Origin of the sequence: Paenibacillus sp. UNC496MF, from assembly GCF_900113915.1 — a bacterium.
Lineage (GTDB): Bacteria > Bacillota > Bacilli > Paenibacillales > Paenibacillaceae > Paenibacillus_Z > Paenibacillus_Z artemisiicola.
Window position 1 is genome coordinate 714863 of the sequence record NZ_FORE01000004.1, and the last position, 56817, is coordinate 771679.

Consider the following 56817-nt stretch of genomic DNA (forward strand, 5'->3'; position numbering starts at 1 on the left):
AGTTGCATTTTCATTGTCGGTAACCTCCAGGGGCCCTTGTCGGCCGAATTGTTATGCGGGAGCGGTTAGTCTTGATGCGAATGTTCGGCGTACAGCAGCGGCCAATAGTGATTGTCGTAGCGCTGGCCTTCCTTCGGGCGGGGGCCGAGCAGCCGGATGTTGTCGACGTTGTGATGGCCGTGCTTCTTGTAGGCCATGCCGTCCGGCATGAGATGCGCGACGACGGAGAGGCGCGGATCCGCCGAATGGTTTTGGCCGGAGCCGTGGATCGTCAGCGCGTGGTGGAAGCTGGCCTGGCCGGCCTTCAGCGTGACCGGGACTTCCTTCCATTCGCGTCCGGATTCCCGGGCGATGCGGTTCTTGACCGTCTCCAGATCGCGGTTGAAGAACGCGTCGCTGCCCTCGAGCAGCCCCCACTTGTGCGAACCGGGCACGACGGACATGCAGCCGTTCGTCAGGTCCGTGTCCTGCAGGGCGATCCAGGCGGTGACCAGATTCGGGGTATCCGTGCACTGCCAGTAGATATAGTCCTGATGCCAGCCGACGTTGCCGGGGGACAAGGCGTCCTTCTCGCCGGTGCCGGTGCCGGGCTTGTAAATGACCTGGTCGTACCACAGCCGCGCGCCGGAGCTGTCCATCAGGCCCGCCGCGATCCGGCCGAGCACGGGGTTCGTGACCGTCTTGCGAACGGCGTCGTTGATCCACCAGGAATTGTCGATTTTACGGAGCATCTTGGGATTGTTCGACGGGCGCCATTCTTCCAGCGGGTAGCCGTCGCCGTCGTAATCGAACGACCAGATGCGGTCATGGGCGCGGCGGAGCTCCGCGATTTCGTCCTCGCCGAACAGCACCGGGCTGACCCAGTAGCCGTTCTCCTTGTAAAATTCTTTATCTTCTTGCGTGATAAGTCCGAGCGTCTCCTTCATGGCCCACATCCCTCTTCGCATGTTCGTCCCCTGCAGAACTACTTCGAGTATAGTTCACAATCCGCGATCCGTATTGTATAGTTATTCTATCAATTGTAAAATTGTAAGAAAAAGCGGGGGAGCGCTGCGCGATGAACAGCTTCAAACCGGCGTCGCATCTGAAATCGCTGATCGAATTGTTCGACCGGGAATGGCACCGGTTTTCGTTCCCGGCGTTCGGCTTCTGGCGGGACCGGGGCTGGAACGGCGCGGGCTCGGGCTTCGAGCTGAACTATTACACGCGGGGGACGAACACCGTGGTGCAGGACAAGCGGACGCTGCATTTCAAGCACGGCGACCTCATCTACGTGCCGGACGACGTCCGCAGCAGCTTCTGCGAGGAAGGCTCGTTCGATCTCTACTACGTCATGTTCCGGTTCGATGCGCCGGATCTGAACGCGCGCATGGCCGAGCTGTTCCGGCTGCTCGACTTCGAAGCGGCCCCGCTGGCGATGCCGGGCCTGCAGGCGGAATTCCGCGCTTTCATGACGGAGCTGCGCATGGACCGGCACGTCTCGGTGCTGGCCAAGAATTATTTCCTGCACATCTTCGTGAAAATCTACATGGAACTCGCCGAGCATGCCGGCCACCGGAACAAGCACGAGCTGATCGTCCGGCAGGTCATCGAGGACTTGCAGGAACGGATGGACATCGGAGGCAAAATCCGGCTGCCGGAGGTAGCCGCCCGCCACGGGCTGAACGAGCGCTACCTGAACCAGCTCTTCAAGACGGTGACGGGAACGACGATCGGCCAATACGTGCTCTCCGCGCGCATCGAGAGCGCCAAGCGGCTGCTCGAGACGACGACGATGCCGATCACCGAGATCGCGATCGTCAGCGGCTTCTACGACGGGGCGCATTTCTCCAAGGCGTTCCGGGCGAGCGTCTCGCGGACGCCGCAGGAATACCGCGAGCAGCACGGCTATGCGTAGCGAAGCGGGTGGCGCGTCGATGGCCCCGGGACAAGCGGCGGAGCGAAAATTTACAATCGGGGCCGGGTGCCTTAATGAAGCGGGGTGGAGGAGGTCCGAACGGCCGAAGCCTGCAACGGCGCGGAAAGAAGGCTTGAATCGAGGAAGAAACGGCGGCTCCCGCGATCGGGGTCGCCATTTTTTTATGACAATTTTACAAATGGCATCGCGATTATACAATACGGGCCAAGGCGCGTGCTCTATAATGCATTCAGATGTAAAGCGCTTACAACGCGAAACGTCCTGCGCTACTCAAAACGACGGGCTCATCCGGCTCGTACAGGGGGAAATCCAGCATGAACAAGAAGAACGCGGTTGCGCCGCTCGCCGTCGGCCTTTCCTTGACGCTGATTCTGGCGGCTTGCTCCGGCAACGGAAACGGCAACGGCAACGGCGGTACGGGGAACGCATCGGACGCGAACGCCGGGACGAAGAACGGCAGCGCGGCCTCGGAGACGGCCGTGCAGCTCGATCCGAACGCGGAGCCGCCGCAGGATCCGTACGGCAAATACGATCCGCCGATCACGGTCACGACCGTGCACACGAACAACGAGGTGGCGACCAACCTCAAGAAGCCCGACACGCTCGAGAGCAACATCTACACGCGTACGTGGGCCGAGAAGCTCGGCATCGACCTGAAGTTCAACTGGACGTCGCCGGGCGCGCAGGGCGAAGAGAAGATGAACCTCATGATCGCGAGCGGCGACCTGCCGGACTTCTTCTACGTCTCCCCATCGCAGTTCGAACGGCTCGCCTCGACGGGACAGCTGGCGGATTTGACCCAGGCGCTGCAGGACTACGGCTCGAAATACATGAAGAAATATTTGACCGGCGATTACGCGGGCTTGCTCGAAGGCGTCACCAAGAACGGCAAAGTCTACGGCATTCCGAACGGCCAGACGTACCACGATTCCGGCTACATGCTGTGGATGCGCTCGGATAACGCGGAGAAGGCGGGCCTGACGCTGCCGAAGACGGTCGACGACCTCGACAAGATTCTAAACGCGTTCAAGAACAACGACTACGACGGCGGCGGCGAGAAATACCCGATCGCGCTCGCGGACGCGAACATCGCGTCGAATTTCTGGGGCATCGGCGACGCGTTCTTCAACATGTTCCATGCCTACCCGAACATCTGGGTCAAGAACGGCAAGGGCGAGCTGGAGGACGGCATGTTCGGTCCCGAGCACCGCGAGAACACGCGCAAGGCGCTGCTCAAGCTGCAGGACTATTACAAGAAGGGCTACATCAACCCCGACTTCGCGACGTTCGACGATACGAAGTACAACGAGTCCATCGTCAACAACCAGTCCGGCGTCGTCTTCGGCGGGCTGTGGGACGCGTGGTGGCCGCTGAACCTGAACCTCGACAAGCACCCGGACAACAAGTGGCTGCCGGTTGCCATTCCTTCGGCGGACGGCGAGCAGGCCAAGTCCTCCGTGACGGCCGCGACCGTGCTCGGCATCAGCGTGGCGCGCAAAGGGGTCGAGCATCCCGAAGCGCTCGTGAAGATGGAGAACCTGTACCACGACTTGAACAACAATCCGGAGACGATGCAGTTCGGCAAGTACAACACCGATCCGAAGGACAATTCCGGCATTTTCCTGGCGTATCCGATGCCGGTGTACAATCCGTCGTTCAACTACGAGGCGTTCCAGGTCGTCAGCAATGCGTTCAAGACGGGCAAGGCGGACGGCATGCCGGAATCCGACAAGCTGTTCTACGACCAGGCGAAGGCGTACGCCGACAAGAACGACAAGGCCGGCTTCCCGTCCTACCTGTCGTATACCGACCAGGGCAGCCTCGCGGTCGTCGACGGTTACATCAAGAACAAGGCGTTCCAGATGAACGAATATACGGCGATGCCGACGCAGGAAATGATCGACAACGCGCCGATCATCAAGAAGGCGTGGGACGTCATGTTCCTGAACGTGGTCAAAGGCGGCGACATCGGCCAATACGACGACTTCCTGAAGCAGTACGACGCGATCTACATGTCGGCGGTTTATCCCGGCGTGAACAAGTGGTTCGAAGCGAAGAACAAGGAAAGCATCCAAAGCTGGTTCGACAGCAATTAGACCGCCGGCGCCCGCGGCAGACCGGCTGCGGACGGACGCTCGTCCGCGGCCGCCGTCATCCCGCGGGCGGCGGAAGCCGAATGGAGTGAAGGGAAGCCATGAAACTGCTGCATGCCTTAACGATCCCGCGCCGCCAGCTGGCCCTCTACGTCATGCTGATCGCGCCGGTCGCCGTCTTGTTCGTCTACGCCTATCTCCCGATGTTCGGGGTCGTCATGTCGTTCCAGCGGTTCGAGCCGAGCCTCGGGTTTTTCCGTTCCGACTGGGTCGGCTTCGCTAACTTCCGGCGGCTCGCGTACATTCCCGACGTGAAGCAGGTCGTGCTGAACACGCTCTTCATCGCCTCGATGAAAATCGTCGTCGAGACGCTCGCGGCGATCGTCGTGGCGGTGCTGCTGAACGAGATCGTCTCGAAGCTCTTCCGCCGCGTCGTGCAGACGATCATCTACTTCCCGTATTTTCTGTCCTGGGTCATCCTCGGCGGCATCCTGCGCGACCTGCTTTCCCGGGAAGGGCTGATCAATATGCTGCTCGGCAAGCTCGGCTTCGAGCCGGTCGTGTTCCTGTCGAAGGCGTCGCTGTTCCCGTACGTGCTGGTCGGCACGGAGACGTGGCAGGTGACCGGCTTCGGGACGATCGTGTTCCTGGCCGCCATCACGACCATCGATCCGACGCTGTACGAGGCGGCCGTCATGGACGGGGCAAGCCGGTTCAAGCAAATCCTGCACATCACGATTCCCGGCATCAAGTCGACGATCATCCTCATGATGACGCTCAGCATGGGCTACATCCTGAACGCCGGCTTCGAGCAGGTGCTCATGCTGTACAGCCCGCTCGTCTATTCGACGGGCGACGTCATCGACACGTGGGTGTACCGGATGGGCCTGCAGCAGTCGCAGTATTCGCTCGCGTCGGCGATCGGGCTGTTCCGGTCGGTCGTCAGCCTCGCGCTCATTTCGGTCTCGTATTACGTCGCGCGCAAAGTATCGGATCACCGGATCTTCTAGGAAAAGGAGGGAACGCCGATTATGCCGGATCGTTCTATCGGAAGGCGTGCGTTCGCGACGCTGAACGGATTGTTGTTTGTTCTCTTCTCGCTGAGCTGCGTGGTGCCGATGATCCACGTGCTGTCCGTCTCGCTCAGCGCGAGCAGCGCGGTCAACGCGGGCGAGGTGACGCTGTGGCCGGTCAAGGCGACGCTCAAGTCGTACGCATACATTTTGAACAAATCGGAGTATTGGACCGCGATGGGCGTCTCGATCGAACGCGTCGTGCTCGGAACGGCCGTCAGCATGCTGCTGACGATCCTGATCGCCTACCCGCTGTCGAAGAACAAGGCGTCGTTCAAGCACCAATCGGCCTTCGCCTGGTACCTTGTCGTGACGATGCTGTTCTCGGGCGGCCTCGTGCCGTCGTTCATGATCGTCAAGTACACGGGCATTCTCGATTCCGTCTGGGCGCTCGTCCTGCCCGGCGCGGTGTCGGTCTTCAACGTGCTGCTGCTGTCGAACTTCTTCCGCGGCATTCCGAAGGAGATCGAGGAATCGGCGTTCATGGACGGCGCCGGCCATTTCCGGATCTTGGCGCAGCTGTACCTGGCCTTGTCGATGCCGATTCTGGCGACGCTCGTCGTGTTCATCGCCGTCGGCCACTGGAACGCTTGGTTCGACGGGCTGATCTACATGAACAACCAGAAGAACTATCCGCTGCAATCGTATCTGCAGACGATTCTGGTGCAATCCAACTCGCAGGTCATGACGCAGCAATACGCCAAGCTGATGAGCATGGTATCCGACCGGACGATCAAGTCGGCGCAGGTGTTCGTGGCGTCCATTCCGATCCTGTGCGTCTATCCGTTCCTGCAGAAGTATTTCATCTCCGGCATCATGCTCGGCTCCGTGAAGGAATAGGGCTGGGCTCCCTTCGCGAACGAGCGAGCACATGAAACAGGAACCGCGAGAAAAACCGCGAATGCCAATCCGCGGTTTTTTTGGCGCGTCGGGCCGCTAATGGATACGAACCGCCGGTGCAGGGAAGCCTAACCGCCAAAGGAAAGTCAAGGAAGGTGGCGCCATGGAGCGGTTCAACCTGGAGGACGCCGTCCCGGGCGTGACGAAATCCGTCGACCTCGTCAGCCGCGAACTGAGACTCGCCGGCGACGCCGCGCACTTGTATTATTTGTCCTCGCTCTGCGATAAGAACTATATTCAGCAAACCGTCATGGCCGCCTTTGCCTCCTCCGCGACGCTGCGGGAGTTTGCCGCGAAGCTGACGCTCGTCTCCGGCTACGAGCCGGCCGCGCCGGGGCGACAAACCGCCGACAAGCTTCTTCATGGCTACGCGCTTGTGATGCTGGAAGGAAGGATCGCCGCCGTCGAGGCCTCGAAGGCGCCTGCGACCAAAGCTTCGGATGCGTCGATGGAGAGCATTTTGCAAGGGCCCCAGACGTCGTTGTCGGAGGATATCGAGTCGAACGTGCGCATTCTGCGGATGCGGTATCCCTCGAAGGATCTGCGGGTTGAATATACGGAGATCGGCACTTCGAGCCGCACGCGGCTGGCGATCGTCTACGACCAGTCGAAGGTGGAGCCGGACGTGCTGCTGGAACTCGACCGCAAGCTGACGAAGATCGACGCGGAAGTCGTGCAGGCCGCCAACCAGCTCACCGTGCTGCTAACGGAACGGTTTCAGCTGCTCCCGACGGCGATGGCGACGGACCGGCCCGACCGGACGGTCCTGAACCTCGCTCAAGGCAAGGTCGTCCTGCTGCTGGACGGCACGCCGTTCTCGATTTATTTCCCGGCGGTGTTCTACGATTTCATGGTTTCCATGGAAGACGCGTACCAATTTCCGTGGCTGACCCGGCCGCTGCAGGCGATGCGGTATCTGTGCGCCTTCATTACGACGACGCTGCCGGCGTTGTACATCGCGTTCGTTTCGTACAATCCGGAATTTCTGCGGGCGCAGCTCGCGATCGAAATCGCCGGCAGCCGCGCGGCGGTGCCGTACGCCTCGTTCTACGAAGTCTTCTTCATGCTGTTCCTGACCGAGGCGCTGACGGAAGCGAGCATCCGGCTGCCCAAGCACATCGGGTCGACGGCGACGACGGTAGGCGGCCTCATCCTGGGACAGGCGGCGCAGGAAGCCGGTCTCGTGAGCAGCATCATGATCATTATCGCTTCCGCGGTCGCGATCTCGAACTTCGTCATTCCGATCAATACGATGAGCTACGCCATGCGCGCCGCCAAATTTCCGCTCGCCGTCCTGGCCATTTATTTCGGATTGGCCGGCGTCGTGACGGGAATTTTCGGTTTCATCGTCTACGCGACGAGCCTCAGGAGTTTCGGGCGGCCGTACCTGAAGCTGTTTCCCAAGGAAGCCAAGAAGAGCAGGTGAGCGGGTTTGACGCGATATTTCTTTTATTTCGTGGGCGTGTCCATGATCATCCATACCGTGATCTTCGTTCCGCGCGTGCACATGAACGAGCGGTACGACGGCGCGATCGCGTCCTTCGCGATCGGGCCGCTGATCGGATTCGTCCTGATCCTCGCCTTTACCGGCGCGATGAGCCGGTTCAAAGGGCAGGGGCTGCCGGAAATCGCGGCCGCTCTGCTGCCGAAGGCAGTCTATGTGCCGATGCTGCTCGCGCTCGGCACGGTCTCGCTCGCGACGGGCGGATTCGTCTGGATTCACTGCACCTACGTCTTCGCCAAGTACTTGAACCCGGACATGGCGCCGTCGACGCTGCTGATCTTATTCGTGACGGTAACGTGCTTCGCGGCGGCGCAGACGTCGAAGACGGTGCTGTACAGCACGGAAATCGCGTTCGTGCTCAGCGTTCCGCTGCTCCTTGTCTTGCTGCTGCACGGCGTCTTCAGCAGGAGTCTTAATACGGATGCCATGCGGGTCATGCTGGATTACGCGTGGTCGATCCCGTCCTGGAACAGCGTATCGGCTTCCACGAATACGTTCGCGGGCTTCCTCGGCCTCGCGATCTTCAACCGCGAGTTTACGGAGGATCGGAAGATCCGGTATTTATGGGTCATCCCGATTCTGGGCTTCGTGCTGGAGCTGCTGTCGTTCTTCATTCCGATCGGCTTCCACGGGACGGACGGCGTGGGGGATTACATCTATACGTGGGTCTCGACGGTGGACGCCATCCGCATTAAATACATCCTGATCGAACGGGTCATCTCCATCTATCTGCTCGTTTCTCTCGTGCTTGCGTTCGTCTTCGGCATGATGGCGTGGCATATCGGCGCGCAGACGATCGGCGCCTGCTTCCGGCGTTACCAGCCGAAGAAACGGCCGCCTTCCGACGTGCTGCTCGCTTTCGCCATCTGCGCGGTCGCGTCCGTTGCGACGGTCGTCGCCGGCCTTCGGATGGATGAAGGAACGCTGTTCCGGACCTATGCATCGTGGATGCGCATCAGTCTCGGATTCGAATTGCTGTTCGTGCTGCTCGTCTTCCTGCTCTCGCGCGGGAAGCGGGTACGGGAGACCGGGGCATGAAGAACGGGGCGAAGGTGCTGCTCGGCCTATGGATGTTGTCGATCGCGGCGCTGCCGGGCTGCGGCTTCAAGGATATCGATCGCCGTTTCTTCGTCATGGCCATCGGCATCGACGGGTCCGGCATCGAAGACAAGCCGTTCCGCGTCTCGTTGAAGCTCGCGATTCCGTTCCCCAAAATCCAACCGGGCCAGACGAACGCGTACCGGCTCGTATCCGACGACGCCAGCACCATCACGGAAGCCGTGCGGCACATCAAATCGAAGGTCGACAAAGAGTTGGATTTCTCCCAGTCGAAAATGATCGTCGTCGGCAAGGCGATAAGCGGCAAAATCCTCGAGAAAGACATGCTCGATTGGTTTTTGCGCCGCCGCGACATCCAAAGCTGTTCCTACATGGCGCTCGGCGATCCGTCGGCCGAAGCGGTGTTGAACGTCAAGACGAGTTCCGAGCGGTTCCCCGGCGACAGCCTCTTCCTGAGCTTCGACCGGGACGGCACCGAATCTTCGTATATCGCGACCGAAAGCCTGTTCGATTTTCACCGCCGGGTGCGGGAGAAGGGCATCGATCCGTACCTCCCGCTCATTCGCACGATCGACGACAGCGCGTTCCTGATCGATCAAGTCGCGGTCTTCGACAAGGAACGGATGAAGGCGATTCTGACCTCGGAAGAGACGCGCATTTTCAACGAACTGGTGGCCCGTATCCAAAGCTTCGACATCGAGACGAAAACGGAGCAGGTCCAGTTCGCGCTGAGCGTGCATCGCTTCCGGTACGCGTACGACATCCGCGACGCTCCGCCGGCCATTAACCTGAAGGGCCGCATCGTCGCGCAGGCGGAGGAGTCGACGGAAGCGTTCTATACGCGGCCTTGGACCTATTACGAGCAGCTGGCCGAGCGGCAGGCGGAAACGCGTTACGCGCGCCTTCTCCAGAAGCTGCAGCGCCTGAACGTCGATCCCGTCGGCTTCGGACTGCGCTACCGCGCGACCCGATATGGGAAGGAGAAGGATTGGAAAGCGTGGCAGGCGCTCTATCCGAAGGTGGCGTTCCATCCGAAAGTCAGCATCGACATCAAGAGCTCCGGAGGGATCAAGTGACCGCTTCCGGCATCGGCGAGCCGTTCGGCGAGCCGGGCAGGGCCGGAGCTCGACTCCGAAGGCGATCCGTCGGACGGTTCCGAATACAGGCAAGCCAACAAACCGCCGGGGCACCCCCGGCGGTTTGTTTTGGCTGCCGGCTAAGCGCGGCCGGCAGCCGGCGCGGCTGCTTCCGCGCTGACGCCCGCCGACCCCCGCAGTGACTTCGGCGGATTTAGGACGTATTCGCCTGCGCGACGATTGCTTCGACGTGGCCGCGCAGCGCCTTGATGAACGCGCGCATCGCATGGCCGACGTAGCGGTCGCTGCGGTAGATCAGGCAGATATCCTGGCTCGGCACGGGCTGCGTCAGGCGCACGGTCGCGATGTCCTTGCGGTCTATATGATCCAGCAGCAGGCGCGGCAGCACGCACGCGCCGATGCCGCTCTCGACCATGCGGAGCAGGGAGGAGAGCGTCGTCGTTTCCATATGCGGCCGCAGGCGGAAGCCGTGCTCCATGCAGAAGCGGTCGATCAGCCGACGGCATTGGTGCTCGGGCGGGAAGAGGACGGTCTTCAGGGTCTGCAGCCGGCGCAGCGGGACGGACGCTTCCCGCGCGAGCGGGTCGGACGCGGCGACCGCAAGCGCGAATTCCTCGCGGAAGAGCGGAAACTTCGTCAGGCGCTCGTCGGCGACCGGTTCGATCGTCACCCCGACGTCGATGGTGCGGTCGAGCACCCGCTCCGTCACGTCGGCGCTCTCCAGCAGGGAGAGCGAGATCGCCGGATGCGCCCGGTGGAACGCGAGCACCAGCGAATCGAACATCAGGTCGGCGTCGCCGGGCAGCACGCCGATGACGAGCGAGCCGCCCTTCGTCTGCTTCAGGTCGGCGATGGCGTCGCTTGCGCGGCGCAGATGCCCGAAGACGGCCGCGCCGTGCTCGCGCAGGATTTCGCCGGCCTCGGTGAGGAGGATGCGCTTGCCGCTTCGCTCGAACAGGAGGACGCCGAGCTCTTCCTCCAGGCCGCGGATCTGCTGGCTGATGTTCGGCGCGCTGACGCCCGTCTTCTCGGCGGCGCGCGCGAAATGCAGCTCCTCGCATACCGCCATGAAATAGTGCAGCTGTTTCAGCTCCATGCCGGAACCTCCCTTCTTCGCGATAGCAATCGATTGTTCCGGTCTCATCCATTATAGCGTTCGCGCGGGGGGAGCTCCAAGGGCGATCGGTAAGTCTCGCTTAATCCGGCGGTAAGGCGCGCTGCATTGAGCGGACGCGGCAGGTGGCCTATACTGGGCACAGATCGGCCGTTACCATCCCAAAGGAGGAATCATCCATGTCCGAAATCATCTTAAACTCGGCGCTGACGCTGCGCCGGATCGTGCTGCAGCAGGTCGACGCCATTCCCGAGGAGCTGTTCGACGTCCAGCCCGCCGGCTTCACCAACACCGTACGCTGGAACGTCGGCCATCTCGTCTATTGGGCGGACGCGTACATGACGCTCTGCTTCGGGTCCGGCTCCGCCATTCCGTCCGCGTACGCCGCCTTCTTCGACTCCGGCACGAAGCCGGCGGATTGGACGGAAGCGCCGCCGTCCAAGGCGGAGCTGCTCCGCGTGCTGTCCGCCCAGCTCGACCGGTTCGCGGACATCGCCCCGGACCGTCTGAACGCGCCGTTCGCGCCGCCCCTGCGGCAGGGACCGCTCGAGTTCCATGCCGCGGGCGATTTGTTCAACTTCGCGCTGATGCACGAGGCGATGCATCTCGCGGCTTGCGGGAGCTTGCTGAAAGCCGCCGTCCCCGCCTAAGCGCCCGGCGTTCCGTCCGGCTGCGGCCGGGACGCGCGCCGGCCGGGCCGGATGCAGAACCGTTGGAGGCGCGACCGGGCAGCGGTGGCAGTTACCTCAAGGTTACTGAGTAAACGTTTTTTCACTCCTTACCCCGGATCGGCGCCATTGGTATACTGAGGGCAGGTCCAACCGGCCGTTCACAGGGAAGGGGAAATCAGAATGAACATCTTGATCACCGGGGCTACGGGCAGCGTGGGTTCGGGCGCCGCGGAGCTGCTGCGGGAAAACCACGACATTCGCTTGTCCGACGTCGTCGAGGTCGACGCGGAGCTGCCGTTCCATCTCGCGGACGTTCGCGAGCCGGGCGCGCTGGACGCCGCGTCCGAAGGCGCCGACGTCATCGTGCATACGCCGGCCTGGCACGGCATCCATATGGGGCAGCGCTCCGAAGAGGAATTTTACGCCTTGAACGTGACGGGGACGTTCAACATGTTCCGCTCGGCGGTCCGCAACCGCGTGCGCCGCGTGGTGTGGCTGTCGAGCATGTCCGTTTACGGCGATGATTTTTACGCGTACACGAAGAAGCTCGGCGAACAGCTGTGCCGCTATAATCATGAGCGTCACGGCATCGAAGTCATCATGCTGCGGCCGGCGGATTTCACGCCGTTCCGGGATCTTCGCCACTACGGCGAACGCATGCTGCACGGCGGCGTCGACCGGCGGGATGTCCTGCGGGCCGTGGAGCTGGCGGTAGAGGGGCCGCAGAAGTTCGGCGCCTATCATATCGTTCGGGAGGACCGGTTCACGGAGGACGACGCGCGGTCGTACGCCGATGCGCCGGCGGACGCGTGGGAGCGCTTGTACCCCGGCGCGAAACGCGTGATCGAACGATACGGCTTCCGGCTGCCGGACGCCGTTCGTCCGCCCGATCTGGCGAAGGAGCGGGAGGAGCTGGGCTACCGGCCGGCCCATCACTTCGGCACGTTCCTCGCGGAAAGCGCGCGGGACGGGGAGATCGTCGAATGACGGCGGCGAAGCTCGGCCTCGGCGGCCATTCGTTCATCGCCGAGCTCGGCAACGATCCGCAGGCTTCATTCGAGGAGCAATGCGCGATCGTCGCCGCCTGCCTCGACAGCGGCGTCGGCTTGATCGATACGACGTATTACCAGGAGCGCGTCGCGCTCGGCGACGTGCTCGAGCGGCTCGGACGCCGGGACGAGGCCGAGATCATGGCGTGGAATTTCTTCAAGCAGCCGGGCAAGGAAGGGGAGCTCGTCGGCTTCACGCCGTACGAGCCGGAGCATCTCGCGGCGATGCTGGCGGAGCTGCGCACGGACCGGATCGACGTGCTCGTCGTGCACGTCCATGACGACGCGGCGCGGCTGCGCGCGGAGCTGGCGCTCGCCGCGCGCTGGGTAAGCGAGGGACGGGTCAAGCGCGTCGCGCTCGGCATGGCGCGTCCGGCGCATCTGCTTGCGCTGCCCGAAGGCCACCCGGTAACTTCGGTGCTGGCGCCGTACAACGCCTTCTACCGGGAGGCGGGAGAGCTGTTCCGGCTCGCGAAGGAGCGGGGCATGGCGACGATCGCGCTGTCCCCGTTCGTCCGCGGCTGGCGGCTGGACGAGCTCGGGGCGGACAAGGACGACGCGGCGGATATTTTGCTCCGCTGGGCCGCGACGCAGCCGGCGGTCGACCGCGTCATCGTCTCGATGCGCCGGGCGGCATGGGTCGACGCCAATCTGCGGGCGGTCCGGCGCGGTCCGCTGAGCGAAGCGGAATCGGCTCGGCTGCAGGGCTGGCTGTCGCGAGGAGGCTGAACCGCCCGCGGTTCATCTAAGTAATGGCCGTCATGCTTAGTCGGCAATTCATGGCCGTCATAATGGGAAAAAGCCCCGGGCTCCGGGGCTTTTTTTCCTAATTTATGGAACCTTACGGCGCGCCGCCGCGTCTGGAAAGCATATTCGTTCCGAATATCCATCGAACAGGGGGCCACGCCATGCTTCACCGATCACGCAATCGCACGCTGCTCTTGACCTTGCTTCTGACCGCCGCGTTCCTGCCGCCGGCATCCACGCCGCCCGCACTGGCCGTCGGCTCGGCCGTCGGCTCGATCGCCGCCGCCGCTTCGGCCGACGGCGATGCCGTGAAGCTGACCTACAACGGAAAAGCGTTCGTTCCGAAAGCGGCGCCTTTCGTCGCCGGCGGCATAGTCTATCTCCCGCTCCGGGACATCGGAGAGCTGCTCGGCACGCTCGTCTACTGGAACGCGGCCGACCAATCCGTCACGCTGCAAGATCCCGAACGGAAGGCGAGGCTGGCGTTCGGCTCGACGACCGCGACCGTCAACGGCAGGGAGGTCGCGCTGAGCGCGCCGCTGCGGCGCGTAGGCGGCCAGGTCTTCGCGCCGCTCCGGTTCTTCGCGGAAGCGTTCGGGGTCGCCGTCGCATGGGACGAGACGGGCAAGACCGCCGCATTGACGCAAGCGAAGCCGTTCGTGAAGGCATACGACGGCGGCACGCTATGGCTGAACCGCGGCACGGGCGACCTGTACTGGGCGAAGGACGAGCAATCGCCCGTGCTCGGCATCGGACGGGTGAACGCCGGTTTTCAAGGCGAGCTGTCGATCCGCTCGAGCGGCTTCAGCGGCGGCCAAGCGGTCATTACCATCGTCGACAAGTACGGCGGACCGCCGGCGCATTACGACGCGTACGAGGCGTTCATCCGCGACCGGACCGTTTTCGCGCAGAAGAAAGCCAGCTACGACAGGCGGTTCGACCATAATGTCACCGTGCTGCCGATCGAGGACGGGGCAGGCGGCTGGCTGTTCCGCACGGTGCTGACGGACGGGCGGACCGCGACCGTCTATGACGAGACGGGCAAGATCGCGGAGGAATACGATTTAACCAAGCTTGCGGGCGCCGACGACAGCTATTCGCTGCTCTCGATCGGCGGCGACTATCTGCTCGTTCGGCCGAATCGGACGGGACTGCTGACGCTCATCGACCTGAAAGACCATTCCGTCACGGCGCTCGCCGGCAAGCTCTTGACCGGGAAGGACCTGGATTACGCGCTCCACAACCAGGTTCCGTATCCGGGCGACGAGCTGAGCTTCGCCGCGGACATGGGGCACGGCCAGCTGGATTTCTTCTACGACAGTCCGCTCGGCGGCCCGTACGCGCATGACCGGTTGTCGTATTTCCGTCCGTCTTACGCGGAGGAGCAGGCGGCGCTTCCCAAGCCCCGGACCGTCCAGGAGCAAGCGGCGGGCTGCTCGCCCGACACCGTCAAGGAGGTCGGCATGCAGGACGCCGACCAGCTCTACCTGCCGCTGATCGGCGCCGATCCGGACGACCGGGCGGCGATCGCGAAGGTCTGCGGCATGCTGAAGAAATTCGCGGCGAACGGCGTCCGCGAAGACATCCCCAAGGTGCCGGACGACCAGTTCTTCCACGGCATGAGCATCGCCTTCGACGACGGCGACGGCGCCATTCTGTACGAGACGCAAGGGCCCATGCTCGTCTACGGCGGAACCGGCGGGAAGAACAGCCTCGTGCTGCGCGACGGCGCCGCCGTTCATGATTTCGAAGCGCTGAAGAAATTGCCGTACATGGACATCGCTCCGAACCCGCTGCGCTTCGGCCAGTCGGCGCATTTGCGGGGGGACGACGGCGATACGGCGAAGAACGGCATGCTCGCCGTCCATTGGACGCCGATGACCGGCGCGGCCGGTTCAGGGTCCTTGACGGTGTACGAAGGGACGACGACCTACGGCCGCTACGACGTCAGCTTCAAGGTGCCGGCCTACGGCAAGGCGGAGGACGGAACGCTCCGTCCGATCGCGCCGGGCAAAGGGTACTTCTCCATTCTCCCTTATACGGGCGGGGCGCCGCTTTACGCCGAGGTCCAACCGGCCGAAAGCGCGTTCCTGTCGGTCAACGGCGTGCCTGCCGCCGATCCCGCGCTGCGGCCTATCGCGAGCGAGGGCCGCGTCTACGTGCCGGTGCGCGCCGTCGCGTCGCTGTCGGGCCAGCCCGTTCAATGGGATCCGGCGACCCGCGCCGTCTTGATCCGGACGAAGCCGTCCGAAGCGAAGCGCGGCGAAGGCTTGCGCTTGTGGATCGACGGCAAGCCGGCGGCGGCGGAGCTGCGGCCGGTATTGCGCGGCGGGACGGCTTACGTGCCGGTCCGCGCGGTGACGGCGGCGTTCGGGCTGCCCGTCGTCTGGAATGCCGGAAGCCGGAGCGTCGACGTGACGGTTCCGCCCGTCAAAGCCGCGGGCAAGGCGTGACGACGGGCGGTCTATGCTTTTGCGGCGGCGCGTGATAGAATAGGCTGACTTCGCCGTACAGACGGACGCAAGAACGATTTCCCTTCCGGAACCATCGCTTGGTCGTACGCGCAGCAAAGGGGGAATCGCGATGGTTAGCGCCGTCATTCAAGGCTTCGTCTTGGCGCTCGGCCTCATTCTGCCGCTCGGCGTGCAGAATATGTTCGTCTTCAATCAAGGGGCGACGCAGCGCCGCTATGTCCGGGCGCTCCCGGCAGTGCTCGTCGCCTCGCTCTGCGACACGCTGCTTATTCTGCTCGCGGTGCTCGGGGTCTCGACGGCCGCGTTCGGCATCGCGTGGCTCAAGCTGACGCTGATGCTCGCCGGCATCGTCTTCCTGCTGTACATGGGGCGGGCGACCTGGAAGAGCGGCGCCGGCACGGGCGCCGGCGGCGAACCGCCGGCGCCGCTCGGTCCGCGCCGGCAGGCGGCGTTCGCGCTGTCCGTGTCGCTGCTCAATCCGCACGCGCTGATGGACACGATCGGCGTGATCGGCACGAGCTCGCTCAATTACGAAGGCGCGGACAAGCTCGCCTTCGCGGGCATCTGCATCCTCGTCTCGTGGCTGTGGTACTTCGCGCTTGCGCTCGCGGGCCGCATCGTCGGCGCGAAAGACCGCGCCGGACGGCTGCAGGCGGGGCTGAACCGGTTATCCGCCCTCGTCATGTGGGGGACGGCGGCGTACCTGGTCTACATGCTGCTGGCCTGAGCGCGCATCGCGGTCGCCGTCCGCGCAATCCGCGCCGGCCATGCCGAACGCCGCGTCCGCAAGCAACGACAAAACGCCAACCCGATGGTTGGCGTTTGTCGAATGTCTTCTTCGTTTGAAGAACGCCAACCGCCGATGGTTGGCGTTTTGTTCGTTGCGCGGCTTTTTCCGTATGCAGGCGCATGGGCTGCTTATAACTGCGACGCTTTGGCGAACGTCTTCCGGTAATGCTTCTCCAGGCCGATCGAGATCAAATGGAAGCCGAGGATGAAGACCACGTAGGCGGCGAGCGGCACGAACAGGATCCACTGGTTCGTGAACAGGTTGTCCCGCGCCTGGCCGACGAGCCCGCTCCATTCGTTCGTCCGGCTGAGGTATTCGACCGGATCGAACAGCATTTTCGTGCCGCCGACGAAGATGTTCAGGATCGCCAGCTGGCCGAACAAGCCCAGAATCAGCACGATCTCCTGCACGAACAGGATGAGGAAGCTTTCCTTCATATGCGGAAATACGTGCTTCCGCAGAATCCGCCAGGAACCGGCGCCGATCGAGCGGGCGGAGAGCACGAACTGCTTCTCCCGGACGATCGCCGTCTTCTCCTTCATCGTGCCGGCGACGGACGGGATCCCGACGGCCGTCAGCACGACGGCAAGTATAAGCGACATCGCCGGCGCGGACGCCCCGGGATTCATCGTGATGCCGATCATGATCATCCAGACGATGACGAAGACCGGAATGCCGTTCAGCACGTTCCAGAGCGGCAGACGTCCCGCGCGCGGCTTCGCCTTGCCGAAGTAGCCGGCCATCAGGCCGATAAGGCCGCCGATCGCCATGCGGGCGAGAGCCACCGCGAACGCGACGAAGATCGTGTACCGCGAACCCGCGAGCAGCTTGGCGAGCATGTCGTAGCCGTATTTGTCGGTGCCGAGCGGATACGACGCCGACGGCGGAAGCGGCGGAACGGTCAACGTGCCGCCGCTGTAGCTGACTTGCGCGGACTCGTTCAGATCGTGAGGCGCGAAGTAATGGCCGAACAGGGAGGCCAGGAGCATGAAGGCCGTGACGACGAGGCCGGCCAGCAGCGTTTTGTTCATCGCACGATCACCTTCTCCCAGCCGTACACGACGGCGCGCAGCAGCGCGTACACGACGGCGTAGAGCGCAAGCAGCGCGAGCAGTCCGTTGACCACGAGGCCGTATTGGTACCCTTCGTTGGCGAACGCGTTGGAGAAGACGAAGAGCGTCACGCCGTTCAGGTTGTACAAATACTCGAAAATGAACAGGTTGCCGAACAGGATGCCCATGAATTTATGCAGGTCGGCTTTGATGAAGGGGAGCACGTTCGGCAGGGCATGGAAGAACACGATGTACGTTTTCCCGAGACCGCGCGCTTTGGCGAAATTGATATAGTCCTCCGTGAACGCGTTGTTCATCTGCAGGGCGACGTTCCGGACCATGTAGTTGGCCGGAATCAGAATCGTCGAGATGAGCGGCAGCGCGAACGCCGGGTCATCCGTGGACGCGCTCGCGACTTTGAAGACGACCATGCCGGTCTCCGACGCGACGTACACGACGAGGAACTGCAGCAGGATGACGATGACGAAGTCCGGCAATATGCCCGTCAGCTCCAGGAGCCGCTTCATCCAGCGGGCGCGGGACACCGCGAAATACACCCCGAGCAGCACGCCGCCCGTCAAGCCCGCCAGTCCGCCGACGACGGTGTAGAAGCCCGAGATGGAGAAGCTGGCGCCGATCTGCGCCCAGAACGACAGCTCCGTCTTGCCCGACAGATAACGGAACGAGCTGCCGGACGGGAAGCCGGCGAAATAATGGCGGATGCCGGCGAAGCCGTCTCCCCAATGAAATTGCAGGGCGGCGCCTTGGCTGCCCTGCAGCACGGCGGGAAACATGGCGAACAAGAGAACGAACAACAAAATGCCGGGTACGATTAACACTGCCTGTAAGGCTCTTGACATGCGGGGCATTCCTTTCTTGGGATAATCGAACGATTCTCGTACAAGTATAGCCCCTTCAGCGATAAAAACAAGACTTGACTCGACAGAATTTGACATAGATCGAACATCTTATGTGAGATTTATCGCACATAAGGAATCGCTGTCTCCCATGTCCGGTTTTCGGCGTCGATCAGCCCAGGTAGAGCCCGATCTCGGCATCGTCGCGGAAACCGAGCTGCCGGTAGACGTTCAGTCCCATGCCGCTGGCCTGCAGCACGGCGAGCCGTCCGCCGGCGGCTTGTCCTTCGCGAACGGCATGCGCCGTCAGGACGCTCCCGATCCCCCGGCGTCGGAAGCCCTCGGACGTGGCCACGTTATAGATGCCGATCGTCTCCCCGTCATGCACCGCGGTCGCCGCGCCGGCCGGCCCGCCGTCCAGGAAGCCCACGTAATGACGGAACGCCGCGTCCTCGCCGGTCCCGGCGATTTTGTTGATTCGCATGAAGACCTCGCCCGCCTCGCCTTCCAGCCCGAAGGCCGGCAGGATGACGTCCTCGAGCCAAGCGAAATCCGACTCCGTTCGGACCGGCCGGATGTCCATGCCGGCCGGCGCCGGAACATCGGGCGTCCAATCGGCCAGCGGAAGCGACATCCCGGTCATGACGCCGGCTTTCTTGAATCCGTGCGCTTCCAAAGCGCGCGCCAGCCCGGCGGCGTCGCGGTCATGCGACCAGGTCAGCCACGACAAGGGAAGACCGCGTTCGCGGTAACGCTTCGCGATCGCGCCGATGTCGGCGTCCGCGCCCGCTTCGTCTGCTCCTTCGTAGGCAATGACGCGGTTATACAGCGGATGCGGGAGGTCGGATTCGTAGCGGATCGCCCGCGGCGTACGCTCGAAGACGATGCGAGGGCTGGACAGGCTCATGTGCTCCAGGGTGCGGATCATATTGCGTTTAATCGTTTCGGGGATGGTTGTCATGGGTCGGTCCTCGCTCTGCAGGATGAATTTGCGTGTCCATAGGAGGACACGTCTGTAGATTAAACGACAAAAGGGGACATTTTGTTGCATAGTTTCACTAAATACAGGCTGGCGGCGAAGCTTTCGGCCGGGATCGGGATAAGGGCACCCGCGCACCCGGGCCGAAGGCGGCTTTAGCGCGCCGGGGACTTTGCGTCTAGACGGAAGAAATGGAATATTTTCGTCGGCGGCACGGGAAAATAACAGCTAACGCGGACTAGGGGGTATCAGGGTGAAACGGTTCAGCAAACGGATGCGCATGCAGCCCGGGTATCCGGTTCTATCGGAGGACATCGACGCGGAGGACGGGGACAAGACGAGCTTGTCGGCGGATTTCGATCAGAACGAGGCGGAGTTCCGGGCGCGGTTCGACAACTGTTTCGATATTGTTTTTCGCGGGGGGACGCTGGGCGGCGGCGGCCGGTGGCTCGTTATCTATTTGGCCAGCATCGCCGACGAACAGCTGATCGACGAACAAATATTGAAGCCGATCCTCGCGTTCGGCGGCGAGCCCGAGTCGGACGCGCCGATCGGCGCGCGCCTGCTGGAGCAGCGGATCGTCTCCGGGGGATCGACGATGCTGTCGGCCGACGTGAAGAAAATCGTCGGCAAAGTGCTGGACGGGTATGCGGCCGTTCTTGCGGGAACAGACGCCGAGGCGCTGCTGGTCATGGCGTACAATCCCAGGCAGCGAAGTCCGGAAGAGCCCTCCTCGGAGCAAGTCATTCGCGGTCCTCGGGACGGTTTCGTCGAGAATCTAGCGACCAACATCGGGCTAATTCGCATCCGGCTGAGAACGACGCGGTTGAAAATGGAACCGGTCATGCTGGGAGAATTGACGCAAACCAAGACGGTCGTGGCTTACATCGCAGGCATCGCCGACGACTCGCTGATCGCGGAGGTCCGGGCGCGGGTCGAGCGGATCAAGATCGACGGCATTCTGGATTCCGGCTACGTCGAGGAGTTCATCGAGGACCTGCCGTATTCGCCGTTTCCGCAAGTGCAGAGCACGGAACGCCCCGACGTCGTCGCCGCCGAACTGCTGGAAGGCAAAGTGGCCCTCATCGTCGATAACACGCCGTTCGTGCTTATCGTGCCGATGACCTTCTGGAGCGGCCTGCAGGCGAGCGAGGATTATTATACCCGCTGGCCCATCGCGACCTTCGTGCGCTGGATCCGGTTCCTGTTCATCTTCATCGCCGTCTTCGCGCCGTCCTTGTACGTCGCGGTGACGACGTTCCATCAGGAAATGATTCCGACCAACCTCGTGATCAGCATCGCTTCCTCGCGGGAAGCCGTGCCGTTCCCGGCGTTAATCGAAGCGATCTTGATGGAAATCACGTTCGAGGCGCTGCGGGAAGCGGGCATCCGCCTCCCCAAGCAGATCGGGCAAGCGATCAGCATCGTCGGCGCCTTGGTCATCGGGCAGGCGGCCGTGCAAGCGGGCATCATCTCCGCGCCCGTCGTCATCATCGTCTCGATCACGGGCATCGCGACGTTCACGATTCCGCGTTACAGCTTCGCGAGCGGCGTCCGGCTGCTCCGGTTTCCGATGCTGTTCCTGGCGGGAACGCTCGGCCTCTACGGCATCGTGCTCGGCTTCCTCGGCATTCTGCTGCACGTCGCGTCCTTGCGGTCGTTCGGGGTGCCGTACTTCGCTCCGGCGGCGCCGACCATCGTCTCGGACTTGAAAGACATATTCATCCGCGCGCCGATCTGGGCGAAGACGCGGCGCCCCAAGCTGCTGAGCCGCGCCGATCCGGTTCGCGAGCCGGACGGGCAGAAGCCCGGCCCCGACCGGGGCAGGCGCTCGCCGGAAAACGGACGGACGTAGCCGGGCGCTGACATAGAGAGGGACCGTGGCATGACACTATTGCGATGCGCGTGCGCCTGCTTCGCGCTGCTCTTCCTGAGCGGCTGCTGGGACCGCACGGAGATTAACGATCTGGCGTTCATAACGGGCGCCGCCTTCGACAAGACGAAAGAAGGCGCCTACCTGCTGTCGGTGCAGATCGCCGTTCCTTCCGCCTCCGGCGAAATCGGAGGCGGCGGGGGCGGCGGGGGCGGCGGGAAGCAGAAGAAGTTCTTCGTCCTGTCCGCCGTCGGCAAGAACGCGAACGAAGCGTTTCTGATGATTCAGAAGAAGAGCTCCCGCAAGCTCTTTACCGCCCACCGCAGCGTCATCTTTATCGGCGAAGCGCTTGGCAGGCAGGGAATCGGGGAGATGCTGGACGTGTTCACCCACGACCCGAGGCAGCGGCTGCGAACGTACATGCTGGTCGTCAAGGGCGGCGAAGGGCGGGAAATCTTGAAATCGTCGTACCCGTTCGAACAGGCGCCGGTCGAAGCGGTCAAAGAAATGGAGATCGGACGAAGCGAGCTCGCGGTGACGCTGCGGGATTTCTTCATGGCTTCGTCCGGTCAAGGCACGGATCCCGTCATCGGCGTCATCGCGGCGGAGGGCAAGGAGAAAGGAGACGTGCGAAGCGATACCGAGCTGTTCGAGCTAGCCGGTACCGCCGTTTTCAAGGATTTGAAACTGGTCGGTATGCTGGACGGGTACGAAACGGACGGCTTCCTATGGGCTGCGGGCCGCATGAAGAAAGGCCGAACGAATGCCAAAATGCCTGGTGGCGGCGTCGTCGGCATGGAAGTCAATCACGCCGACCGCCGTATCGTCGCGGACGCAAGCGGCAAACGGCTTCGGCTGAAGATCTCGCTGACCGGGGAAGGCACCATTGTCGAAAATAACAGCCGGTACGACGTCAGCCGGCCGGACAATCTGGACATCGCCCGGCGCGCTTTAGAGATGGCGGTCGAGCGACAGGTCCGCGCGGCCTTGAGCAAGTTGCAAACGCGATATCGGGCGGACAGCGCGGGATTCGGCTCGGCGCTTTATCGCCGTCATCCGAAGGAATGGCGCGCGCTTCAGGGAGATTGGCACCGAAGGTATGCCGAAGCGGACATCGCCATCGACGTCCAATTAAAGATCGCCGGTTCCGGAATGGCAGGTCCTCCGCTGCAATTGAACGATAAGGAGATCATCAAATGATCGTGAAATTGACGGTTTTCGTCTTGATCGCCGCCGTGTGGTCCGCGGTGAGCATCCGCGGCTTGCGCGGCCGGGGCCAAAATAAAGAAGCCGCGCTATACGGCGGCATCATGGGGATATCCGTCGCCCTCGGCTGCTTGTTCATCGCGCGCGTCAACCTCCCGAGCTTCATCCTGCCCAGCCAAATGCTGTTCGAGCCCGTCGGGAAGCTGCTGCTAGGGAAGTGACGGCTCGACCGCTTTCCTGCGGAGGCTGTCGATCGCGAGGAGCAGCAGCGGAAGGAGCGTTTGATTGAAGAAGCCGAGGAGCGGGAACGTGAAGACGAGGTAATTCACCAGCTCCGCGCCGTTCTTGAAGATCCAGACCGAACCGACGACCGAGAACAAGGTAAGCGGCGCGATGAGATCGCGGTAATTCCGGATGCCGAACAGCTCCTTGACGCACAGGCATAAGATGAAGAGCGAGACGGAGACCTTCACGAAGCAGCCCATGACCCACATCGACACGGCGACGGCCTCCAGGCGCTCGAACGATCCGGCGATGCCGATATACTGAATGACGCTCAGGAACGAATACGTCAGCTTGCTCGTCATCGGCCCGAGCACCATGATCGTCAAGAGGACGATGGTGAACGAAGAGAGGACGATGCCGGCGAGCGCGAGCAGCGAAGCCTTGCGGGCTTTGTACGGGTGATTCAAATACGGCAGGAGCCAGCCCAAAATAAAAAATTGATTCATGTATCCCCCGGCGGGGCTGAACGCGCCCCGGAGCACCGGCACGATGCCGTCCCCCAGCACCGGCTGCAGCTGCTTGAGATCGGCTTCCATGGTCGTCAGCACCAAGAGCGGCAGCAGGAGCACGAGAATGAGCATGGTCAGAAATTCGTTGCTTCTGCCGATGACTTCGATGCCGGCCAAGGCGGCCAGGCCGCACAGGATCAAGAACGTCACCGTGGAGACGATCGAAGGGCTGTTCGGCAGCAGGAGCGTCTTCAAGAATCCCGTATGCTGGTAAACGATCGTGGTGATCGATACGAACCAGTAGTAGATATAGTTCAGCGCCAGCAGCTTGCCGAGGCCTTTGCCGACGATCTTCGAACCGTATTGGGTCATCGTAAGACCGGGATACCGGTTGCCGAGCACGATCATGGTCCAGATGGTGACAAGTCCCGTCGCGGCGGCGGGAAAAACGGACATCCAGGCGTTTTGCTTGCCGAACATCGCCATGATGGACGGGACGGTCAGCATATTGGTGGATACGATAAACGTAAAGAGCAGGTAGCCAAGCTGGGAGCCGGTTATTTTCTCCGTGGTCTGCATCGTCGACTCTCCTTGCCTCAGTCAGGGTGTTTCCAGTATTTGCTGAGAACCACCCAATTATACCCAACCGAAGCAAGCGGTCCGGGAGATTCCGTCTCATGCGAAATGCGCCCGCACCGCGGATAAGAACGCGGTCAGCGCCGGCGTCTCGAGCGCGTCCTTGCGCCGGATGAACACGGTCTTGAGGATTGCGTGCTTGCCGGCGACGTCGTGGCAGCGAATGCGTCCCTGCTCGGAGGGCTCGGCGACGATGGACCTCGGCATCAGCGAAATGCCGAGTCCGGCGCTGACGCAGGCGATGATCGTTTCGATCGAGGCGAACTCCATCAGCTTGTCGGGAATCAGGCCTTGCTCCTGCAGCAGCAGATTCATGCGCGCCCGGTACGAGCAGCCGGCTTTGAACGCGAGGATCGTGCGCAGCCCCGCGTCCCGGATCGAGTCGACGGGCGGATGCGAGGCGGGGGTGACGAGCACGAGCTCCTCGTCGACGACGTGCTCCTGCATGAGCTCGGGATGCTCGACGGGACCGGTCACGAACGCGCCGTTCAGCTGATAATGAAGCACGTCGTTCACATGCTGCTCGGTCATGCCGGTGACCAGGGAGAAGTCGACGGCCGGATGCTCGCGGTGATAGTCGGTCAGCAGCGCGGGCAGCCGGATGGCGGCCGTGGTCTCCAGCGCGCCGATCGCGAGCGGGCCGGCGGGCTTGGCGGAATCGCCGACGGCCGCCCGGGCTTCCTGGACGATGTGCAGGATTTTCTCGACGTACGTCTGCAGAATTTGTCCCGAGGCGGTCAGCGTAATGCCGCGGTTGTGGCGGTAGAACAGCTGCGTGCCCAGATCGGCCTCCAGCTGCTGAATTTTCTGGGTGACGTTGGATTGGGCGAAATTGAGCCGCTGCGCCGCTTTGGACAAGCTGCCCTCCTGGGCGGCGGCGTAAAACGCGCGTAGCAATTGAATATCCATGGCGTACTCCTTTTGCGATCGGATTTCGTGATACCGGCCATCTTGAATTCATAGTATGCACGATAGCGAGTTCATTGTATGATCGGTTTGCGGTCAGGAACGATAGAGGGGGCGGTCAAACGAGCGGCAGACGGACGGACGTGATTTTGCAATCGACCTACTGAAAGGTAGAATTACCGCTTAACCTAAACGATACCACAGGAATGCAGGAAATGAAAACTGTCCAGTCGTTTTTCGCATCGCTTGCGATCGTCAGGTACATCCTAAGCAAGGCGGATTGATAAGCGTCCATTACCTATTTACTAATAGATAAACTAAAAGGAGTGCATACACGATGAATTCACTTCAAAACCTGCAAGGAAAAACATTCGCGATTACGGGCGGCAGCAGCGGGATCGGCAAAGCCGTCGCGATCGAACTGGGAAAGCGCGGCGCGAACGTCGTCATTAACGGCCGCCGCGAAGACGCCCTGGCGGCAGCCGCGCGCGAAATCGATCCGACGGGCGAACGCGTCGCGTACGTCAGCGGCAGCATCGCCGACCGTGCGGTCGCCGAACGTTTCGTTAACGCCGCGCTGACTCGCTTCGGTTCGCTGGACACGCTGGTGAACAACGCCGGCATCTTCATGGCCAAGCCGTTCACGGCTTACACCGCGGAGGATTACGACGCGCTCTTGTCCACGAACCTGAACGGTTTCTTCCACGTGACCCAACTGGCCGTGTCCGAGATGCAGAAGGCGGGTGCGGGCCACATCGTCAACATCACCGCGAGCGGCGCCGGCGAGCAGCCGATCAAAGGCGTGCCGTCCGTGCTGACGTCCTTGACCAAGGGCGGTTTGAACGCGGCGACGCGGTCGCTCGCGATCGAGCTGGCCGATCAAGGCATCCGCGTCAACGCGGTGGCGCCGGGCGTCATCAAGACGCCGATGCACGCGCCGGAGACGCACGCGGCCATGGCCGCGCTGCATCCGCTCGGCCGTTTGGGCGAAGAACGCGAAATCGTGGAGGCGATCCTGTATCTGGATGCCGTCACCTTCATTACCGGCGAAATTCTTCATGTCGACGGCGGACAAAGCGCCGGCCGCTGGTAAGACGCCGATTTTGGACCTTTAGCCGTTCCGATATCCAGCCAATCGAAAAGGGGACGAGACGATGCTGTACGAGCTGCGCATGTATACGATTCCGACGGGCCGCATGCAGGCGATGCTGAATCGCTTCCGCGACGATACGATTCGGATTTTCGCCCGCTATGACATGAAAGTGACCGATTTTTGGGTCGACGCGGACGAGTCGAAGAACCGCTTGTATTACGTGCTGGAACACCGCGACGCCGAAGCGCGCGAACGGAATTTCGAAGCGTTCATGAACGATCCGGAATGGCTGGCCGTACGGGCGAAAACCGAGCAGGACGGCCCGTTGTACGAACATATCGACATCGTGTATATGCACAAGGCGCCATTCTTCAAGGCGCCTGCACCGAACCGCTGATTTACCCGCTGATTTTCAGGGCTGCGCGGGCCAACCCCGCAGCCCTATCGAACCAACAAAAACTCAACACGACAAGGAGCCATCATCATGAAAACATTGGTCATCGTCACGCACCCGAATATCGAAGCATCCCGCATCAACAAAGCATGGATCGAAGAACTGCGCCAGCAAGGCGACGTCACGGTCCATGAACTGTACAAAGCGTATCCGGACGAAAAGATCGACGTCGCGGCCGAGCAGCGCCTGGTCGAAGCGCATGACCGCGTCATCTTCCAATATCCGATGTTCTGGTACAACACGCCGTACCTGCTGAAAAAATGGTTCGACGAAGTGCTCCAGTACGGCTGGGCGTTCGGACCGGAAGGCACCAAGACGGCCGGCAAAGAAATCGGCGCCGCCGTCTCGACGTACGGCACGGAAGAGTCGTACCAAGCGGACGGCTTCAACCGCTTCACGCTGCGCGAGATTCTGCGCCCGATCGAAGCGATCGCCCCGTTCATCGGCGCGACGTATTTGCCGCCGTTCACGCTGAGCGACTCGTCGAACCTGTCGGACGAGCGCCTGGCGCAAAGCCGGATCGATTACGTTCGCCACATCCGGAACGCGAAGCCGGTCGGCGCGCGCGATTAATCCGTTACGGCATAGCTTGGCCGAACCTGCGGCCCATCATCCAAGCCGCCTCCTACGAGGCGGCTTTTGTCATGTTCGGGAGGCGACGGGGAGCACGGACGGCCAGGTTCGGATCGGCCGTTCGGCGGGGCGAGCGGGGTAGGGCGATATCCCGCCAATCGGGCAAAATCGGTTAAGCTTCGGGCCGGCCGCGGTGGTATAATGCCTGTATTGTCTTCATACCCCGTCCTAAGGAGTGTACTTGCCACGATGTCAGAACCCGATGAATCCGCGCTGAATGCCTCGTCCTTTACGAAGTTCTGGGTTTCGCGCACGTTGTCGTCCACGTCCTTCCAGATGCTGTCCGTCGCGATCGGCTGGCAAATGTACGACCTCACCCATGACGCCTACAGCCTCGGTCTGGTCGGCCTTGCGCAATTTTTGCCCATGCTGCTGCTGACGCTGGTCGTCGGACAGGCCGCGGACCGGTTCGACCGCCGGCTGATCGTCGTCCTCTGCCAGTTTCTCGAAGGCATCATCACCGTCCTGCTGCTCGTCGGCACGCTAGCGGGCTGGCTCGGGCGCACGGAAATTCTCGTCGCGGCCGCGATTCTCGGCGCCTGCCGCGCGTTCGAAGGACCGTCCTCGTCCGCGCTGCTGCCGATGCTCGTGCCGAAAGCGCAGATGCAGAAGGCGATCGCGTGGACGACGTCCGCGGGCCAGACGTCGCAAATCGTCGGCCCGACGCTCGGCGGCGTGCTGATCGCCGCCGGTCCGGTCTACGCGTACGTCACGGCGGCGGCCGCGCTGCTGATCGGCGCCGTGCTCACGCTCGGGATCCGCATGGCGCGCACCGTGCGCATCGCCGCCCCGGTCACCTTTCGCTCCGTCTTCTCGGGACTGGTGTTCGTCCGCCGCCATCCGGTCATCCTCGGCACGATCTCCCTCGATCTGTTCGCCGTGCTGCTCGGCGGCGCGACGGCGCTGCTGCCGATCTTCGCGGAGGACATCCTGCACACGGGCGCGCTCGGGCTCGGCCTGATGCGGACCGCGCCGGCGGTCGGCGCGCTGCTCATGTCGCTCGCGCTGGCGTACTTCCCGCTGCGGCGGGCGCTCGGCCCGATCCTGTTCGGCGCGTTGGCCGTATTCGGACTCGCGACGATGCTGTTCGCCGTCTCGACCAGCATCTACCTGTCCTTGGTCGCGCTGCTGCTGATCGGCGCCTCGGACGTCATCAGCGTGGTCATCCGCTCGTCGCTCGTGCAGCTGCAGACGCCGGACGAGATGCGCGGACGCGTCAACGCGGTCAACTCGCTCTTCATCGGCACGTCGAATCAGCTCGGCGAGTTCGAATCCGGCACGCTCGCCGGCTGGCTCGGCGCGGTGCCGGCCGCCTTCATCGGCGGCGTCGGGACGATCGCGGTCGCCGCGCTGTGGATGGTGCTGTTCCCGTCGCTGCGCCGGCTGCGGTCGCTCGACGGCGAGGCGTAGCCGGGGGCGGGCGGCGCCGGGCCAGTGTTGCTGCCGGCGGCCGCTGTACAACAACCTTCCTCAGTTGAGGAAGGTTGTTTGTTTTGCGGTAAAGGCGGGAGACGCTGGCATGACTTTGGGCGAAAGAACCGTACGGTACATTTGGGTGAAGTTGGCGATTCGGACGAATGAACGGTACCAGGTACGGTACATTTGGGGAAACTGGCGATTCGGACGAATGAACGCGGACGAATGTACGGTACCAGGTACGGTACATTTGTGTGAAACTGGCGATTAGAACAAAGAACGGTACGAGGCGCGGTACACGCGAGCGAAATTAGCCAATTTTGGCGAAAGAGCGGTACCGGGTACGGTACATGCGAACAAAACCGGCGATTCGGACGAAAGAACGGTACCAGGTACGGTAAACGCGGAACCGGGCCGGCCGCCGCCGGTTGCGTTTCCAATCCTTTGAAACTTTTCCTCCGAGCCCGCGTCTAGTAAACTGAAAGTCTATCTACTATACGCGAATAGGGAGAAAAGCGATGAACCTCAAAAAGAACGCAATTCTGGCGGTTGCCGCTTCCGCCATGCTGCTGGCGTCGGCAACGTCCGGCGCGCCGGACGCGACGGCGGCCGCGGCGAAGCCCGTCAGCATCGTGCTGGACGGCTACCCGCTGCCGTTCCCGGCCGCGCCGTACGTGGCGAACGGCACGACGATGGTGCCGTTCCGCGCCATCGCCGAAGCGCTCGGCATTCAGGTCGACTGGGCGAACCGAACGCTGACGGCGACCAAATCGCAGAACGGCGCGGTCCGGAAGGTCGTCCTGCATCAGAACGACAAGAAAGCGCTCGTCAACGGGCAGGCCCAGCAGCTCCGGGTCGCGCCGGCGGCGAAGGACGGCTCGATCTTCGTGCCGCTTAGTTTCTTTAGCCAGCAATTCGGGGCGACGGTCGGCTGGGACGGTCCCTCGCAGACGGTGTCGATCACGTCGCCGGTCTCCAAGCTGTACACGGAAGCCTTCTACGCGATCTCGTCGTACAAGGAAGTCGGGTTCGTCCGGAAGTTCGATTCCGTCTCCTTCGGCTGGACGCGCATCGACGCGACGGGCAAGCTGACGCTGTCCGGCCAAGACTTCTTCTGGCCCAAGCCCGCGGGCGACGTGACGCCGGAGTCGATCGTGCAAGATGCCGCCGTAGCGGGCGGCAAACCGATGCTGATGGCCGTCGCGATGGACGGGAGCGGCGAGCTGACGAAGCTGCTGTCGGACAAAACCCTTCAGGCGGACGTGATCGGCCAGCTCGTCGGCTTGGCGGCGCAGAACGGGTTCGGCGGCATTACGCTCGACTTCGAGGGGCTCGGCTTAAGCGGCGATCTGCCGGCGACCCGGCAATCCTTCACCGATTTTGTCGCGGCCCTGAACAAGAGCGCCAAAGCGTCGAACCTGACGCTCGCGCTTGCGCTGCATCCGCTTAACAGCTCGTACCGCGGGTACGATTACAATGCGCTGGCCGCGCATGCGGACGAAATCATCATGATGGCGTACGAATATTCGTACGAGGACGGCCCGGAGCCGCTGAACCGCATCGACGAGGCGATCCGGCTCGCGCTCGCGGACGTGCCGAAGAGCAAGCTCGTGCTCGGCATCTCCATGGGCAGCGAAACCGCCGCGACCGTCAACGGCAAAATCGGCCTCGCCAAGCGCTACGGCTTGAAAGGCGTGGCGTTCTGGCGCCTCGGTCTGATGGGCGACCAGACGCTGGCGGCCATTCAGAAGTCGGTATTCCTTCGCTAAGTTTTGAAAGCGACTAACCTGTAGGATAGCAGCTACTCCCGAAGTGCGTACTTCCAAGGGGTTCGAAGATTGGCTATCCTTTCCTTTAGAACCGCCATTATTCATATTCGAGGGAGTGGACGCTATGGAATACCGTGTTCTCGGACGATCCGGTTTGCGGGTCAGCGAAGTCAGCCTGGGCTGCTGGGCGATCGGAGGGCCTTCGTGGCGCGACGGCGAGGCGGTCGGCTGGACGGGCAACGACGATGCCGCCTCGCTGGCCGGTCTGAAACGGGCCTTCGAGCTCGGCATCAATCATTTCGATACGGCGGACGTGTACGGCGACGGCCATTCGGAGCGCGTCATCGGACGGTTCCTGAAAGAAGTGCCGCGGGACGAGCTCGTCATCGCCTCGAAGGTCGGCTGGTTCCGCGGAACGGCCCCGAACGCGATGCAGCCGCTCCATATCCGGCACCAGCTGGAGCAGACGCTCCTGAACCTGGGCACGGATTATTTGGACCTTCATTATTTCCATAATACGAACTTCGGGCCGGACGACCTCTACCTGGAGGAGGCGGCCGACACGATGCGCGAGCTGCGGAAGGAAGGCAAGCTGCGCGTCATCGGCCAATCGGGGTACGGCTACCGCGATTTTATGCGCGTCTGCCCGGTGACCCGTCCGGACGTGCTGCAGTTCCACTACAACGCCTTCGGCAACGAGTTCGACAAGCCGGACACGAACCTGTTCCGATGGGCGGAAGCGAACGGGCTCGGCATCGTGCTCTTCGGCCCGCTCGCGCAAGGCCTGCTGCTGGACAAGTTCGATCCGGAGCAGCCGCCGCGGTTCGGCGAAGGCGACGTCCGCGCGTCGAATTCGGCCTACACGAAAGAGCGCCTGCTGGACATTCGCCGCCGGCTGCAGCCGCTCAAGGAACGGTTCGGCTCCGAGGCGCAGGACCTGGTGCGGACGGCGCTGCAGTTCGCGCTGGCGCAATCCCCGAACGCCTGCGTCATTCCGGGCTTCAAGAACGCCGCGCAGGTGGAGTCGAACGCCCGCGGCGCGGGCAGCCCGCTGAGCGCGGAAGACGTCGCGTTCGTGCGCGGCGCGCTTCAGGGCGCTTGATTCCGAAACCGAGTCGAGGTTAAGCGAAGGATGAGAGCCGAGAGAGCCGATGCCGCTCGAAAATGGACCGGCGAGCTTGCTGCGCACCAGGTCAAGAAGTACGAAAAAAGCGTCAAAACGAAGCGATGCTAGCAGCGTATCCTGCGAGAAGACATGGGTCCTGCCGCCTCCGGGCGCAGGCGCCGATGTCTTTTCTTTTTTGCCGGACCTCGTGCGACGGCGGTCTTTTTGTCTTTTTGCCGAAACGTATTGACGCGGGCGGCGGATTGTTATATTTTCTTATAAGCTAAATATCTTACCGACTAAGTTATTTAATTATTAAGTTAGTGAGTCGGTAAACGAATGAAGCTCGGAAGGGAGGGAAGACCGATCGCGGAACCGACCAGCAAAGAGAAGAAGCTGAGCGAGCTGCTGCTGCTCGTGCAGCGGTGGGGCCAGCGCGCGAAGAACAGTTTGAAGACGGTCGAAAACCCGTTCCAGCTCGCCAACGGGCAGATCGTCGCCTTGATGTACTTGCAGCGCAACGGCGCCTGCCGGGTCAACGACGTCGCGCGGATACTCGGCATTACGTCCGGCGCGGCAACCGGCCTGACCGACAAGCTCGTCGGTCTCGGGCTCGTCGAACGGACGCGGCAGGAGAACGACCGCCGCGTGGTGCTGCTCAGCCTGACGGAGAAAGGCGCTGAAACCATCGACATGATTTGGAAGCAGCGGAGCGAATGGTTCGCCGGGATCGTCGGCCAGCTCGACGAAGCGAAGATCGACATCGTCCTGGAGGCATTCGGCCTGCTGCTTCAAGCATTGGAATCCCATCAGACACCAGAACCTAACAAGGAAGTGGAAAGATGACCTCGATAAGTCCAAGACAGGTCCGATGGATCGTGACCGGGCTCATGCTGGGCCTCCTGCTCGGCTCGCTCGACCAAACGATCGTATCGACCGCCATGCCGCACGTCATTGCGGAATTGAACGGCTTCAACCTGTACAGCTGGGTGTTCACCATCTACATGTTAACCTCGACGACGGCCGTGCCGATCTTCGGCAAGCTCGCCGACTTGTTCGGCCGCCGTCTCGTCTATTTGATCGGGATGGGGCTGTTCCTCATCGGATCCGCGCTTTGCGGCCTGTCGCACGACATGACGCAGCTGATCGTGTTCCGCGCCATCCAAGGGATCGGGGCAGGCGCCCTGATGCCGATCGCCATGACGATCATCGGCGATATTTTCCCGCCGGACCGCCGCGGCAAGATGCAAGGCATTTTCGGCGCCGTGTTCGGCTTGTCCAGCGTCATCGGCCCGGCGGTCGGCGGCTTCATCGTCGACCATCTCGCATGGCAGTGGATTTTCTACATCAACCTGCCGTTCGGCATCTTCGCGGCCATCATCCTGTCGATCGCGCTCAAGGAATCCAAGAGCGACGAGAAGAAGGCGATCGACTGGGGCGGCGCGGCCACGCTTACCGGCGCGATCGTGGCGTTCCTGCTCGCCATCGAGATGGGCGGCAGCGGCGGGTCCTCCGAGGGCGGCATGACGCACTACGCGTGGAGCTCCCCGCAAATTCTCGGCTTGTTCGGCGCCAGCCTCGTCCTGATCCTGCTGTTCCTGTGGATCGAGTCCAAGGTGAAGGAGCCGATCATTCCGCTCAAGCTGTTCGGCAACCGCGCGATCTCCGTATCGAGCATCGTCGGCTTCTTGATGGGCATGGGCATGTTCGGCGCCATCACGTATATTCCGCTGTTCTCGCAGGCGGTTATCGGCACGTCGGCCTCTAATTCGGGCTATATCCTGACGCCGCTCATGCTGTCGCTCATTCTGTCGAGCATCATCGGCGGCCGGCTGATCATGAAACTGAGCTACCGGACCATCGTCATGACGTCGATGGCGATCATGACCGTCGGCTATCTGTTCATGTCGCAGATGACGGTGAATACGAGCAGCTTCGAGCTGATCCTATACATGATCATCATCGGCTTCGGCATGGGCGCGCTCATGCCGGTGCTCACGATCGCGGCGCAAAGCGCGGTCGGCCACGAGCTTCGCGGCGTCGCGACGTCGACGACCCAATTCACGCGTTCGATCGGCGGCACCGTCGGCGTCGCGATCATGGGCGTCATGATGTCGAGCAAAATGACGGACGGCATCGGCGGCCTGCAAAGCCAATTCAAGGACATTCCCGAGGACCAGCTGAGCACGCTGGCCAATCCGCAGGCGCTGCTGCAGCCCGAAGTGAAGGCGCAGGTGCCGCCGAAGCTGCTCGAGGCGCTGCAGCATATTTTGAGCAACGCGGTTACCTCCGTCTTCGTCATCGGCATCGTCGTGGTCGTCATCGGACTGATTTCCGCGTTCTTCTTCGGCAAGCTTCGGATGCCGAAGCGCCAGGAAGGCGCCGCTCCGATGAAAGTCGAAGCGGAAATGATGTAAGCTTAGATTGCGCAAGGCAAGGTGTTCTCCGTTAAGAAAAGCGAGTTACGGCGATTTCGTTCGTCTTGCAATCATTCGTTCGGTTCCGCCGCACCGCCAAGCCCCTTCGGGGGCTTGGTTTTTTTGCGTTCGCCGCAAAGGGGCCCCGCTTTTTTGGAACGGTAGGCGGCCGCGCAAGCTTGAAAATCGGGATTTTCATAGAATGCAATGGAGTCCGCCGGACGGCGGGACAATCACGACGCAAGGAGAGGATCGCGAATGGCTTGCAATGCACAGGCTTTGGGGACATGCTCGGAAGCGGAAGGCACGAATACCGTCGCCGGCGGGGATGCCTCGCACGCGGAGGGGCTCGATACGTCCGCGAGCGCCGTCGCCGCGCACGCGGAAGGCTATCGGACGCAGGCGGACGCGCCGGCGTCGCATGCCGAAGGCGGGGGCTCGGTCGCGAGCGCGCTCTATGCGCACGCGGAAGGGCAAGCTGCGCGGGCGCAGGGCGAAAGCTCGCACGCGGAAGGGTTCGCGACGTCCGCGGCGATCGCGGCGCACGCGGAAGGGTATTTGGCGCAGGCGCTCGGGCCGGCGTCGCATGCCGAGGGCGGCGCTTCGATCGCGAGCGGGCTGTACGCGCACGCGGAAGGCCGGGAGACGCGCGCGGTCGGGGACCAGTCGCACGCGGAGGGGATGATCACGCTGGCGCAAGGCTTGAACGCGCACGCGGAAGGCGAGCTGACGCAGGCGACGGGGCTGGACGCGCATGCCGAGGGCTTGGAGACGGTGGCGTCCGGCCAAAGCGCCCATGCGGAAGGCGAAAGCAACGTCGCGAGCGGGCGCGCCTCGCATGCCGAAGGCAACCTGAACGCGGCCGGCGGCTTGTTCGCGCACGCGGAGGGCCAGCGAACGGCGGCGAGCGGCGATCTGTCGCACGCCGAGGGCAGCCAGACGACGGCGGGCGGACAGGCCTCGCACGCGGAAGGCGCCGTCACGGCGGCGAGCGGGTTCGCGTCGCACGCGCAGGGCGTGAATACGGTCGCGGACGGCTTCGTCAGCCATGCGGAAGGGTTGGGGACGTCCGCGAACGGATTCGACGGCGTCCACGTGATGGGGCAATTCGGGGCGGCGAACGAGCTGCCGTACTCGTGGTACTTGGCCAACGGCGCGAGCGCGGACGCGCCCGGACTGGCGGCGAAAATCTTAAGCAACGGCGACGCCAAGCTCGACGGGACGGTCAGCAGCCCGGCGGCCGATTACGCGGAGCTGTTCGAGACGGCGGACGGCCGGCCGATCGGGCCGGGCTATTTTGTCGCCCTCGAAGGGGACAAGGTCCGGGTCGCCCGCGCCGGCGACCGGCTGACCGTCGGCTTGACGAGCGCGAAGCCCGCTTTTCTGTCCGACAGCGGGGAACTGGCGTGGCAGGGGAAATACCTCGCCGACGAATGGGGCGCGACGCTGTACGCGGACGAGACGGTGCCGGCCGTGGTCGGCCCGGACGGCGCGGTTATCGCGCCGGCCCGGACGGAACGCCGCCCCGTGCTGAACCCGGCGTGGGACCCGGCGCGTACGTACGTTCCCCGGCTGCGGCGGCCGGAATGGACGGCCGTGGGCATGCTCGGCAAGCTGCTCGCGCGGGACGACGGCAGCTGCGCGGCCGGCGGCTTTTGCCAGCCGGGCGACGGCGGCATCGCGACGACCGCCGACGCGGGTTATTACGTGCTCAAACGGACCGGCGCGAACCAAGTACTTGTGCTGATGGGCAGGACGTTTGCTTGAGGCGGGGTGGGGAGGTGCCCGAACGTGATGGGATCACCTCCATGGACGATTAGAGGTGCCAATGTGGAGCAAGAACGTGATGGGATCACCTCCATGGACGGTCAGAGGTGCCGATTTGCAGCAAGAAGGTGCGGTGGTAGCCAATATGATCGATTAAACAGGCATTTCTGGCGCACGAGGAGGCTGCCTGCAACTGCGAACAAACGGGAAATTCAAGGTTGAATCGCGATACGCGACCGCAAACCGGCGAAGAATGCCACGCATGCCGCCGGTTTTTTGGTATGCGTTCAGGTACGGGCTGCTTGCCTTGGAAACATAACACGCATTTGCAAATACTAAATAGACAAAATATATTCTTTTTGTTTACATCGAATAATCCCTGTGCTATGATTCAACTCAACGCACACGGAAAGGGAGTGAGCAAGGATGAAACGGCCTTGCGGCAGCGCGGTCTTCTAGCCCCGCGCGACGACGTTGCATAGCGCTCCGGCAGGCACGGGCCGCCGGTTTACCCCATACGAAAGGATGATAACTATCCAACACGCGAAGAATATGATACTGACGATCATCGTAGCCTGCCAGCTGATGATCATCCTGGACTCGTCGATCATGGTCACGGCGCTGCCCGAGATCGGCCGCACGCTTCATCTCACGACCACGAACCTGACTTGGGTGCAAAACGCGTATATCCTCGCCTTCGGCGGGCTGCTGCTGCTCGGCGCCCGGGCGGGCGACATTTTGGGCCGCAGGCGGATGTTCAGCATCGGCATCGCGCTGTTCACCGTGGCGTCCATGCTCGTCGGCCTCGCGCAATCGTCCGAATTTCTGCTGATCACGCGGGCGCTGCAGGGCGTCGCGGCGGCGTTCACGACGCCGTCCACGCTCGCGCTGCTCACGGTCAGCTTCCCGGAAGGCCCGGACCGCGCCAAGGCGCTCGCCCTGTACAGCGCCGTCGTCGGCGCCGGCGGCAGCGTCGGGCTCATTCTCGGCGGCCTGCTGACCGATCTCGTCTCGTGGCGGCTCGGCATGTTCATCAACGTGCCGATCGGCATCCTGCTGCTGATCGTCGTGCCGCGCTATCTGAAAGAAACGGACCGCAGCACGGGCCGCTTCGATTTGGGGGGCGCGATCACGTCCGTCGTCGGCATGACCTCGCTCGTCTTCGGCTTCGTCCGTGCCGCCGACGCGGGCTGGAACGACGCGGGCACGCTCGGTTCGCTGGCGCTCGGCATCGTCATGCTGGCCGCGTTCATCGCCGTCGAGTCGCGGGCGAAGCAGCCCATCACGCCGCTGCGCCTGTTCTCGGACCGTCGCCGGACCGCCGCTTACCTCGGCCGGTTCCTGTTCGTCGGCGGCAATTTCTCGCTCTTCTTCTTCATCCCGCAGTTTCTGCAAAACGTGCTCGGGTTCGGGTCGTTCGCGGCCGGTCTCGCGTTCCTGCCCTTCACCGGCGTGATGTTCGGCATGCTGTACGCGATGCCGCGCCTGCTCGCCCGGTTCGGCGGCTTTAAAGTGCTGGTCGCGGGCATCGTCATCGCGATCGCCGGCACGGCGTGGCTCAGCCGGATATCGGCCGACGTGCATTACTTCCCGGACATGTTCTTCCCGCTCATCGTCATGGGTATCGGCGCCGGCCTGGTGTTCCAGCCGTTCACGGCGCTCGGCATCACCGGCGTGGAGCCGCGCGACGCGGGAGCCGCGTCCGGCCTCGTGAACGCCGCGCATCAAACCGGCGGCTCGATGGGTCTCGCGATTCTCATCACCGTATTCGACGCGTTCAGCCGTCACGCCGAAGCTTCCAAGGCGGAGCTTGCGCACGCCGTGTCCGCTTCCATCCTAGGGTCGGCGGCGTTCCTGACCGGTTCGCTCGCCGTCATTCTAATCTGGTTCCTGCCTACGGCGCGAAAGAAGCGGGCGTCCGCCCGCGATGCCGTGAACGAAGCGCCCAAAGCTCGCGAAACGGTGAATCCGGCTACGTAACGGCGCGGCAAAAAAGCCATCATGCCGCGCGGCGCGCAGCGCGGTTCAAATCGGGAAGACGCCAAGGCATACGGCCTTGGCGTCTTTTTCGTATGCCCGCGTATCGCACATCGGGCCGCAACCCGCCGCAACCGGTTGGCCGAAACGGCATCTCTCGCGCCAAACCGAAATATGGTAATAAAGAACGTCAGCAAATCGGCGCGGCGCAACGCCGCGGAAGGGCGGGTGCTTCCATGGACACGCAACGGTATCGCCCGGTAAATCAAGTGCGCTTCGTAACGGCTGCCGCCTTGTTCGACGGGCACGACGCGTCCATCAATATCATGAGGCGGCTGCTCCAAGCCTCCGGCGTCGAGGTCGTCCATCTGGGCCACAACCGTTCGGTGCAGCAAGTGACGGCGGCGGCCATCCAGGAAGACGCGCAGGGCATCGCCGTCAGCTCGTACCAGGGCGGCCATGTGGAATATTTGACGTACATGCTGGACGTGCTGAAGGCGCAAGGCGCGGGCCATATCCGCGTCTTCGCCGGCGGAGGCGGCGTCATCCTGCCATCCGAAATCGAAGCGCTGGAGCGGTACGGCATCGCCAAAGTATTTTCGCCGGACGACGGGCGCGCGATGGGGCTCCAGGGCATGATCGATTACATGGTCCGCGCCTGCGACCGCCGGACGCCGCGGCGGGCGGTAGCGGATCTGCGGACGCTCGGCACGGCCGATTGGGGGGCCGTCGCCAGGCTGATCTCGCTCGCGGAGGACAAAGCGGCGGGCGCCGGGCTGGACGGCGCGGAAGCCGCGGCGCTCGCGCGGCTGCAGGCGGAGGACCTGCCGCCGGCGCCGGTGCTCGGCATCACGGGAACGGGCGGCGCCGGCAAGAGCTCGCTCACCGACGAGCTCGTGCGGCGGTACCTCGACGCCTATCCCGGCCGTACGATCGCGGTGCTGTCCATCGATCCGACGAAGCGGAAGTCGGGCGGCGCGCTGCTCGGCGACCGCATCCGGATGAACGCGATCCAGGATCCGCGCGCTTATATGCGCAGCCTCGCGACGCGGGGCTCCGGCTCGGAGATCAGCGAAGCGATCCGGGACGCGATCGCGGTCGTCAAGCGGGCCGGCTACGACTTCGTCATCGTCGAGACGAGCGGCATCGGCCAGGGCGGCGCGGCCGTCGTGGACGTCTGCGACGCGGCGATGTACGTCATGACGAGCGATTTCGGCGCCGCGAGCCAGCTGGAGAAGATCGACATGATCGACTACGCCGACGTCATCGTCATCAATAAATTCGAACGCCGCGGCTCGGCGGACGCGCTGCGGGACGTGCGCAAGCAGTTCAAGCGCAGCCGGCAGGCGTTCGACGTGCCGGACGGGCAGCTGCCGGTGTTCGGCACGATCGCCAGCCAGTTCGACGATCCCGGCACGTCGCGGCTGTTCCGGCGGCTGATGGCGATCGTCGAGGCGAAGGCCGGCGGGCGCCGGGCGCCCGAGCCGCAAGCGCCGGAGACGGGAGACGGCCCGGCAGCGACGAACGCCGCCGCGAACGCCGCTTCGATCGTCGCTTCGAACGCGACGTCGGCTGCCGCGCGAGACGCCGCATCGACGGCAGGGGCATCGGAAGCCGGCGAACCGGCGGCGAGGCCCGGGATCATCCCGGCGGAGCGCATCGGCTATTTGAACGAGATCGTGCAGACCGTCCGCCGCCGGAGGCGCTTCGTGGACGCGCAGGTCGCGGCCGCCCGGCGGATCGCCCAGCTCCGCGGCGCGAAGGAGCAGCTGGCGTCCGAGGGCGCACGGTTCATGGACGCGGGGGAGGCGGCCGCCGTTGCCGCGAAGCTGGGCGCGATGCTCGCGGCCCGCGAGACGGAGCTGGATGCGGAGAGCCGGAAGCTGCTCGGCGAATGGCCGGCGATCCGCGAGGCGTACCGGCAGGACCGGAAGGCCCGGTCCGACGGCGGGCCGGCACCGGCGGCGGAGGAACTCGCCGCCGAGTCGCTCTCCGGGACGCGCATTCCGCGCGTAAGCCTGCCGAGGTTCGAGGACGATGGCGAGCTGCTGCGCTGGCGGCTGACGGAGAACCTCCCCGGCCATTACCCGTACACGGCCGGCGTCTTCCCGTTCAAGCGGACCTCGGAGGACCCGAAACGGCAATTCGCCGGCGAAGGCACGCCGGAGCGGACGAACCGGCGCTTCCACTATCTCTGCCGGAACGACGAGGCCAAGCGGCTGTCCACCGCCTTCGACAGCGTCACGCTGTACGGCCACGATCCCAGCGAGCGGCCGGACATCTTCGGGAAGATCGGCAACAGCGGCGTGAACGTCTGCACGCTCGACGACATGCGGAAGCTGTACGCCGGCTTCGATCTGTGCCATCCCTCCGTTAGCGTGTCGATGACGATCAACGGCCCGGCGCCGGCGATTCTGGCGATGTTCATGAACGCGGCGATCGCCCAGCAGTCCGACCGCTTCGCCGCGAAGCACGGCCGGGAGCCGGACGAAGCCGAACGCGCGGCGCTTCAGGCCGCGACGCTGCGGTCGGTCCGCGGCACGGTGCAGGCGGATATTTTGAAGGAGGACCAGGGCCAGAACACGTGCATCTTCAGCACCGAGTTCGCCTTGAAAATGATGGGCGACATCCAGCAATACTTCATCGACCGCGGCGTGCGCCATTATTATTCCGTCAGCATCAGCGGGTACCACATCGCGGAGGCCGGGGCGAATCCCGTGACCCAGCTGGCCTTCACGCTGGCGAACGGATTCACGTACGTCGAATATTATTTGTCCCGCGGGATGCGCATCGACGATTTCGCCCCCAACCTGTCGTTCTTCTTCAGCAACGGGCTGGATCCCGAGTACAGCGTCATGGGACGGGTGGCGCGCCGGATCTGGGCGACGGTCATGAAGGAGAAATACGGCGCGAACGAGCGCAGCCAGAAGCTGAAGTACCACATCCAGACGTCGGGCCGCTCGCTGCACGCGCAGGAGATGGACTTCAACGACATCCGCACGACGCTCCAGGCGCTGATCGCGATTTACGACAACTGCAATTCGCTGCATACCAATGCCTACGACGAAGCCGTCACGACGCCGACGGAAAGCTCGGTCCGGCGGGCGATGGCGATTCAGCTCATCATCAACCGGGAGTTCGGGCTGGCCAAGAACGAGAATCCGCTGCAGGGCGCCTTCATCGTCGAAGAGCTGACCGACCTGCTGGAAGAAGCCGTGCTGCTGGAGTTCCAGCGGATCCACGACCGCGGCGGCGTGCTCGGCGCGATGGAAACCGGCTACCAGCGGGGCAAAATCCAGGACGAATCGCTGCACTACGAGCATAAGAAGCATTCCGGCGAGATGCCCATCGTCGGCGTGAACACGTTCGTGAACCCGCGGCCGGAGCAGCGGCTGGACGACATGGAGCTGGCGCGTTCGACGGAGGCGGAGAAGCGCGAGCAGATTCGCAACCTGGAAGCCTTCCGGGAGCGGAACCGGGATCGGAGCGGGGCGGCGCTGGCGAAGCTGAAGGAAACCGCGCGGAGCGGCGGCAACGTGTTCGAGGCGCTGATGGACGTCGTGCGCGATGCGTCGCTCGGGCAGATTACGGCCGCCTTGTACGAAGTCGGAGGACAGTACCGGCGGAACATGTAGCGCGAAGCGGAGGAAGTGGAGGAGGACCGGCATGAAAATTTACACGAAGTCGGGCGACAAGGGGCAAACGAGCCTGGTATCCGGCAAACGGGTGTCGAAGCATTCGCCGCGGGTTCAGGCGTACGGCACGGTCGACGAGGCGAATTCGATGATCGGCGTCGCATTGGCCGCGCTCGAAGGCAGCGAAGAGTGGGAGACGTTCCGCGCCATGCTGCAAGAGGCGCAGACGAAGCTGTTCCGCGTCGGGGCGGAGCTCTCGACGCCGTCGCTGCTCAAGGTCGCGTGGCCGATCCGGGACGAGGACGTGGAACGGCTCGAGACGTACATCGACGGGATGGAGGCGGAGCTGCCGCCGCTGACGAACTTCATCCTGCCCGGCGGGCTTCCGTGCGGAGCGTCGCTGCACGCGGCGCGGACGGTCGTCCGCCGGGCGGAACGGCTGGCCGTCGAGGTGTGGCGGGAGGAGGATCTGAACCCGGTTGTCCTGAAATATTTGAACCGGCTGTCCGATCTGCTGTTCGTGGCCGCCCGCTTCGCGAACCGCCGGCAAGGCGCGCCCGAACCGGACCTGCCGCGTCCGTCCGGCTGAATCCATGCGCCGGCTTGCAAGCGGCTCCCGCCGTTACGGCTTCCCGCTGCATACCCCTCCGGAAACGGGGAGACGCTATGGTCAGCCGAACGCAAAGGAGGAGGAATCCGCATGGAATCGACGAACGAATTCGTGAGCAAGGTGAAGAACGCGCAGGCGAAGCAGGAGAAAAACAAGGCGCATTACGGCAAAGGGACGCCCTCGCAAAAACTGTCGACCAAGCAGCATACGAACAATCCGTAACGAACGCCGGCTCATCCGCATGAGTCGCTTCGTCGCCAAGCCCGCCGGTTAAGGCGCGGCCGCCGGACGCGAGCGCGGAACCGCTGCGCCCGGGTTCCATCGCCGGTCAAGTGGATGGTCCCTTAACCTTCCGATTGGCGGGTGCCAACGGCGTGCCGGTTTCTTATAATGAAACCGGGTGATGACGAATGACGATTTTAATGATCTTGGTCGGCATCATCATGGCCGCGGGAGTCGTCGCGACGGTGATGATCGGGGAATCCAAAAGCAACAAGCAGGAAAATCCGGACTATTTTCGCAACACCGGCCGGAAGTGGATGAGTCTGACCGGCATTTATGCGATCGGGCTGGCGGTGGCGGCCATCTGTCTGATTATTTTCGTTGATCGATAACGCAAGCAATCCGAACGCGAACAACCGCGGAGCCACGTGCTCCGCGGTTGTTCGCGTTTCGGCGAATCCGTCCGGCGTCCGGCGTCCGCCGCGCGGCCAAGACCGGCGGTTCGCGGTTAGACCGCACCGCCCGCACGCCTATAAGGCCGCGGCAAAATCACGGGCCGCCCGGCCCGCGCTCCAGCGCGCGGAGCGCCTCGGCGAACGCGGCGACGCCGGGACCGATATCCTCCGCGCGCGGCCTCGCGTACGTGAACCGGACGAAGCCCGGGGCCGAGCCGTAGACGCTGCCGGGGACGAAGACCGTGCCTCGGCGAATCGCCTCGTCCAGCAGCTTGCCGTCCTGAACGGCGTGCCGAAGCCGGCACCACAGATGAAGACCGCCGCGCGGGACGGCGAATTCGACCTGGTCGGGCAGCTCCTTGCGGAGCGCGTCGATCAGGAGATCGCGCTTGAACTGCAGCTCCGTCCGCAGCCGTTCCAAATGCGGCCGGAAATACGGCGATTCCAGGAATCGCGCGACGATCCGCTGCGGGATGACGCTCAGGCCGAAGTCCATCTGCTGCCTGGCGTCCGCCAGCCGTTCGACGATGGCGTTCGGGGCGACCATCCAGCCGATGCGCAGGCCGGAGGCCGCGATTTTGGAGAAGGAGCCGATATAGAGGACGGAGCCGTCCTCGTCCATGGCTTTCAGCGGCTCCGGCGGCCGTTCCCCGAACGCGGTCAGGCTGAACGGATCGTCTTCCACGATCGGCAGCCCGAGACCGCTGGCGGTTTCCAATAGCTCCTTGCGGCGCTCCGCGGCGAGCACCGTGCCCGTCGGGTTTTGGTAGTTCGGGTTCAAAAACACCATTTTGACGCGATGCTTCTTGCGAAGCGCGCGAAGGTCGTCGGGCCGCGCCCCGTGCTCGTCCACGGGCAGCCGGAAGACGCGGAGGCCGGCGGACTGGAACATCGGCAGCGAGCGGCAGTAGGACGGATCCTCGACCGCCACGGCATCGCCCGGCGCCAGCAGGCATTGCGCGATCAAGAACAGCGACTGCTGGGAGCCGGACGTGATGAGCACGGAGGAGGCCGTCGTCCGGATGCCCCGGTACCGCGCGAGATAGGACGCGAGCGCCTCGCGGAGCGGCATGTGGCCCTGCGGATTGTCGTAGCCCAGGTAGGCGATGTCGTCCTGTTCCCGCAGCAACGCCGCGATCTCCGCGGCGGGCGCCAAATCCGCGGACAGCTCTCCGCTCGCGAAATCGATCAAGGACGGGTGCCGCGACAGCGCCTCCCGGATGCGCCGCATGAGCGGCAGGTTCGGCAGGAAGCCGCCGTCTTCGGCGTAGCGGCTCCAGTTGGGCGTTTGTTTGGGCGCCGCGCCCCAGCCGCCGCGGCTGACGCGCGTGCCGCTGCCGGTGCGGCTCTCGACGATGCCCGCCGCGCGAAGCTCGCCGAACGCCAACACTACCGTGCTCCGATTGACGCCGAGCAGCTCCGCCAGCGATCGTTCGGACGGGAGCCGGCTGCCCGGCGGAAATTCGCCGGACGAGATGCGCCGCGCCAAATCGTCGGCGATTTGCGCGTAAAGCGGCTTATCGCTGCCGCGGTCGGGCTTCCACATCGGTCGATCGCCTCCAGGTAAAGTTTGTTCGAGATTCGTAATCATCATACCATGGTCCGCGCGCGACGCGTCATCCGAATGGCGCCCCAAGGCGCCGATTGTTCAAACATCTCGTGAACATGGCCGGTCCGCCGCCGCCGAAATTGGCGGGTGCCGGCCGGCCGCGGGCCGCGCACGGAGGAATTGGTTGGCGGGGAGCGGTCGGACATTGGCGGGTTCCAATGGCGGACGGGACGGTTATGCTGGTGCCGACGGCTTGCGCGGGGGGCGGCCGACGCGCGATCATGCAGCGCGGACCGCCCAGGATTGCAGCGCAGCCGATTATTCATATGTGCCGAACGCAAGCCGCCATGGGGCGGACGTCGGCACCAAGGAGGAATCGCCATGAAAGCACGACGCGTGACGGTCGCGGTCGCGCAGGCCGCGCCGGTCTTGTTCGAGACGGCGTCCGCGCTGGACAAAGCCGCGGGCTTGGCAAGGGAAGCGGCACGGCAGGGGGCGCAGCTGCTCGTGTTTCCGGAGACGTACCTGACGGGTTATCCGCGGGGGTTGGATTTCGGCGCGCGCATCGGCAGCCGCACGGATGCCGGCCGGCGCGACTGGGAGCGCTGCTGGGCGAGCGCCGTGGACGTGCCCGGCCCCGAGACGGCGCTGCTGGGCGAGCTGGCGGCGGAGCACGGCTTGACCCTCGTCGTCGGCGTGACGGAACGCGACGCGGCGTACAGCCGGGGCACGCTGTACAATACGATCGTCTATATCGGTCCGGACGGACGGCTGCTGGGCAAGCACCGCAAGCTCGTGCCGACCGGCACGGAACGGCTGCTGTGGGGGCAAGGGGACGGCAGCACGCTGACGGTCGTCGACAGCCCGATCGGCCGCATCGGCGGGCTGATTTGCTGGGAGAACTACATGCCGCTCGCCCGCATGGCGATGTACGGCCAGGGCATCGAGCTGTACGCGGCACCGACGGCGGACGCGCGCGATTCGTGGCAGGCGACGATCCGGCACATCGCCTGCGAGGGCCGCTGCTTCGTGCTGGCCGCCAATCAATTCGCGACGAAGGCCTCGTACCCCGCGGATTTGCTCGGTCGCGACGGGCTGCGGGACGATCCGGACGTCCTGTGCCGGGGCGGCAGCGCGATCGTGGGGCCGCTCGGCGATTACGTCGCCGGGCCGCTGTACGACCGGGAAGGACTGCTCGTCGCCGAGCTGGATCTCGGGGAAATCGTAAGGGGCCGATTCGATTTCGACGTCGCGGGGCATTACGGCCGGCCCGATATTTTCCGGCTGACCGTCGACCGCAGGGAACAGGCGAACGTGCGCGCGATCGCGGATTAAGCGGGATACTTGTACAGCCTCCTACCGCCGTCCATGGAGCGGCGCTTTCCCAATGTTTGGCGGCGACGCTGCGGGAAGCCGCGCCGCCGCCGGCGGTTCGCCGCGTTCGAAATTGGGTGAAGTAAAAGAGACGTCCGTTCACGGGTCTATCCTATGCGTTGCATAACCGGCTAACCTTATTTTCACGTCTTACCCGTCGTTATCGGTCGGCCTGTAACGGTAGACGTCACACCGAGTCCAATCGACGAAAGCGAGGCGGCATGCAGGATGGAGAAACGGCAGTACGGCAAAACCGATATGAACGTGAGCATACTCGGCTTCGGGGGCGCGGAGATCGGCTTCGAAGGCATTGGCGCCGAGCAGGCGGAGAGGCTGCTCGGCAGCGCGATCGACGCGGGTCTGAACGTCGTCGACACGGCGGAATGCTACGCGTCGAGCGAGGAGCTGATCGGCCGGACGATCGCGCGCCGGCGCGGAGATTACTATCTGTTCACCAAATGCGGCCACGCGTCAGGCTTCGACCTGCCCGACTGGGATCCGGCCATGCTGGAGGCCAGCATCGACCGCAGCCTCAAGCGGCTGCGGACGGATTACGTCGACGTCGTGCACCTGCACAGCTGCTCCGAGGAGCTGCTGCGCCAAGGCGACGTCATCGACGTGCTGAAACGGGCGAAGGCAAAGGGCAAGACGCGCTACATCGGCTACAGCGGCGATCATAAGGCCGCGCTGTACGCGGTTCAATGCGGCGCCTTCGACTCGCTCGAAACGTCCGTCAACATCGCCGACCAGGAGGCGATCGCGCTGACGATTCCGGAGGCGCGGCGGCGCGGCATCGGCGTCGTCGCCAAGCGTCCGATCGCGAACGCGGCCTGGAAGACCGGCGGCAAGCCGGAATCCGCTTACCACCATGCGTACTGGGACCGGCTGCAGGCACTCGGCTATGATTTCCTGCGGGGCGATCTGAGCGAATCGATCGGCACGGCGCTGCGCTTCACGCTGTCCGTGCCGGGCGTGCACGCCGCCATCGTCGGCACGGCGAAGCCGGACCGCTGGGCGGAGAACGCCCGCCTGCTGGAGCCGGGCTTGCTGCCGGCGGAGGAATACGAGGCGATCCGCGCGCAGTGGAAGGCGAAGGCGCAGGCCGACTGGACCGGTCAGGGCTGAGCGTTACCGGACTTCGGCGTTCGCGATGCGAAAAGGCAACACGTGAAAAGGCGGCCGCAGGGGCCGCCTTTTTCGTAGGGGAATTCGCGCCTTAGAGATACGGCAGCGCCAAGCCGCCGAGGGCCGACACCGCGACGACGAGCCACGGGGGCAGCTTCCAGACCGTCAGCAGCCCGAACGCGATCAGCGCCAAGCCGAAGTCGGACGGCGCGCGAACGGCGCTCGTCCAAACGGGATCGTAGAGCGCCGCGGCCAGGATGCCGACGACGCCGGCGTTGACGCCCGCGAGCGCCGAGCGAAATGCCGGCCTCGCGCGGATGACGTGCCAGAACGGGAGCGCGCCCGCGACGAGCAGGTACGCCGGCAGGAAGATCGCGGCGACCGCGAGCAGGCCGCCCGCGACGCCGTTCGGTGCCGGCCCGGACGCGAAGCCGAGGTACGCGGCCAGCGTGAACAACGGACCGGGCACGGCCTGCGCCGCGCCGTAGCCGGCAAGGAACTGGCCGTCGGTCATCCAGCCCGCCGGCACGACGCTCTGCTGCAGCAGCGGCAGCACGACGTGGCCGCCGCCGAAGACGAGCGCGCCCGCGCGATAGAAGCCGTCGAACAGCGCGATCGCGTGGTTCGGCACGGCGGCGCGAAGCAGCGGCAGCGCCAGGAGCAGCGCGCCGAACGCCGCGAGGAACCACGCGCCGGTCCGGCGGCCGATCGGCGACGGCAGGATATCGGCCGCGCCGGCGTTGTCCGCGCGCAGGCAGCGCCAGCCAAGCAGCCCCGAAGCCGCGATGATGCCCGCTTGGACGAAGGGCGAGGGAACGAGCAGCGCCGCGACGGCGGAGGTGATCGCGATGGCGGCCGTCGTTTTGCCGTTCGCCAGCTTCGCGGCCATGCCCCAGACGGCTTGCGCGACGACGGCGACCGCGGCGATCATGAGCCCGTGCAGCCAGCCCGCGTCGCGGACGTCCACGCCATGCAGCGCGTAGGCGAACGCCATCAGCAGGACCACGGACGGCAGCGTGAAGCCGACCCAGGCGAGCAGCCCGCCGAGCAGGCCCGCCCGCCCGATGCCGATCGCGATGCCCACCTGGCTGCTCGCCGGTCCGGGCAGGAATTGGCAGAGCGCGACGATGTCCGCATAGCTCTCCTCCGTCAGCCACTTCCGCCGTTTTACGTATTCCTCCCGAAAATACCCCAAATGCGCGATCGGCCCGCCGAACGACGTCAGCCCGAGACGCAAGGAAACCCGCAAGACTTCCAGCAATCGATTCAAATCCATGTCTCCTCCCGCGCGGATGCGCGCAAACTCAGTCTTGATTATGGCAAGCATTTGTCATTCCCGTGTTAAGGAGACGGGAATTTCCGAGAATCTTGTATAAGGAACGCGATTCGAACATACCTCGGTGCCGCGGAGGGCAACCTAGAGGTTAACGATACGCCAAGAAGGCCGCTTCCGTTTCGCCGGGACGCGGCACGCATGTCCGGGCGAAGGGAGGAGAGCGCCATGGGCGCGTTAAGCGATTTTTTGAGCCGGTTGTTGGAAACGTACGGGTATATCGTGCTGTTTCTGTCCTTATTCTTTGAAATGCTGGCGCTCCCGCTGCCGGGCGAGCTGCTGATGACTTATACGGGCCTGATCGTCTACGAAGGCCATTTGCATTGGCTGTTCAGCGTGCTCGCGGGCGGCGCCGGCGCTTCGCTCGGCATGACGGCTTCCTACTGGATCGGCTACCGGCTCGGCAATCCGTTCTTCGAGAAATACGGCGCGCGCTTCCACTTCGGACCGGATAAATTCAACCGGCTGTCCGGCTGGTTCGGCCGGTACGGCAACAAGCTGCTGCTGATCGCCTATTTCATTCCGGGGGTGCGCCACCTGACCGGCTACTTCTCGGGCACGACGAGACTGCCGTTCCGCAAGTACGCGGCGTTCTCGTACGCGGGCGCGTTTCTCTGGGTGTTCGTCTTCATTACGCTCGGCAAGGTGCTCGGTCCGAAGTGGGAGCAGTATCATCACCGGATTAACGTATACCTGGTCGTCTTCGGCGTCGTTTCGGTCTGCGCGTACGGCGCCTACGCGCTGATCAAACGAAACCGCGCGAAGTACTATGCCCTCGCCAAGTCGTGGGTGGAACGCGCAGCGCGACGGTACCGGTCCCTCGGAACGGTGCGCTTGCTTATCCTGGCGGCGGGCGCGGCGTTCCTCGGCTGCTTCTCGGTCATGATCGGCCTGATTCAGGACTTCATGGCGCACGAATTCGCGCAGTTCGACGAAGTCGTCCTCTACCTCGTCGGACGCCTGTTCGGCCCGGAGTGGCACGCGCCGCTCACGCGCTTCGCCGCGCTCGGCGCCATGCCGGCGCTCGTCGCGGCGATCCTGCCGACGCTGCTCTGGATCCGGTTTCGCAGCCGGAATCGGCTCCTCGAGCTGGCTTTCTATCTCGCGGTCGCCGCCGGCGGCGAAGGGCTCGAGGAAGGGCTGCGGCAGCTGTTCCATCGGGTCGGGCCGACGGGCGGCTTGCTGACGTTTCCGAGCGAGCAGACGTTCATGGCGCTGACCGTGTACGGCTTCTCGGCTTATTTGTTCGTGCGCCATCGCGGCCAACCGAAGCATCGCGTGCTGGCCGCCGCGGCGGTAACCGGATTATGCTTCCTGACCGGCATCGGCATGGTCGCGCTCCGGCTGAACTATCCCAGCGACGCCGCGGCCGGCTTCGCGTTCGGCGGCATGTGGCTGACGCTGAACGTCGCGCTCATGGAAGGCTTCCGCTACACGGTGGCGGGTGCGCTTCGGCCGAGGGCCAAAGTCGACGCATGAACGAGTGGCGTGTTAACAAACAAGCCGCAGTGGGTTCCCGTCAAGGAACCCGCGGCGGCTTGTTCGGCGTGCTGCGCGGCTCGCGGTTCTTCGCCCCGCAGCATTCCTTCCGGGCGCGGCGAACGGCCGCTCCGGGCTCGCCGCACCCGGGCTGTCGGCACCGCTCAGCCCAACCGGAAGCGGCCGGCCGCTTCGTACATCGGCCGCCGATGCATATGCGTGCGGTACAAGACGATCTCGTCGACGCTCCAGCTCCGGGAATCGCCGTCCGTCGCCGCCCTGCCATCCGCGGTCGGCGCGGGCGCGAGCTCCGGCGGCAAGACCGGCAGGACGAACGGGTCACGGCCGGCGAAGTTTCGCGCGAGGGTGAGATGCGGGCTGAACGAACGCTTCTCCGCTTCGTAGCCCAGCGGAGCCGTCGCCTCGACGACGAGCCGCTGCAAGCGGCGCAGCTCCCCGCTCTCGCCGCCGAGGCTCGCCCAGAACACGCGCGGCCGCTCCGGCAGGCCGAACGTGCCGACGCCGGCGAGCGCAAGGCGGAAAGGACGGAGCGCGCCGGACGCCGCGGCAGCGGCGAGCGCTTCTTTCAGCGCCGGGACCCTGTCGGGCGCCGCGTCGCCCAGAAACTGCAGCGTCACGTGCAGGTCGGCTTCATGCGTCCATTTGCGGAACGGATGCGCGGCGTGGAGCGAACGCGCCCATTCGCCCAGCGTCCGCTTCAGGCCGTCCGGCAGCGGCGCCGCCACGAAGAGGCGCTGCGGCCGGCTCTCGCCGGCGGATTCGGTCATCGATTCGTCCATAAGCTGCTGCTTCCTCCTTCGGTCGTGAATGCATATAGGGTAACCCGGGGGAGCGCCGTGCAACCGCTGCGCGCCGGCGCTTGACGCTGACATTGGCGGCAGCCTCTATAATAAGCGCGCAACCCCATGCAAGCATCGAAGGAGGAGAAGCGCATATGAGCTTGATTCCGCAAGCGGAAAGCATGAACCGCTTACGCGAGTTGACGCGGGAAGGCGTTGTGCTGGTCGATTACGGCGCGCCGCGGTGCCCGCCCTGCAGAACGCTGGAGCCGATTCTGGAGGAGCTGGGCCAAGAGCTGGCGGGCTCGGCCCGCGTCGTGTACGTCGACTGCGACGCGCTTCCGGACGCCGCGGCCGCGGCCGGCGTGATGAGTACGCCGACGGTGGTCGTCTACAAGGACGGCTTGCCGATGGAGAAGCTGGTCGGCCTCCGGTCGAAAGCCGCGTACCGGCTGGCGGCGGAAAAGCAATGTTGACCGCCCTCACGTCCGTCAGGCGCGCTCCTGTCGCGTAAAACCGCATCTGCGGCGCCGTTCGCCGAACAAGGGGCCGTCCCGAAGCGCATCGCTTCCGGGACAGCCCCTTGCGGCGTCTTATGCCGGCTGCCGCGGCGTTACGACGCGACGCCGGAGTCCTTCGGTTTCCGCAGGAGGAGGAGCAGCTGCTGCAGCAGGACGGCGACGATGCCCGCGTTGATGCACAGATCGGCGATGTTCAGGATGCCGTCGCCCGACCCGAAGACGAGAAAATCCGTGACCTTGCCGAACAGCAGCCGCTCGGCGCCGTTGCCCGCGGCGCCCGCGACGAGCAGGGCGAGGCCGGCATCCGTCAAGCGGCTGCTGCGGCCCTTCGTCCTGCGGTAGTAGAGCACGAGGACGATGAAGAGGACGGCGACGACGCCGAAGAGCCGTCCGTAGCCTTGAAACGAGCTTCGCGCCGCGCCGGAATTTTGGTAATACGAGAAGTGCAGCAGGCCGTCCAGGAAGGGACGGCTGTCGCCGACGCTCATCGTCGACGCCACGATCCGATTCGCCGCGAGGTCGACCGCGGTCATCAGCAGGGCGATCCAATAGAACATGTCCGGCTTCACCGACCTTTCGTTCGCATACGTCCAGCATACTCGGGTTTGCCCCTCCGCACAACCCGGCCGGCCGCCGCGGGGCGGACCGATGCGAATTCGCGATTCTCTTCCGCAACTTTTCAGGCATGGAAGCGTTTTATTGCATGTAAAATAGTACCAGACGCAATGCCAAGCCTAGCGAGCCGATAATTAGGAGGAGGTTTCTCATGCAACTGACGTTCGAGCAAAAAGCCGCCATGCTGGAGCACGGCTACGTGCACGTCCCCGGCGCCGTGCCGAAAATCATGGTCGACCGGGCGATGCGCCATATCAACCATTCGGTCGGGCAAGGGATGGATCCCGCGCGGATGACGACGTTCCGTTCCCAATCGTACTGCCCGGAGCTGCAGGGCACGCCGCCGATCGCGGACCTGTTCAACGCGACGCCGGTCAAATCGCTGGTCGAGGACTTGATCGGCGAAGGCCGGGCGCTGCCGGTCCGCGACGGCCAGATCGCGCTGCGCTTCCCGTCGCTGAACGAGCCGCCGCCGAAGCCGGGCATTCATCTGGACGGCATGTACACGCCGACGAACGGGATGAAGGAAGGGACGATCGGCAATTTCACGATGCTGGTCGGCGTGCTGCTGAGCCCGGTCCGGGAGGACAACGCGGGGAACTTCACCGTGTGGCCGGGCACGCATCGCCTCTACGAGGCGTACTTCAAGGAGCACGGACCCGAATCGCTGCTGAACGGCATGCCCCCGGTCGACCTGCCGGCGCCGGTGCAGACGCGCGGGGAGCCGGGCGACGTCTTCCTGGTCCATTACCAGATCGGGCACGGCGTCGCGCCGAACGTCTCGCCGCTGCCGCGGTACGCGATCTTCTTCCGCGTGAAGCACGTGGAGCATCACCTGGATTGGAAGGCGCCGATGCGGGACATCTGGCTGCACTGGCCCGGGATTCGCGCCATCCGGTGACGGGCGCTTTTGCCAGCGCGCCCGCCCAAGCCGTATAATCGAAGGCAGGGCGCGCCGCCCGATTCCAACGCAGAAAGAGTGAACCCCAGATCATGGCTATCCCCAAATTCATCATCGACGCCGATACGGGCATCGACGACGCCTTGGCGATTCTATACGGCTTGAAGTCGGACAAGGCCGACATCGTCGGCATCACGACCGGCTTCGGCAACATTTCCGTCGAGCAAGCGACGGACAACACGCTCCGCATCGTGAAGCTGGCCGGATACGAGCACCGCGTTCCCGTCAGCATGGGAGCCGCCCGCCCGCTCGTCCGCCACGCGGAATTCGCGACCCGCGTGCACGGTCGCAACGGCATCGGCGACGTCGAGCTCCCGCCGTCGTCCCAACGGCCGGCCGAGGAGCCCGCGGACGCGTTCATCGTTCGCATGGCCGACGAGCTCGGCGGCGAGCTGTCGCTCGTGACGCTCGGGCGGCTGACCAACGTCGCGCACGCGCTCCGCAGGGACCCCGGGCTGCCGGCGAAAATCAAGCACGTCTACGTCATGGGCGGCGCCGTCCGCGTGCCCGGCAACGTCACGCCGGTCGCCGAAGCCAACATCTGGGGCGACCCCGACGCCGCGGACCTCGTCATCCGGTCCGGTCTCGCGGTTACGATGATCGGCCTCGACGTGACGCTCCGCACGCGCCTGCACCAGCATCAGCTGGACGCGCTGCGCCTGCATTGCAAGCCCGAGAACCGCGAAGTCGTCGATTTTATCGACCGTTCGATGCAAGTTTACTTCCGCTTCTACGGCGATTCGAACGGATTCGACGCTTGCGCGCCGCTGCACGACCCGCTGACCATCCTGGCGGCCGTCGAACCCGGGATCGTGCATGCCGAGGCGCTGCATCTGTCGGTCGAATGCGAAGGCAAGCATTGCCTCGGCATGACCGTCGCGGACCTGCGGCACCGCCCGGCCGTCGGGCATCCCGTGCGGGTCGGGGTCGAGGTGGACGCGGCGACGGCCGTCGAGAAGCTGCTTGCCGTCTTTTAAGCCGCCGGCCGATCCTGACCGCGCCCGGTTAGTTAGATGACGATCGTACAATCCGCCGATCCGTGGTATAATGGATAAGCATAGGAAGTGCAGAACAATGCGGATGGGAGAGGATCGACATGACGCGGTTCCTGTTTGAATACGAAGTGCCGTCGACGGGCAAGAAGGCGACGTTCAGCTGGATCGGCAAGACCGAAGAGGAGGCGCGCGCGGCCGTGCACGCCAAGGTCGCCGATTTCGAGTTCATGGAATTGTCCGACATCGTCGTCGGCAACGTGCTCGAAGCCAAAGAAACGACCGGCAACCAATATTACGAATGCGAAGGCTGCAGCGCCTAAGCGTTCCCGCCGCGCGATAGCGCGGCGCATGAGGAAAGCCCTGGCGACAGGGCTTTTTTTCGTGCGCTCCGAACGGGCGGGATACGCCCGCATCGCCGGCAAAAAATGGCGGCTGCTGGCAAATTCCGAGTCTCCATCCAAGATGTAACTGGTTACAGATCCCGCGAAAAGGGTTATAAAAGGGGAATGCGTATGCGAAGCCAAAGGCAAGGTTTGGCAATGCCCTAACAGATCGCCAGGATACGTACTTTAGATTGGAGGAATTCTCGCTCATGATCGCAGCAAGAACCATCGCATGCAGCGCGCTCGCGCTGACGCTCTTCATAATGACTCAATTTCCGGCGACGGAAGAGGCGAGCGCCGTCGGCGCGCCGGCCGCGCTGCCGGCGACGCCGCTCTTCTCGGCGTCGCTCGCCAAGTCGCTTACCGTCCCGAACCTCGACGAAGCCCGCGCCTCCGCGCGTAAGGCGAAAGCGAAGACGGCCGCCAAGCCGGCCGTCAAACGCGCCGCCAAGCCGGCGGGGAAAACGCGCCATTTCGAAGTGACCGCGTATACGGTCGGCGACGACTTCACGCCGTCGCACGGCATTACGGCCAGCGGCGAACGCGTCAAGGACGGACGCACGCTGGCGTGTCCGAAATCGCTGCCGTTCGGCACGAAGGTCTATTTGCCCGCCCTGGACCGCACGTATACGTGCACGGACCGCGGCGGCATGATCAAAGAAGGCCATCTCGACATTTACATGGATTCGCTCAAGGAGGCGCTCCGGTTCGGGCGCCGGCAAATGAAGGCCGTGCTGAACGCGGCCTGACCCGCATACGCGCAGGCGATCGATCAAGCCTTGCATCATCTAGACGGCCGGGCCGCACAGGCCGGCGTCATGACCGCAAAGGGCTGTTTCCGCGGAAAGCTACCGCCGGAAACAGCCCTTTGCCTCGTTCGCGGACCCCGTCCGCCCGCCGTCAGTAAGCGTTCACGCCGAGCTTCTTGATCGTCTCTTCGATGAAGTACGGCTCGTCGTCCGGCGTGCGCGAGGTAATCCAGTTCTCGTCGACCACGACCTGCTTGTCGATGAACCGGGCGCCGGCATCGTTCAGCTCGGCATGCAGCTCGGGGAACGCGGTCAGGTTGCGGCCCCGGATCAGGCCGGCCTTCTCCAGCAGCAGCGGCCCGTGGCAGATCGCGGCGATCGTCTTATGCCGCTTGTCCATGCCGCGGACGAAGTCGATCGCCCGCTCGCTGCCGATCAGATGCTCGGGCGACTTGCCGCCCGGAATGACCAGCGCCTCGTAATCGTCCGGGTTCGCTTCGTCGACGGAGAGGTGGGTCGTATACGAGATCGTGCCCTGCTTGCCCTTCAGCTCCGCGCCTTTCTCCAGGCCGATGATCACGGCTTGATGCCCGTTCTTCGTGATCGCGTCGTACGGGTTTTTCATCTCGGAATCCTCGAAGTCGTTCGCCAGCAGAAATGCCACTTTATGCGCCATCGGTTCCACGTCCTTTTCCGATTGAGAGTGATGTCGTCCGCGGCCTTCCGGGCCGTCCGGCTTACGGTTTCTTTACCCGCCCGGACGGGGGCGGAATCAGGCGGCCGTTCGGCGCGGCGCACGCGGAAGCTGTTTGAAACGCGCCGCCGCTGGCGTAAGGGAGAGTGACGGATCGTCCGGCTGGACATGCTAGACATGAAAATCCGCCTAAAGGAGGAATGGCGCGGAAATGAAACCGACTTCGAAAATCACCCTGCACGGCTTCAACAATTTGACCAAATCGCTCAGCTTCAACCTGTACGACGTCTGTTATACCGGTACGAAGGACGAGCGCGAAGCGTATATCGCCTATATCGACGAGCAGTACAACGCCGACCGGCTGACGCATATTCTGAACACCGTCGCGGACATCATCGGCGCGCATCCGCTGAACGTCGCCCAGCAGGATTACGTCCCGCAGGGGGCCAGCGTCACGATGCTCGTCTCCGAAGGGCCGGTCGTCGAGGTGCCGCCTTCGAGTTTCGAGGAATCGCCGGGGCCGCTGCCCGAGAACGTGGTCATCCAGCTGGACAAGAGCCATATTACGGTTCATACCTATCCCGAATTTCATCCCGACGTCGAGATCAGCACGTTCCGGGCGGACATCGACGTCTCCACCTGCGGGGAAATTTCGCCGCTCAAGGCGCTCAACTATCTGATTCATTCGTTCGAAGCCGACATCATGACGCTCGATTACCGCGTGCGCGGGTTCACCCGGGACGTGAACGGCCGCAAGCTGTACATCGACCACGACATCAGCTCCATCCAGAATTATATTCCGGACGACGTCGCGGGCGCGTACGACATGATCGACGTCAACGTGTACCAGGAGCATATCTTCCATACGAAGTGCAAGCTGCGGGAGTTCGACTTGAACCAGTATCTGTTCGGGTATACGAAGGACAAGCTCGGACCGGAGGAGCAGCGGGACATCGCGGACCGGCTGAAGGCGGAGATGGACGAAATCTTCTACGGCAAAAACATCCGCCGCACCTAAAGGGCAACGCCGAAAGGGAGCCGCTGAACGGAGAATGGCAGCCGGTAAGCGAAAAAGACGAAAAAAGCAGCGCGGCCCGGCGGCCGCGCTGCTTTTTTTTTTGCGTCGAATCGAACGGGAAACGTGTCCGGTCGCGGGAGGTCGTGTCGCCGTCCCGGCGCGAGCGGACAAGAAGCCCGCGCATGCGCCGTCAACCGCGCCCCCGTGGCTCGAAAACCGGGCCATGCTGGCGAAACGGCGCGCGTTTCAAGGCGGCGCCGGGCGATTATTAGAGCTTAACCAAGCGAGCGGCGCGTAAGTCGCCGCGACGAAAGGGGTCAGAACCCATGCGAACGTACCGGCCCAAATCGGCCTGCTTGCTCCTGAACCTCGGCGGCTTCGAGCTGCGGATGCACGAACACGTGACGGTCGCCCGCCGCCTCGGGCGGACGCTCTTCTCGCTCACGGGCGACGGGCTCGTCAAGGTGGAGGAGGGCGCGCACGCCGTGCCGGCGAACGTGCTGGCGCTGAGCCCGGCCGAGCTGCGCGTCTGGTCCGCGATGATCAACGAGCAGCTGCGGGCCGCCGGCTTCGCGGCCGGGGACGCGATCATCCTGGCGGCCGGACGGCGGCACCGCGGCACGCTGCCGCTCGGCACCTTCATCGGCTGCGGCATTCAGCTCGGCGCGTAGTTTTCGACTACGTCATGCCTCTGGCGGCATAGACCCCGCCCGTCATGCGCGGCCGGCGGATACATGCTGCGCGGCGCTGCCGGGTTACCACGACACCGGCGCGCGGCGCACCTGCTTCCAGCGCCAAGCGTTCGTAAGGGACAGCAGCGCGAGATAAAGCGCCAGCGCGCCCGTTGCCGACGCCGTGACGCTCCAGAGCAGCGGCCAGCCCTCGCGGATCAGGAAGTCGTACGCCGCCCGCCCGCAGACGGCCATGACCGACATG

Annotated in this window: 53 protein-coding genes (2 of these 53 only partly in view); 39 read left to right on the plus strand and 14 right to left on the minus strand. The window is 63.9% G+C overall.

Going from position 1 to position 56817, the window contains the following annotated elements; all coding sequences use genetic code 11:
* Both BMZ79_RS03210 and BMZ79_RS03215 read right to left on the minus strand, forming a co-directional pair.
* Nucleotides 1–14 carry the beginning of a phytanoyl-CoA dioxygenase family protein gene (locus BMZ79_RS03210; protein ID WP_090636462.1) on the minus strand. The gene continues 823 nt to the left of window position 1, outside the view, so the window shows 14 of its 837 coding nt (coding positions 1–14); it begins with the start codon at nt 12–14; its stop codon lies beyond the left edge, outside the window.
* 51 nt (nt 15–65) lie between these two features.
* Nucleotides 66–947, minus strand: coding sequence for a phytanoyl-CoA dioxygenase family protein (locus tag BMZ79_RS03215; protein ID WP_256252526.1), 882 nt, complete (start codon nt 945–947; stop codon nt 66–68).
* Between the two features lie 110 nt (nt 948–1057).
* Between BMZ79_RS03215 and BMZ79_RS03220 the strand changes: the two genes are divergently transcribed.
* From BMZ79_RS03220 to BMZ79_RS03250, 7 genes are all read left to right on the plus strand, one after another.
* Nucleotides 1058–1897, plus strand: a complete 840-nt coding sequence (locus BMZ79_RS03220; RefSeq protein WP_090636467.1) for an AraC family transcriptional regulator — start codon at nt 1058–1060, stop codon at nt 1895–1897.
* Between the two features lie 335 nt (nt 1898–2232).
* A complete protein-coding gene (locus BMZ79_RS03225) occupies nt 2233–4014 on the plus strand; it encodes a type 2 periplasmic-binding domain-containing protein (RefSeq protein ID WP_090636469.1) in 1782 nt (593 codons plus the stop codon).
* Between the two features lie 98 nt (nt 4015–4112).
* Nucleotides 4113–5021 (plus strand): ABC transporter permease, encoded by a 909-nt coding sequence (locus BMZ79_RS03230; protein ID WP_090636471.1) that lies wholly within the window; start codon nt 4113–4115, stop codon nt 5019–5021.
* A 21-nt stretch (nt 5022–5042) separates the two neighbouring features.
* Nucleotides 5043–5924 carry a carbohydrate ABC transporter permease gene (locus BMZ79_RS03235; RefSeq protein ID WP_090636473.1) on the plus strand — a complete coding sequence of 294 codons (882 nt, stop codon included), beginning with the start codon at nt 5043–5045 and terminating at the stop codon, nt 5922–5924.
* A 163-nt stretch (nt 5925–6087) separates the two neighbouring features.
* On the plus strand, nt 6088–7410 hold the full coding sequence (locus BMZ79_RS03240) for a spore germination protein (protein WP_090636474.1): 1323 nt from the start codon (nt 6088–6090) through the stop codon (nt 7408–7410).
* A 42-nt stretch (nt 7411–7452) separates the two neighbouring features.
* The gene (locus tag BMZ79_RS03245; RefSeq protein WP_218154639.1) at nt 7453–8526 is read left to right on the plus strand and encodes a hypothetical protein; all 1074 of its coding nucleotides are present in this window, start codon (nt 7453–7455) and stop codon (nt 8524–8526) included.
* Nucleotides 8523–9623, plus strand: coding sequence for a Ger(x)C family spore germination protein (locus tag BMZ79_RS03250; RefSeq protein WP_090636480.1), 1101 nt, complete (start codon nt 8523–8525; stop codon nt 9621–9623). The genes BMZ79_RS03245 and BMZ79_RS03250 overlap by 4 nt, the downstream gene beginning before the upstream one ends.
* Before the next feature lie 214 nt (nt 9624–9837).
* Here BMZ79_RS03250 and BMZ79_RS03255 read toward each other — a convergent pair whose 3' ends face one another.
* Nucleotides 9838–10740, minus strand: a complete 903-nt coding sequence (locus BMZ79_RS03255) for a LysR family transcriptional regulator (RefSeq protein WP_090636482.1) — start codon at nt 10738–10740, stop codon at nt 9838–9840.
* A gap of 197 nt (nt 10741–10937) precedes the next feature.
* On the opposite strand from BMZ79_RS03255, the gene BMZ79_RS03260 reads away from it, so the two are divergent.
* From BMZ79_RS03260 to BMZ79_RS03280, 5 genes are all read left to right on the plus strand, one after another.
* Nucleotides 10938–11408, plus strand: coding sequence for a DinB family protein (locus BMZ79_RS03260; protein ID WP_090636484.1), 471 nt, complete (start codon nt 10938–10940; stop codon nt 11406–11408).
* 201 nt (nt 11409–11609) lie between these two features.
* Nucleotides 11610–12416 carry an NAD-dependent epimerase/dehydratase family protein gene (locus BMZ79_RS03265; protein ID WP_090636486.1) on the plus strand — a complete coding sequence of 269 codons (807 nt, stop codon included), beginning with the start codon at nt 11610–11612 and terminating at the stop codon, nt 12414–12416.
* On the plus strand, nt 12413–13207 hold the full coding sequence (locus BMZ79_RS03270) for an aldo/keto reductase (protein WP_090636488.1): 795 nt from the start codon (nt 12413–12415) through the stop codon (nt 13205–13207). Before BMZ79_RS03265 ends, BMZ79_RS03270 begins: the two co-directional genes overlap by 4 nt.
* Nucleotides 13208–13386: 179 nt before the next feature.
* The gene (locus BMZ79_RS03275; RefSeq protein WP_177221985.1) at nt 13387–15678 is read left to right on the plus strand and encodes a copper amine oxidase N-terminal domain-containing protein; all 2292 of its coding nucleotides are present in this window, start codon (nt 13387–13389) and stop codon (nt 15676–15678) included.
* A 130-nt stretch (nt 15679–15808) separates the two neighbouring features.
* Nucleotides 15809–16426, plus strand: coding sequence for a LysE/ArgO family amino acid transporter (locus tag BMZ79_RS03280; protein ID WP_090636492.1), 618 nt, complete (start codon nt 15809–15811; stop codon nt 16424–16426).
* A 191-nt stretch (nt 16427–16617) separates the two neighbouring features.
* On the opposite strand, the gene BMZ79_RS03285 is transcribed toward BMZ79_RS03280, so the two are convergent.
* From BMZ79_RS03285 to BMZ79_RS03295, 3 genes are all read right to left on the minus strand, one after another.
* Entirely contained in the window at nt 16618–17520 is a 903-nt protein-coding gene (locus tag BMZ79_RS03285) for an ABC transporter permease (protein WP_090636494.1), read from the minus strand.
* Nucleotides 17517–18335 carry an ABC transporter permease subunit gene (locus BMZ79_RS03290; protein WP_256252559.1) on the minus strand — a complete coding sequence of 273 codons (819 nt, stop codon included), beginning with the start codon at nt 18333–18335 and terminating at the stop codon, nt 17517–17519. Before BMZ79_RS03290 ends, BMZ79_RS03285 begins: the two co-directional genes overlap by 4 nt.
* Nucleotides 18336–18570: 235 nt before the next feature.
* Nucleotides 18571–19359: a GNAT family N-acetyltransferase gene (locus BMZ79_RS03295; protein ID WP_177221987.1), complete on the minus strand. Its 789-nt coding sequence runs from the start codon at nt 19357–19359 to the stop codon at nt 18571–18573.
* Nucleotides 19360–19651: 292 nt separating this feature from the next.
* Here BMZ79_RS03295 and BMZ79_RS03300 point away from each other — a divergent pair, with 292 nt between their 5' ends.
* Genes BMZ79_RS03300 through BMZ79_RS03310 form a run of 3 tightly spaced genes read left to right on the plus strand, consistent with a single transcriptional unit; the run spans nt 19652 to nt 22677 of the window.
* The gene (locus tag BMZ79_RS03300; RefSeq protein WP_177222015.1) at nt 19652–21232 is read left to right on the plus strand and encodes a spore germination protein; all 1581 of its coding nucleotides are present in this window, start codon (nt 19652–19654) and stop codon (nt 21230–21232) included.
* 30 nt (nt 21233–21262) lie between these two features.
* On the plus strand, nt 21263–22450 hold the full coding sequence (locus BMZ79_RS03305) for a Ger(x)C family spore germination protein (RefSeq protein ID WP_090636500.1): 1188 nt from the start codon (nt 21263–21265) through the stop codon (nt 22448–22450).
* Complete coding sequence (locus BMZ79_RS03310; protein WP_090636502.1) at nt 22447–22677, plus strand: hypothetical protein; 231 nt, start codon at nt 22447–22449, stop codon at nt 22675–22677. The genes BMZ79_RS03305 and BMZ79_RS03310 overlap by 4 nt, the downstream gene beginning before the upstream one ends.
* Here BMZ79_RS03310 and BMZ79_RS03315 read toward each other — a convergent pair.
* Complete coding sequence (locus BMZ79_RS03315; RefSeq protein WP_090636504.1) at nt 22666–23769, minus strand: GerAB/ArcD/ProY family transporter; 1104 nt, start codon at nt 23767–23769, stop codon at nt 22666–22668. The two genes, BMZ79_RS03310 and BMZ79_RS03315, sit on opposite strands and share 12 nt — an antisense overlap.
* 96 nt (nt 23770–23865) lie before the next feature.
* Entirely contained in the window at nt 23866–24735 is an 870-nt protein-coding gene (locus BMZ79_RS03320) for a LysR family transcriptional regulator (protein WP_090636505.1), read from the minus strand.
* Between the two features lie 334 nt (nt 24736–25069).
* On the opposite strand from BMZ79_RS03320, the gene BMZ79_RS03325 reads away from it, so the two are divergent.
* From BMZ79_RS03325 to BMZ79_RS03390, 14 genes are all read left to right on the plus strand, one after another.
* Nucleotides 25070–25825 (plus strand): SDR family NAD(P)-dependent oxidoreductase, encoded by a 756-nt coding sequence (locus BMZ79_RS03325; RefSeq protein ID WP_090636506.1) that lies wholly within the window; start codon nt 25070–25072, stop codon nt 25823–25825.
* Nucleotides 25826–25886: 61 nt separating this feature from the next.
* The gene (locus BMZ79_RS03330; RefSeq protein ID WP_090636508.1) at nt 25887–26222 is read left to right on the plus strand and encodes an NIPSNAP family protein; all 336 of its coding nucleotides are present in this window, start codon (nt 25887–25889) and stop codon (nt 26220–26222) included.
* An 87-nt stretch (nt 26223–26309) separates the two neighbouring features.
* A complete protein-coding gene (locus BMZ79_RS03335; protein WP_090636510.1) occupies nt 26310–26852 on the plus strand; it encodes an NAD(P)H-dependent oxidoreductase in 543 nt (180 codons plus the stop codon).
* Between the two features lie 249 nt (nt 26853–27101).
* Entirely contained in the window at nt 27102–28322 is a 1221-nt protein-coding gene (locus tag BMZ79_RS03340) for an MFS transporter (protein WP_090636512.1), read from the plus strand.
* 524 nt (nt 28323–28846) lie between these two features.
* Nucleotides 28847–30097, plus strand: coding sequence for a stalk domain-containing protein (locus tag BMZ79_RS03345; RefSeq protein WP_090636513.1), 1251 nt, complete (start codon nt 28847–28849; stop codon nt 30095–30097).
* Nucleotides 30098–30221: 124 nt separating this feature from the next.
* Nucleotides 30222–31199, plus strand: a complete 978-nt coding sequence (locus BMZ79_RS03350) for an aldo/keto reductase (protein WP_090636515.1) — start codon at nt 30222–30224, stop codon at nt 31197–31199.
* A gap of 342 nt (nt 31200–31541) precedes the next feature.
* Complete coding sequence (locus tag BMZ79_RS03355) at nt 31542–32048, plus strand: MarR family winged helix-turn-helix transcriptional regulator (protein ID WP_090636517.1); 507 nt, start codon at nt 31542–31544, stop codon at nt 32046–32048.
* Nucleotides 32045–33619, plus strand: a complete 1575-nt coding sequence (locus tag BMZ79_RS03360) for an MDR family MFS transporter (RefSeq protein ID WP_090636518.1) — start codon at nt 32045–32047, stop codon at nt 33617–33619. Before BMZ79_RS03355 ends, BMZ79_RS03360 begins: the two co-directional genes overlap by 4 nt.
* 258 nt (nt 33620–33877) lie before the next feature.
* Nucleotides 33878–35386 (plus strand): peptidase G2 autoproteolytic cleavage domain-containing protein, encoded by a 1509-nt coding sequence (locus BMZ79_RS03365; protein WP_090636520.1) that lies wholly within the window; start codon nt 33878–33880, stop codon nt 35384–35386.
* 552 nt (nt 35387–35938) lie between these two features.
* Nucleotides 35939–37366, plus strand: coding sequence for an MFS transporter (locus tag BMZ79_RS03370; RefSeq protein WP_256252527.1), 1428 nt, complete (start codon nt 35939–35941; stop codon nt 37364–37366).
* Between the two features lie 233 nt (nt 37367–37599).
* Entirely contained in the window at nt 37600–40998 is a 3399-nt protein-coding gene (locus BMZ79_RS34980; protein ID WP_090636522.1) for a methylmalonyl-CoA mutase family protein, read from the plus strand.
* Between the two features lie 31 nt (nt 40999–41029).
* Nucleotides 41030–41587, plus strand: coding sequence for a cob(I)yrinic acid a,c-diamide adenosyltransferase (locus BMZ79_RS03380; protein ID WP_090636524.1), 558 nt, complete (start codon nt 41030–41032; stop codon nt 41585–41587).
* A gap of 111 nt (nt 41588–41698) precedes the next feature.
* Nucleotides 41699–41830, plus strand: a complete 132-nt coding sequence (locus tag BMZ79_RS03385; RefSeq protein ID WP_090636526.1) for a DUF4023 family protein — start codon at nt 41699–41701, stop codon at nt 41828–41830.
* Nucleotides 41831–42036: 206 nt separating this feature from the next.
* Complete coding sequence (locus tag BMZ79_RS03390) at nt 42037–42222, plus strand: hypothetical protein (RefSeq protein WP_218154641.1); 186 nt, start codon at nt 42037–42039, stop codon at nt 42220–42222.
* Between the two features lie 157 nt (nt 42223–42379).
* Here BMZ79_RS03390 and BMZ79_RS03395 read toward each other — a convergent pair whose 3' ends face one another.
* Nucleotides 42380–43831 carry a MocR-like pyridoxine biosynthesis transcription factor PdxR gene (locus tag BMZ79_RS03395; protein WP_090636529.1) on the minus strand — a complete coding sequence of 484 codons (1452 nt, stop codon included), beginning with the start codon at nt 43829–43831 and terminating at the stop codon, nt 42380–42382.
* 384 nt (nt 43832–44215) lie between these two features.
* On the opposite strand from BMZ79_RS03395, the gene BMZ79_RS03400 reads away from it, so the two are divergent.
* Together BMZ79_RS03400 and BMZ79_RS03405 are read left to right on the plus strand one after the other, a co-directional pair.
* Entirely contained in the window at nt 44216–45169 is a 954-nt protein-coding gene (locus BMZ79_RS03400) for a carbon-nitrogen hydrolase family protein (RefSeq protein ID WP_090636531.1), read from the plus strand.
* Between the two features lie 267 nt (nt 45170–45436).
* Complete coding sequence (locus BMZ79_RS03405; RefSeq protein WP_090636532.1) at nt 45437–46333, plus strand: aldo/keto reductase; 897 nt, start codon at nt 45437–45439, stop codon at nt 46331–46333.
* A 91-nt stretch (nt 46334–46424) separates the two neighbouring features.
* Here BMZ79_RS03405 and chrA read toward each other — a convergent pair whose 3' ends face one another.
* Nucleotides 46425–47609, minus strand: coding sequence for a chromate efflux transporter (chrA, locus tag BMZ79_RS03410; protein ID WP_090636534.1), 1185 nt, complete (start codon nt 47607–47609; stop codon nt 46425–46427).
* Between the two features lie 225 nt (nt 47610–47834).
* Here chrA and BMZ79_RS03415 point away from each other — a divergent pair, with 225 nt between their 5' ends.
* Nucleotides 47835–49145, plus strand: a complete 1311-nt coding sequence (locus BMZ79_RS03415; protein ID WP_090636536.1) for a VTT domain-containing protein — start codon at nt 47835–47837, stop codon at nt 49143–49145.
* 164 nt (nt 49146–49309) lie between these two features.
* Here BMZ79_RS03415 and thpR read toward each other — a convergent pair whose 3' ends face one another.
* Complete coding sequence (gene thpR / locus BMZ79_RS03420) at nt 49310–49945, minus strand: RNA 2',3'-cyclic phosphodiesterase (protein WP_177221988.1); 636 nt, start codon at nt 49943–49945, stop codon at nt 49310–49312.
* Between the two features lie 182 nt (nt 49946–50127).
* Here thpR and BMZ79_RS03425 point away from each other — a divergent pair, with 182 nt between their 5' ends.
* The gene (locus BMZ79_RS03425) at nt 50128–50421 is read left to right on the plus strand and encodes a thioredoxin family protein (RefSeq protein WP_256252528.1); all 294 of its coding nucleotides are present in this window, start codon (nt 50128–50130) and stop codon (nt 50419–50421) included.
* Between the two features lie 137 nt (nt 50422–50558).
* Here the strand turns inward: BMZ79_RS03425 and lspA are convergent, their stop codons facing one another.
* Nucleotides 50559–51023 (minus strand): signal peptidase II, encoded by a 465-nt coding sequence (gene lspA, locus BMZ79_RS03430; protein WP_143088878.1) that lies wholly within the window; start codon nt 51021–51023, stop codon nt 50559–50561.
* A 209-nt stretch (nt 51024–51232) separates the two neighbouring features.
* Between lspA and BMZ79_RS03435 the strand changes: the two genes are divergently transcribed.
* From BMZ79_RS03435 to BMZ79_RS03450, 4 genes are all read left to right on the plus strand, one after another.
* Complete coding sequence (locus tag BMZ79_RS03435) at nt 51233–51982, plus strand: phytanoyl-CoA dioxygenase family protein (RefSeq protein WP_090636544.1); 750 nt, start codon at nt 51233–51235, stop codon at nt 51980–51982.
* Nucleotides 51983–52074: 92 nt separating this feature from the next.
* A complete protein-coding gene (locus tag BMZ79_RS03440) occupies nt 52075–53019 on the plus strand; it encodes a nucleoside hydrolase (RefSeq protein WP_090636546.1) in 945 nt (314 codons plus the stop codon).
* Between the two features lie 119 nt (nt 53020–53138).
* Nucleotides 53139–53357 carry a hypothetical protein gene (locus BMZ79_RS03445; RefSeq protein WP_090636548.1) on the plus strand — a complete coding sequence of 73 codons (219 nt, stop codon included), beginning with the start codon at nt 53139–53141 and terminating at the stop codon, nt 53355–53357.
* A 272-nt stretch (nt 53358–53629) separates the two neighbouring features.
* Nucleotides 53630–54169, plus strand: a complete 540-nt coding sequence (locus BMZ79_RS03450; RefSeq protein ID WP_090636550.1) for a 3D domain-containing protein — start codon at nt 53630–53632, stop codon at nt 54167–54169.
* Nucleotides 54170–54320: 151 nt separating this feature from the next.
* Here the strand turns inward: BMZ79_RS03450 and BMZ79_RS03455 are convergent, their stop codons facing one another.
* A complete protein-coding gene (locus BMZ79_RS03455; RefSeq protein ID WP_090636552.1) occupies nt 54321–54845 on the minus strand; it encodes a type 1 glutamine amidotransferase domain-containing protein in 525 nt (174 codons plus the stop codon).
* A 229-nt stretch (nt 54846–55074) separates the two neighbouring features.
* On the opposite strand from BMZ79_RS03455, the gene speD reads away from it, so the two are divergent.
* Nucleotides 55075–55881 carry an adenosylmethionine decarboxylase gene (speD, locus tag BMZ79_RS03460; RefSeq protein WP_090636553.1) on the plus strand — a complete coding sequence of 269 codons (807 nt, stop codon included), beginning with the start codon at nt 55075–55077 and terminating at the stop codon, nt 55879–55881.
* 326 nt (nt 55882–56207) lie between these two features.
* Nucleotides 56208–56552: a hypothetical protein gene (locus BMZ79_RS03465; RefSeq protein WP_090636555.1), complete on the plus strand. Its 345-nt coding sequence runs from the start codon at nt 56208–56210 to the stop codon at nt 56550–56552.
* 84 nt (nt 56553–56636) lie between these two features.
* Here BMZ79_RS03465 and spoVB read toward each other — a convergent pair whose 3' ends face one another.
* Nucleotides 56637–56817, minus strand: partial view of a stage V sporulation protein B gene (gene spoVB / locus BMZ79_RS03470; RefSeq protein ID WP_090636557.1) — the end only. It continues 1367 nt past the right edge of the window; 181 of the gene's 1548 nt are visible here — the last part of the coding sequence; its start codon lies off the right edge, out of view; it ends in the stop codon at nt 56637–56639.

Coding starts and splice junctions, on each gene's coding strand:
- BMZ79_RS03280 (WP_090636492.1), top strand. CDS start 15,809: ATGGTTAGCGCCGTCATTCAAGGCTTCGTCTTGGCGCTCGGCCTCATT.
- BMZ79_RS03335 (WP_090636510.1), top strand. CDS start 26,310: ATGAAAACATTGGTCATCGTCACGCACCCGAATATCGAAGCATCCCGC.
- BMZ79_RS03345 (WP_090636513.1), top strand. CDS start 28,847: ATGAACCTCAAAAAGAACGCAATTCTGGCGGTTGCCGCTTCCGCCATG.
- BMZ79_RS03285 (WP_090636494.1), bottom strand. CDS start 17,520: ATGAACAAAACGCTGCTGGCCGGCCTCGTCGTCACGGCCTTCATGCTC.
- BMZ79_RS03445 (WP_090636548.1), top strand. CDS start 53,139: ATGACGCGGTTCCTGTTTGAATACGAAGTGCCGTCGACGGGCAAGAAG.
- BMZ79_RS03315 (WP_090636504.1), bottom strand. CDS start 23,769: ATGCAGACCACGGAGAAAATAACCGGCTCCCAGCTTGGCTACCTGCTC.
- BMZ79_RS03300 (WP_177222015.1), top strand. CDS start 19,652: ATGCGCATGCAGCCCGGGTATCCGGTTCTATCGGAGGACATCGACGCG.
- BMZ79_RS03355 (WP_090636517.1), top strand. CDS start 31,542: ATGAAGCTCGGAAGGGAGGGAAGACCGATCGCGGAACCGACCAGCAAA.
- BMZ79_RS03275 (WP_177221985.1), top strand. CDS start 13,387: ATGCTTCACCGATCACGCAATCGCACGCTGCTCTTGACCTTGCTTCTG.
- BMZ79_RS03245 (WP_218154639.1), top strand. CDS start 7,453: ATGATCATCCATACCGTGATCTTCGTTCCGCGCGTGCACATGAACGAG.
- BMZ79_RS03220 (WP_090636467.1), top strand. CDS start 1,058: ATGAACAGCTTCAAACCGGCGTCGCATCTGAAATCGCTGATCGAATTG.
- BMZ79_RS03360 (WP_090636518.1), top strand. CDS start 32,045: ATGACCTCGATAAGTCCAAGACAGGTCCGATGGATCGTGACCGGGCTC.
- speD (WP_090636553.1), top strand. CDS start 55,075: ATGAAACCGACTTCGAAAATCACCCTGCACGGCTTCAACAATTTGACC.
- BMZ79_RS03320 (WP_090636505.1), bottom strand. CDS start 24,735: ATGGATATTCAATTGCTACGCGCGTTTTACGCCGCCGCCCAGGAGGGC.
- thpR (WP_177221988.1), bottom strand. CDS start 49,945: ATGGACGAATCGATGACCGAATCCGCCGGCGAGAGCCGGCCGCAGCGC.
- BMZ79_RS03325 (WP_090636506.1), top strand. CDS start 25,070: ATGAATTCACTTCAAAACCTGCAAGGAAAAACATTCGCGATTACGGGC.
- BMZ79_RS03385 (WP_090636526.1), top strand. CDS start 41,699: ATGGAATCGACGAACGAATTCGTGAGCAAGGTGAAGAACGCGCAGGCG.
- BMZ79_RS03305 (WP_090636500.1), top strand. CDS start 21,263: ATGACACTATTGCGATGCGCGTGCGCCTGCTTCGCGCTGCTCTTCCTG.
- BMZ79_RS03230 (WP_090636471.1), top strand. CDS start 4,113: ATGAAACTGCTGCATGCCTTAACGATCCCGCGCCGCCAGCTGGCCCTC.
- chrA (WP_090636534.1), bottom strand. CDS start 47,609: ATGGATTTGAATCGATTGCTGGAAGTCTTGCGGGTTTCCTTGCGTCTC.
- BMZ79_RS34980 (WP_090636522.1), top strand. CDS start 37,600: ATGGACACGCAACGGTATCGCCCGGTAAATCAAGTGCGCTTCGTAACG.
- BMZ79_RS03290 (WP_256252559.1), bottom strand. CDS start 18,335: ATGTTTCCCGCCGTGCTGCAGGGCAGCCAAGGCGCCGCCCTGCAATTT.
- BMZ79_RS03270 (WP_090636488.1), top strand. CDS start 12,413: ATGACGGCGGCGAAGCTCGGCCTCGGCGGCCATTCGTTCATCGCCGAG.
- BMZ79_RS03465 (WP_090636555.1), top strand. CDS start 56,208: ATGCGAACGTACCGGCCCAAATCGGCCTGCTTGCTCCTGAACCTCGGC.
- BMZ79_RS03310 (WP_090636502.1), top strand. CDS start 22,447: ATGATCGTGAAATTGACGGTTTTCGTCTTGATCGCCGCCGTGTGGTCC.
- BMZ79_RS03405 (WP_090636532.1), top strand. CDS start 45,437: ATGGAGAAACGGCAGTACGGCAAAACCGATATGAACGTGAGCATACTC.
- BMZ79_RS03225 (WP_090636469.1), top strand. CDS start 2,233: ATGAACAAGAAGAACGCGGTTGCGCCGCTCGCCGTCGGCCTTTCCTTG.
- BMZ79_RS03455 (WP_090636552.1), bottom strand. CDS start 54,845: ATGGCGCATAAAGTGGCATTTCTGCTGGCGAACGACTTCGAGGATTCC.
- BMZ79_RS03255 (WP_090636482.1), bottom strand. CDS start 10,740: ATGGAGCTGAAACAGCTGCACTATTTCATGGCGGTATGCGAGGAGCTG.
- BMZ79_RS03380 (WP_090636524.1), top strand. CDS start 41,030: ATGAAAATTTACACGAAGTCGGGCGACAAGGGGCAAACGAGCCTGGTA.
- BMZ79_RS03350 (WP_090636515.1), top strand. CDS start 30,222: ATGGAATACCGTGTTCTCGGACGATCCGGTTTGCGGGTCAGCGAAGTC.
- BMZ79_RS03240 (WP_090636474.1), top strand. CDS start 6,088: ATGGAGCGGTTCAACCTGGAGGACGCCGTCCCGGGCGTGACGAAATCC.
- BMZ79_RS03340 (WP_090636512.1), top strand. CDS start 27,102: ATGTCAGAACCCGATGAATCCGCGCTGAATGCCTCGTCCTTTACGAAG.
- BMZ79_RS03370 (WP_256252527.1), top strand. CDS start 35,939: ATGATACTGACGATCATCGTAGCCTGCCAGCTGATGATCATCCTGGAC.
- BMZ79_RS03415 (WP_090636536.1), top strand. CDS start 47,835: ATGGGCGCGTTAAGCGATTTTTTGAGCCGGTTGTTGGAAACGTACGGG.
- BMZ79_RS03450 (WP_090636550.1), top strand. CDS start 53,630: ATGATCGCAGCAAGAACCATCGCATGCAGCGCGCTCGCGCTGACGCTC.
- BMZ79_RS03295 (WP_177221987.1), bottom strand. CDS start 19,359: ATGACAACCATCCCCGAAACGATTAAACGCAATATGATCCGCACCCTG.
- BMZ79_RS03400 (WP_090636531.1), top strand. CDS start 44,216: ATGAAAGCACGACGCGTGACGGTCGCGGTCGCGCAGGCCGCGCCGGTC.
- BMZ79_RS03215 (WP_256252526.1), bottom strand. CDS start 947: ATGCGAAGAGGGATGTGGGCCATGAAGGAGACGCTCGGACTTATCACG.
- BMZ79_RS03235 (WP_090636473.1), top strand. CDS start 5,043: ATGCCGGATCGTTCTATCGGAAGGCGTGCGTTCGCGACGCTGAACGGA.
- BMZ79_RS03440 (WP_090636546.1), top strand. CDS start 52,075: ATGGCTATCCCCAAATTCATCATCGACGCCGATACGGGCATCGACGAC.
- BMZ79_RS03435 (WP_090636544.1), top strand. CDS start 51,233: ATGCAACTGACGTTCGAGCAAAAAGCCGCCATGCTGGAGCACGGCTAC.
- BMZ79_RS03365 (WP_090636520.1), top strand. CDS start 33,878: ATGGCTTGCAATGCACAGGCTTTGGGGACATGCTCGGAAGCGGAAGGC.
- BMZ79_RS03425 (WP_256252528.1), top strand. CDS start 50,128: ATGAACCGCTTACGCGAGTTGACGCGGGAAGGCGTTGTGCTGGTCGAT.
- BMZ79_RS03395 (WP_090636529.1), bottom strand. CDS start 43,831: ATGTGGAAGCCCGACCGCGGCAGCGATAAGCCGCTTTACGCGCAAATC.
- BMZ79_RS03260 (WP_090636484.1), top strand. CDS start 10,938: ATGTCCGAAATCATCTTAAACTCGGCGCTGACGCTGCGCCGGATCGTG.
- lspA (WP_143088878.1), bottom strand. CDS start 51,023: ATGTTCTATTGGATCGCCCTGCTGATGACCGCGGTCGACCTCGCGGCG.
- BMZ79_RS03250 (WP_090636480.1), top strand. CDS start 8,523: ATGAAGAACGGGGCGAAGGTGCTGCTCGGCCTATGGATGTTGTCGATC.
- BMZ79_RS03330 (WP_090636508.1), top strand. CDS start 25,887: ATGCTGTACGAGCTGCGCATGTATACGATTCCGACGGGCCGCATGCAG.
- BMZ79_RS03265 (WP_090636486.1), top strand. CDS start 11,610: ATGAACATCTTGATCACCGGGGCTACGGGCAGCGTGGGTTCGGGCGCC.